The 57671-nt window shown below is 45.0% G+C and carries 59 protein-coding genes (1 of these 59 running past the window's edge); 13 read left to right on the forward strand and 46 right to left on the reverse strand.

Features of this window, described 5'->3' with window-relative positions; all coding sequences use genetic code 11:
* The first annotated feature begins 485 nt into the window (after positions 1-485).
* The 4 genes from F0265_RS14890 to F0265_RS14905 all read left to right on the forward strand — a co-directional run bounded on the left by F0265_RS14890 (position 486) and on the right by F0265_RS14905 (position 4415).
* The gene (locus F0265_RS14890; RefSeq protein WP_006962203.1) at positions 486-992 is read left to right on the forward strand and encodes a hypothetical protein; all 507 of its coding nucleotides are present in this window, start codon (positions 486-488) and stop codon (positions 990-992) included.
* A 1-nt stretch (position 993) separates the two neighbouring features.
* Complete coding sequence (locus F0265_RS14895) at positions 994-2409, forward strand: leukocidin family pore-forming toxin (protein WP_006962204.1); 1416 nt, start codon at positions 994-996, stop codon at positions 2407-2409.
* A gap of 197 nt (positions 2410-2606) precedes the next feature.
* Entirely contained in the window at positions 2607-3056 is a 450-nt protein-coding gene (locus F0265_RS14900; protein ID WP_171749490.1) for a hypothetical protein, read from the forward strand.
* Positions 3057-3059: 3 nt separating this feature from the next.
* The gene (locus F0265_RS14905; RefSeq protein ID WP_171749491.1) at positions 3060-4415 is read left to right on the forward strand and encodes a hypothetical protein; all 1356 of its coding nucleotides are present in this window, start codon (positions 3060-3062) and stop codon (positions 4413-4415) included.
* Between the two features lie 92 nt (positions 4416-4507).
* On the opposite strand, the gene F0265_RS14910 is transcribed toward F0265_RS14905, so the two are convergent.
* The 19 genes from F0265_RS14910 to F0265_RS15000 all read right to left on the reverse strand — a co-directional run bounded on the left by F0265_RS14910 (position 4508) and on the right by F0265_RS15000 (position 22633).
* Entirely contained in the window at positions 4508-5746 is a 1239-nt protein-coding gene (locus F0265_RS14910) for a hypothetical protein (protein WP_171749492.1), read from the reverse strand.
* A 226-nt stretch (positions 5747-5972) separates the two neighbouring features.
* Positions 5973-6806 carry a hypothetical protein gene (locus tag F0265_RS14915; protein ID WP_171749493.1) on the reverse strand — a complete coding sequence of 278 codons (834 nt, stop codon included), beginning with the start codon at positions 6804-6806 and terminating at the stop codon, positions 5973-5975.
* A complete protein-coding gene (locus tag F0265_RS14920) occupies positions 6799-7245 on the reverse strand; it encodes a hypothetical protein (RefSeq protein ID WP_171749494.1) in 447 nt (148 codons plus the stop codon). Before F0265_RS14920 ends, F0265_RS14915 begins: the two co-directional genes overlap by 8 nt.
* Positions 7238-7630: a hypothetical protein gene (locus F0265_RS14925; protein ID WP_171749495.1), complete on the reverse strand. Its 393-nt coding sequence runs from the start codon at positions 7628-7630 to the stop codon at positions 7238-7240. Before F0265_RS14925 ends, F0265_RS14920 begins: the two co-directional genes overlap by 8 nt.
* 4 nt (positions 7631-7634) lie before the next feature.
* A complete protein-coding gene (locus F0265_RS14930; protein ID WP_171749496.1) occupies positions 7635-8954 on the reverse strand; it encodes an EscN/YscN/HrcN family type III secretion system ATPase in 1320 nt (439 codons plus the stop codon).
* Positions 8938-10983, reverse strand: coding sequence for an EscV/YscV/HrcV family type III secretion system export apparatus protein (locus F0265_RS14935; RefSeq protein ID WP_171749497.1), 2046 nt, complete (start codon positions 10981-10983; stop codon positions 8938-8940). Before F0265_RS14935 ends, F0265_RS14930 begins: the two co-directional genes overlap by 17 nt.
* A 2-nt stretch (positions 10984-10985) precedes the next feature.
* Positions 10986-11342: a hypothetical protein gene (locus tag F0265_RS14940; RefSeq protein ID WP_171749498.1), complete on the reverse strand. Its 357-nt coding sequence runs from the start codon at positions 11340-11342 to the stop codon at positions 10986-10988.
* A gap of 107 nt (positions 11343-11449) precedes the next feature.
* Entirely contained in the window at positions 11450-15166 is a 3717-nt protein-coding gene (locus F0265_RS14945; RefSeq protein WP_171749499.1) for a type III secretion system effector BopA family protein, read from the reverse strand.
* Positions 15156-15587: a chaperone SicP gene (gene sicP / locus F0265_RS14950; protein WP_171749500.1), complete on the reverse strand. Its 432-nt coding sequence runs from the start codon at positions 15585-15587 to the stop codon at positions 15156-15158. Before sicP ends, F0265_RS14945 begins: the two co-directional genes overlap by 11 nt.
* Before the next feature lie 25 nt (positions 15588-15612).
* Positions 15613-16626 (reverse strand): TyeA family type III secretion system gatekeeper subunit, encoded by a 1014-nt coding sequence (locus tag F0265_RS14955; RefSeq protein WP_171749501.1) that lies wholly within the window; start codon positions 16624-16626, stop codon positions 15613-15615.
* A 15-nt stretch (positions 16627-16641) separates the two neighbouring features.
* A complete protein-coding gene (locus tag F0265_RS14960; RefSeq protein WP_171749502.1) occupies positions 16642-17292 on the reverse strand; it encodes a type III secretion protein in 651 nt (216 codons plus the stop codon).
* Positions 17289-17867 carry a type III secretion system domain-containing protein gene (locus F0265_RS14965; RefSeq protein ID WP_171749503.1) on the reverse strand — a complete coding sequence of 193 codons (579 nt, stop codon included), beginning with the start codon at positions 17865-17867 and terminating at the stop codon, positions 17289-17291. The genes F0265_RS14960 and F0265_RS14965 overlap by 4 nt, the downstream gene beginning before the upstream one ends.
* A 2-nt stretch (positions 17868-17869) precedes the next feature.
* A complete protein-coding gene (sctJ, locus tag F0265_RS14970; RefSeq protein ID WP_065740117.1) occupies positions 17870-18598 on the reverse strand; it encodes a type III secretion inner membrane ring lipoprotein SctJ in 729 nt (242 codons plus the stop codon).
* On the reverse strand, positions 18595-18900 hold the full coding sequence (gene sctI, locus F0265_RS14975) for a type III secretion system inner rod subunit SctI (RefSeq protein WP_065740116.1): 306 nt from the start codon (positions 18898-18900) through the stop codon (positions 18595-18597). Before sctI ends, sctJ begins: the two co-directional genes overlap by 4 nt.
* Positions 18878-19195, reverse strand: a complete 318-nt coding sequence (locus tag F0265_RS14980; RefSeq protein WP_171749504.1) for an EscG/YscG/SsaH family type III secretion system needle protein co-chaperone — start codon at positions 19193-19195, stop codon at positions 18878-18880. Before F0265_RS14980 ends, sctI begins: the two co-directional genes overlap by 23 nt.
* Entirely contained in the window at positions 19192-19407 is a 216-nt protein-coding gene (gene sctF / locus F0265_RS14985; protein WP_006962223.1) for a type III secretion system needle filament subunit SctF, read from the reverse strand. Before sctF ends, F0265_RS14980 begins: the two co-directional genes overlap by 4 nt.
* Before the next feature lie 9 nt (positions 19408-19416).
* Positions 19417-20121, reverse strand: a complete 705-nt coding sequence (locus F0265_RS14990) for an AraC family transcriptional regulator (RefSeq protein ID WP_065740115.1) — start codon at positions 20119-20121, stop codon at positions 19417-19419.
* A 195-nt stretch (positions 20122-20316) separates the two neighbouring features.
* Complete coding sequence (locus tag F0265_RS14995) at positions 20317-21732, reverse strand: cytochrome c peroxidase (protein WP_171749505.1); 1416 nt, start codon at positions 21730-21732, stop codon at positions 20317-20319.
* A gap of 361 nt (positions 21733-22093) precedes the next feature.
* Complete coding sequence (locus F0265_RS15000; RefSeq protein ID WP_171749506.1) at positions 22094-22633, reverse strand: XRE family transcriptional regulator; 540 nt, start codon at positions 22631-22633, stop codon at positions 22094-22096.
* A gap of 132 nt (positions 22634-22765) precedes the next feature.
* Between F0265_RS15000 and F0265_RS15005 the strand changes: the two genes are divergently transcribed.
* On the forward strand, positions 22766-23932 hold the full coding sequence (locus tag F0265_RS15005; RefSeq protein ID WP_171749507.1) for a benzoate/H(+) symporter BenE family transporter: 1167 nt from the start codon (positions 22766-22768) through the stop codon (positions 23930-23932).
* Between the two features lie 77 nt (positions 23933-24009).
* Here F0265_RS15005 and F0265_RS15010 read toward each other — a convergent pair whose 3' ends face one another.
* The 6 genes from F0265_RS15010 to F0265_RS15035 form a co-directional block, all read right to left on the reverse strand.
* Positions 24010-24546 (reverse strand): GNAT family protein, encoded by a 537-nt coding sequence (locus F0265_RS15010; RefSeq protein WP_171749508.1) that lies wholly within the window; start codon positions 24544-24546, stop codon positions 24010-24012.
* Positions 24547-24705: 159 nt separating this feature from the next.
* Positions 24706-25017 carry a hypothetical protein gene (locus tag F0265_RS15015; RefSeq protein WP_171749509.1) on the reverse strand — a complete coding sequence of 104 codons (312 nt, stop codon included), beginning with the start codon at positions 25015-25017 and terminating at the stop codon, positions 24706-24708.
* Positions 25018-25071: 54 nt separating this feature from the next.
* On the reverse strand, positions 25072-26073 hold the full coding sequence (locus F0265_RS15020; protein ID WP_171749510.1) for a metal-dependent hydrolase: 1002 nt from the start codon (positions 26071-26073) through the stop codon (positions 25072-25074).
* Between the two features lie 256 nt (positions 26074-26329).
* Positions 26330-26524 carry a 4-oxalocrotonate tautomerase family protein gene (locus tag F0265_RS15025; RefSeq protein ID WP_171749511.1) on the reverse strand — a complete coding sequence of 65 codons (195 nt, stop codon included), beginning with the start codon at positions 26522-26524 and terminating at the stop codon, positions 26330-26332.
* Positions 26525-26547: 23 nt separating this feature from the next.
* Positions 26548-26922, reverse strand: coding sequence for a nuclear transport factor 2 family protein (locus tag F0265_RS15030; RefSeq protein WP_171749512.1), 375 nt, complete (start codon positions 26920-26922; stop codon positions 26548-26550).
* A 2-nt stretch (positions 26923-26924) separates the two neighbouring features.
* Positions 26925-27542 carry a glutathione S-transferase family protein gene (locus F0265_RS15035; protein WP_171749513.1) on the reverse strand — a complete coding sequence of 206 codons (618 nt, stop codon included), beginning with the start codon at positions 27540-27542 and terminating at the stop codon, positions 26925-26927.
* Positions 27543-27709: 167 nt separating this feature from the next.
* Between F0265_RS15035 and F0265_RS15040 the strand changes: the two genes are divergently transcribed.
* Entirely contained in the window at positions 27710-28606 is an 897-nt protein-coding gene (locus F0265_RS15040) for a LysR family transcriptional regulator (RefSeq protein ID WP_171749514.1), read from the forward strand.
* 64 nt (positions 28607-28670) lie between these two features.
* Here F0265_RS15040 and F0265_RS15045 read toward each other — a convergent pair whose 3' ends face one another.
* A complete protein-coding gene (locus F0265_RS15045) occupies positions 28671-29510 on the reverse strand; it encodes an MBL fold metallo-hydrolase (protein ID WP_171749515.1) in 840 nt (279 codons plus the stop codon).
* 533 nt (positions 29511-30043) lie between these two features.
* Between F0265_RS15045 and F0265_RS15050 the strand changes: the two genes are divergently transcribed.
* Entirely contained in the window at positions 30044-31186 is a 1143-nt protein-coding gene (locus tag F0265_RS15050; RefSeq protein ID WP_171749516.1) for a gamma-glutamyl-gamma-aminobutyrate hydrolase family protein, read from the forward strand.
* Between the two features lie 118 nt (positions 31187-31304).
* Here the strand turns inward: F0265_RS15050 and F0265_RS15055 are convergent, their stop codons facing one another.
* A complete protein-coding gene (locus F0265_RS15055; protein ID WP_216607894.1) occupies positions 31305-33068 on the reverse strand; it encodes a hypothetical protein in 1764 nt (587 codons plus the stop codon).
* An 11-nt stretch (positions 33069-33079) separates the two neighbouring features.
* Positions 33080-34792: a hypothetical protein gene (locus F0265_RS15060; RefSeq protein ID WP_216607895.1), complete on the reverse strand. Its 1713-nt coding sequence runs from the start codon at positions 34790-34792 to the stop codon at positions 33080-33082.
* Positions 34793-35190: 398 nt separating this feature from the next.
* Here F0265_RS15060 and F0265_RS24695 point away from each other — a divergent pair, with 398 nt between their 5' ends.
* Positions 35191-35316, forward strand: a complete 126-nt coding sequence (locus F0265_RS24695) for a hypothetical protein (RefSeq protein WP_268747682.1) — start codon at positions 35191-35193, stop codon at positions 35314-35316.
* Between the two features lie 395 nt (positions 35317-35711).
* On the opposite strand, the gene F0265_RS15065 is transcribed toward F0265_RS24695, so the two are convergent.
* From F0265_RS15065 to F0265_RS15120, 12 genes are all read right to left on the reverse strand, one after another.
* Positions 35712-36890 carry a hypothetical protein gene (locus F0265_RS15065; RefSeq protein WP_171749518.1) on the reverse strand — a complete coding sequence of 393 codons (1179 nt, stop codon included), beginning with the start codon at positions 36888-36890 and terminating at the stop codon, positions 35712-35714.
* Positions 36891-36910: 20 nt separating this feature from the next.
* Positions 36911-37390: a type III secretion protein gene (locus tag F0265_RS15070; protein WP_171749519.1), complete on the reverse strand. Its 480-nt coding sequence runs from the start codon at positions 37388-37390 to the stop codon at positions 36911-36913.
* A 68-nt stretch (positions 37391-37458) separates the two neighbouring features.
* Positions 37459-38049: a pathogenicity island effector protein gene (locus tag F0265_RS15075; protein ID WP_038159343.1), complete on the reverse strand. Its 591-nt coding sequence runs from the start codon at positions 38047-38049 to the stop codon at positions 37459-37461.
* 14 nt (positions 38050-38063) lie between these two features.
* Positions 38064-39503, reverse strand: coding sequence for a type III secretion system translocon subunit SctE (gene sctE, locus F0265_RS15080; RefSeq protein WP_171749520.1), 1440 nt, complete (start codon positions 39501-39503; stop codon positions 38064-38066).
* Positions 39496-39969: a SycD/LcrH family type III secretion system chaperone gene (locus F0265_RS15085; protein WP_019274671.1), complete on the reverse strand. Its 474-nt coding sequence runs from the start codon at positions 39967-39969 to the stop codon at positions 39496-39498. Before F0265_RS15085 ends, sctE begins: the two co-directional genes overlap by 8 nt.
* A gap of 9 nt (positions 39970-39978) precedes the next feature.
* Positions 39979-40770, reverse strand: a complete 792-nt coding sequence (locus F0265_RS15090; protein ID WP_038159335.1) for a secretion protein EspA — start codon at positions 40768-40770, stop codon at positions 39979-39981.
* A gap of 48 nt (positions 40771-40818) precedes the next feature.
* Positions 40819-41394, reverse strand: a complete 576-nt coding sequence (locus tag F0265_RS15095) for a secretion protein EspA (protein WP_038159332.1) — start codon at positions 41392-41394, stop codon at positions 40819-40821.
* 270 nt (positions 41395-41664) lie between these two features.
* The gene (locus tag F0265_RS15100) at positions 41665-42009 is read right to left on the reverse strand and encodes a hypothetical protein (RefSeq protein ID WP_171749521.1); all 345 of its coding nucleotides are present in this window, start codon (positions 42007-42009) and stop codon (positions 41665-41667) included.
* Between the two features lie 56 nt (positions 42010-42065).
* Entirely contained in the window at positions 42066-42254 is a 189-nt protein-coding gene (locus tag F0265_RS15105) for an EscE/YscE/SsaE family type III secretion system needle protein co-chaperone (protein ID WP_006962246.1), read from the reverse strand.
* Between the two features lie 8 nt (positions 42255-42262).
* Positions 42263-43468, reverse strand: a complete 1206-nt coding sequence (gene sctD / locus F0265_RS15110; RefSeq protein ID WP_171749522.1) for a type III secretion system inner membrane ring subunit SctD — start codon at positions 43466-43468, stop codon at positions 42263-42265.
* 12 nt (positions 43469-43480) lie between these two features.
* On the reverse strand, positions 43481-44935 hold the full coding sequence (locus F0265_RS15115; protein ID WP_019276902.1) for an EscC/YscC/HrcC family type III secretion system outer membrane ring protein: 1455 nt from the start codon (positions 44933-44935) through the stop codon (positions 43481-43483).
* Complete coding sequence (locus F0265_RS15120; protein WP_171749523.1) at positions 44932-45321, reverse strand: hypothetical protein; 390 nt, start codon at positions 45319-45321, stop codon at positions 44932-44934. Before F0265_RS15120 ends, F0265_RS15115 begins: the two co-directional genes overlap by 4 nt.
* A gap of 206 nt (positions 45322-45527) precedes the next feature.
* Here F0265_RS15120 and F0265_RS15125 point away from each other — a divergent pair, with 206 nt between their 5' ends.
* Together F0265_RS15125 and F0265_RS15130 are read left to right on the forward strand one after the other, a co-directional pair.
* A complete protein-coding gene (locus F0265_RS15125) occupies positions 45528-48308 on the forward strand; it encodes a two component system sensor kinase (RefSeq protein WP_171749524.1) in 2781 nt (926 codons plus the stop codon).
* Positions 48309-48322: 14 nt separating this feature from the next.
* Positions 48323-48763: a hypothetical protein gene (locus F0265_RS15130; protein WP_171749525.1), complete on the forward strand. Its 441-nt coding sequence runs from the start codon at positions 48323-48325 to the stop codon at positions 48761-48763.
* A gap of 69 nt (positions 48764-48832) precedes the next feature.
* Here F0265_RS15130 and F0265_RS15135 read toward each other — a convergent pair whose 3' ends face one another.
* From F0265_RS15135 to sctR, 5 genes are all read right to left on the reverse strand, one after another.
* A complete protein-coding gene (locus tag F0265_RS15135) occupies positions 48833-49507 on the reverse strand; it encodes a two component system response regulator (RefSeq protein WP_227495683.1) in 675 nt (224 codons plus the stop codon).
* A 139-nt stretch (positions 49508-49646) separates the two neighbouring features.
* On the reverse strand, positions 49647-50699 hold the full coding sequence (locus tag F0265_RS15140; RefSeq protein ID WP_171749526.1) for an EscU/YscU/HrcU family type III secretion system export apparatus switch protein: 1053 nt from the start codon (positions 50697-50699) through the stop codon (positions 49647-49649).
* 2 nt (positions 50700-50701) lie between these two features.
* Positions 50702-51484, reverse strand: coding sequence for a type III secretion system export apparatus subunit SctT (gene sctT / locus F0265_RS15145; RefSeq protein WP_171749527.1), 783 nt, complete (start codon positions 51482-51484; stop codon positions 50702-50704).
* A complete protein-coding gene (locus F0265_RS15150) occupies positions 51485-51754 on the reverse strand; it encodes an EscS/YscS/HrcS family type III secretion system export apparatus protein (RefSeq protein ID WP_006962254.1) in 270 nt (89 codons plus the stop codon). It lies immediately after the preceding gene.
* Complete coding sequence (gene sctR / locus F0265_RS15155; protein ID WP_006962255.1) at positions 51751-52401, reverse strand: type III secretion system export apparatus subunit SctR; 651 nt, start codon at positions 52399-52401, stop codon at positions 51751-51753. The genes F0265_RS15150 and sctR overlap by 4 nt, the downstream gene beginning before the upstream one ends.
* A 188-nt stretch (positions 52402-52589) precedes the next feature.
* Here sctR and F0265_RS15160 point away from each other — a divergent pair, with 188 nt between their 5' ends.
* Entirely contained in the window at positions 52590-55415 is a 2826-nt protein-coding gene (locus tag F0265_RS15160) for a hypothetical protein (RefSeq protein ID WP_171749528.1), read from the forward strand.
* 133 nt (positions 55416-55548) lie between these two features.
* On the opposite strand, the gene F0265_RS15165 is transcribed toward F0265_RS15160, so the two are convergent.
* Positions 55549-55911, reverse strand: coding sequence for a hypothetical protein (locus F0265_RS15165; RefSeq protein WP_019275491.1), 363 nt, complete (start codon positions 55909-55911; stop codon positions 55549-55551).
* 258 nt (positions 55912-56169) lie between these two features.
* On the opposite strand from F0265_RS15165, the gene ccoN reads away from it, so the two are divergent.
* Both ccoN and ccoO read left to right on the forward strand, forming a co-directional pair.
* Positions 56170-57597 carry a cytochrome-c oxidase, cbb3-type subunit I gene (gene ccoN, locus F0265_RS15170; RefSeq protein ID WP_006962258.1) on the forward strand — a complete coding sequence of 476 codons (1428 nt, stop codon included), beginning with the start codon at positions 56170-56172 and terminating at the stop codon, positions 57595-57597.
* Between the two features lie 13 nt (positions 57598-57610).
* A protein-coding gene (ccoO, locus tag F0265_RS15175; RefSeq protein WP_006962259.1) for a cytochrome-c oxidase, cbb3-type subunit II crosses the window boundary here: on the forward strand, positions 57611-57671 show its 5' portion. The gene runs 560 nt beyond the window's last position; the window shows 61 of its 621 coding nt (coding positions 1-61); it begins with the start codon at positions 57611-57613; the stop codon falls past the right edge of the window.

Raw genomic sequence — 57671 nt, forward strand, 5'->3', positions numbered from 1 at the left:
GAATTGTATTTATGACTAGATTAAGACCTATTCGTTATTTTGATAATCGTAATACAAAACTTCCAAAAATATCTTAAGTTATTGAAAAATAACTAATTGTATTTGTGTTAATGTGAAAATCACACTTTTCAACTCGCTTTTTTAAACTCTTTATTTAAATAACAAAAATCGCATTTAGATCATTAACAGTACAATATCTGTATCATTTATGAGCAATTGGGAGGAGGTTTCACAATGCTTTTATGCTGAATGGAGATCACATTTTGTGTTGGTTGGTGGACATAAGAATTCAGTGAATCCATCTAAAAAATCTCTTTTCGGAAATCTATTTATCATGTTACTAAATAAAACACGGGGATTGATTTGGAATATAGCTTGGTTCCAAGAGGTATTTATTCTCGTTCAAGGATGACAACAAAATATCATGGAAAGTTAACTGACGTTTGAATTGTTATTAAGTAATAACTCTTTACGAGGATCTTTGTATGCACAATAACAAAACTAAAGTGTTAGGGACACTTACCCTACTCTCTTCTTTGTTTGCTGCACATGCATTTGCTGATATTCAGATACTTGGAAGTGAAAGTGAAGTTTCACAATCAATCACTGAGCACTATCAGCAATCAACTCAGTTTTACAACGGAAATTTGGCTAAAACCGATGCACTCTACATCAATGTGGGAACCGCATCAGATGATGATATTGCGTTGGCAAAATCACATGTTGTTAAAGGTGATACGGTCGTCATCGACCTGAGACAAGTCTCAGGTGAAGATGCCAAGATTGACCTTAGCCAATCGTTAACTGGGCTTGGCAGTGATGCACCTGTTGTGGTTACTGGCATGTATCAAGGCGATAACATCATCAACTCTATTGTTGCGGACGTCCGCGATGAGAATGGTGACCCAGTGAATAACCCAGCGGCTGAGTTAGATAGTATTAACCAGTCTTTGGTTCATGCTCTTGATCGTCTTGGCTTTGGAGGTGAGTAATATGAAAACTTCTACAATTTTCACTCTTTCTTTACTTGCTGCTTCTGTCAATGCGTTCGCGGACGACTACGTCCCTGTTGTTGAAAAGGTCTACTACATCACCAGCTCAAAGCTGACGTGTAATCTTTATACGAGTAAAGATTTCGATACGAAGCGAGATTGGTGTAACGCAGGCGCGTCGGTTGATATTCGCGTCAACGTATCACAGATGCGCTCGGTTCAGTCTTCTACTTCGCAAGGCTTCACACCAGACGCTAAGATCGTACGTTTTACTGTTGAGGCGGATAAAGCTGGAACAGGCTTCCATCTCGTTGATGATCTGCAACAAGATCACAGCTGGTTCCAAAGCTGGGCGAATCGTCGCACGTACATTGGCCCATTTGCGAGCAGCTATGAGTTATGGGTTAAACCAGTGTCTGGTTACGTACCTAAGAAAGTCAGCGATTTCCCTCATAACGAAAACAAAGACTACCAACATCGTGACACCCACGGCTATTCGATCGGTATTAACGGCTCAGCCGGTGCGGAAGTTGGCAAAGATGGCCCTAAAGTCAGTGCAGAAGTGAGCGGTTCATTCAGCTATAAGAATGAAAAAACACTGGTATTTGATACCAAAGACTACCGCGTAAACAACCGTTCTTCATTAAGCGATTTTGAAATTGCTTTTGAGCGTGAGTTTGATGAGTGTCAAGAGCTACGCCGTGAAGAACTTGGCTGCTACTTTACATCAGCGCACTGGGGAAGCGGATGGGTATTCGATAAATCGAAATTCAACCCAATCTCTTACGCTAACTTTAAGCCTAACTATGACGTCATATACGAAGCTCCTGTCTCTCAGACCGGAACTACGGATTTTGAGATTGGCGCGAAGTTCATTGCTAAAGCACGCTATGGTGATGTTATCCCATCAGCACTGTTCTCTGTGTACGGCCCCGGTGGTTGGGCAACGACAGGATGGTCAATTCCACGTACAGTTCGTATAGACTGGAGTCACCCACTGTTTGAAGCTGAAGCACATGTGACCTTGCAGTCGCTAAGCAACAACGACCTGTGCCTAGACGTTTATGGTACCAATGGCGACAAAGAAGCCGAGGGTGGCCAAGTGGATGGCTGGAGCTGTCACGGAAGTTGGAACCAGACTTGGGGTCTAGATAGCGATGAACGCTACCGTAGCCGTGTTGCACCAGATCGTTGTCTGACGGTTTCTGATGATAAGAACCTAACCGTTGAGTCATGTAGCTCTAACCTTGCTCAAAAATGGTTCTGGGAAGACGACAAGCTGATCAGTCGCTACGTCGATGGCACCAACAAGCGTTATGTGCTTAACATTCTGGATGGTCGTAACGTTGGCGTGACACCTGAAGATGAAGCGACACACGCGAGATGGAAACCAACGCTACAGCAAATCAAACTTTAAGCTTGTAATGAAGCAAAAACGGAAGGCATTGCCTTCCGTTTTTTTGTTGTAAGTACCGCATAAGAAATTGCAGTAATGCCGAGTTTTTAATGGTTTAGGTCAGACCAGCTTTAATAAGAGTCATATGAGTTTAGATATTGAGTTTGTTGGGCACGTTATAACGTGAATGTGTCATATTTCAACACGAGAGTAGCCCTATGCCTCCTCCAATTCACTCGATGAACTCACAACCGGTTCTAAATCAGGAACTGGATACATTGATCAGTCACTTTTTGGTGAATATAGGATTGTCACCGGAAACACTGCGTGATCTGCACGCTGAAAATACATTGGCGATTCAGATTCAGGGATTGCCTGATGTCATGTTATCGAGGATGAATAGCGGCCTATGGTTTTGGAGCCAGTTACCAGATCTGACCGACTCAAAACTGATGGATTACGCTGCTTCCGTACTCTCTCTAATCATACCTCCGCTAGAAGGCGTCGAAGGTGGTCAAGTCACTTTGGGTTTAGGCGACAACGGATATGAACTCAAAGCTTTGGTCAGTTCACAAATGCTAGCTGAAGAAAATGGTTTAGAGACGGTTTTCCGAGGATTTACTAACAAGCTAGCGTTACTCCAACATGAACTTCAATTGGGAGGCTAAGTTATGCCCGAAATTCAAGCTAATCATAGTATTGCCACCTCCTCTACTGCTTCTACCAGTCAATCATCAGGCGTACAATACGGTGAAGTAACAGGAGTAACCACAAGCAACTTGAGTATGTCTTCCTCTCAACCTTCGCAAGGTGCTTCACCTGTAACTGAGAGTATTCCTCAGGTGCTAGGGAGCAAACCGCTACAAGCCAGTCAGAGTAAAGAGATCGATCCAATCATCGGTCGCAGCGCTCATCATAAAGCGAAGTTTCAACAACATAAACACGAGCAGGCAAATGTACAGAATTACGAGCCGAAAGCAGGTCAAAACAACTTTAATGTTGTTGGGGATATGGATGCGAAAATAGATCTCACTTCCCAAAGAGATCATCGACGCCAACCTTTACTAGACATACTTTCTACAGTAGCGGGGGTAGAGATTGGTACGAATAAGAGCAAACCTATTCCACAAACCATTCATCGTTTTTGGTCAGGTGGCGCGATGAGCCAGGAAGCGATGCATGTCCTGCTCGAGTCTGCAGACAAATCTAAGGGGAGCCAGTTTAAGCACAGCATGTGGTACTCTTCTTCATTAGAAGCTGAACTCATGAAACGTGACGTGCTCCTAGAGGAAGAAATCGACAAACGAGATACGCAAAGGACCATACTGCGTGCGAATGGGTATGAGGTTTGTGATATCGATACGATGTTTAAGCCAGACCCAACACAAAGCACGTTCGATCGTTTAAGAAAGAAACCGCTTCCTAAACCGGAGCCGGGTGTGCTGTCTAAATCTGAACTGAATAATATGGTTAGAAAAGCATGTGACCATTTACAAAAAGGTGGTAGTGATAAGTGGGACGGCATCAAGCATTTTTCGGACATCTCCCGCTTGATTTACTTAAAGGAAAAAGGCGGCCATCATTTTGATGTGGACTTTGGCTTAGGAAATATGAACTTCGAGCAAAGTTACTATCACAATGATGAAAATGGCACCGTTCCGTTAATGGGAGCAACCACATCTGTAAGTAGAGACAGAATCAACGAGCACCTGCAAGTGGTTCATCCTAGTAAGCCGCAGGATCTTTCCGATCAAAGCTACCGTGATTCTGTTGTGCAGGTAGCAGAACAGGCGATGATGATGTCAGGTATGTTAAACGGGATTATTGCAACAAGTGCCCAGAACCCTAATGTTATTGAAGGGATAGAGCTGCTTCGTCCTGATATCGTAAACAAGAGTGGGGAGCTTCCATCGGGTATGATAGCGAACAAGAGTTTGATTGGAGACATACCTAACGGTTCTGCTTACACCATTCCTCCTTATCTCATTGACTTAGAACACATTACTGCGGAGTCTGACTCGCGATAAGCTAATAACTAGAAATAACTGAAACCTAGTTTTTAAAATTGTTTGAAATGAACCAAAAACGGAAGGTACTACCTTCCGTTTTCTTATTTTAGTTAGCTCAGCAAAGTACCTGTTGTGGTCAACAGTGATTCATAATTCAATGAATGATACATTCCGGCGATATGGTCGACTTGTCGATAAATCTCTTGGTTGTTGAGGTCGTAGCCTGCCGTGATTGCAGCGTTAAAGAATTGCTCTCTTGCTATGTCTCCAGCGCGATGAAAATCTGATCGTACACCTCCACTTTCAGCCTTGTATTGAAAGTTTGGCTCAGCCTGATATTCGCAGTGAGTATTTTGGTAATTCTTCAACGATTCTAGTAAATGAACAATTAACCCAATATCACGGTAGCGTTTTTCTCCGTCTTCATCGCGTCCCATATTCCACGCTTCGTCATTTCTGGGTGGTAGAGTCAGTGTTGGCAATAACCTCTCTACCTGAGTTGGTGGTAAAGGTTTTGACTTCAAACCTACCTCTTTTATTGATGTTCGGCTTAGTGACATAGGCTCAACGGGTTCTTGTTGGCTTGCAAAGTACTTGTTGACGGAGGTGTGAATTTGATTGAGTGAAGCTAACCCTCGTTGCACCCATTCTATTGGAGTACCATTCCCTGCCCCTTCTAACTGCTCTAGACGAGCGCGTTGATCAGAGAAGTGATCCACACATTTCATTTGCACTGCTACCCAATTTTGAGCAAGTTGGCTGTCTCTAGACATCTGACTTTTTGCCTGTGGGCTGAGGAGTTCCGTCGCAAGTTGATATTGTGTGGAAGGCGTAACACCTTGGTACGTATCGTTCTCATCGTTAAATGATACGCGAGCCAATGCGCCCTGTAGCCCGTTGCGACTGACGTTATCTTCAAGCAAATATTGGGAGTGATTCGTCAGCTCTCGCCCAAGGATACTATCCGCTTCTTTCGATACTTCACCATAACTCACGCGCGTTTTTGCCAACACATCCGTGATTTCAAACTCAAAACTGTATGTGCCATCATGGTTATCGATAACTTCTCCTTGAAAGCGATTGGTAAAGCCACTACCCGCCAATTGATTCAGCTTGCAGAACGCTTCCATTTTCTTTGAGGCGGACTCAGAAGTTTCAATATCAACTTCATGTGTGATTTCATATAGATGTGCAAGCGCTTGAGCTTTATCTGTCCCACAAAACCAATCTTTGATTTTATCCCAAAGCCCCATGTAGGTAGCTTCTTCCTTTGTATTCGCTTGCTTTACATGTTCAATGCGAGCATCGCTAATGGTGCGGTCAAAAGTGCCGCTAATATTGAGTGACATAAGAACCTCTCCTCTAGATTGACATACGGAGTCCTGAAACGGGTAACTAAAGGAGTACCTATGCTGTGGTAATTACTATGAAATGGCTTTCAAACGTTCAATATCAAAACAGGAAAAATAGACGAGAAATGTGGTTTGACCAGATGTGAGTCTTTGGCTTTGAGGCTTATTATACAAAAAGCCGGTAAGTCAGACCAACCGGCTCAGCCCCAAAATTCCTTTAGATTTAAGCGGCTTCTGTATGCGTATTGTTCGCGTAGAAAACCCCCCCATCATGACTGACTAAGAGTTCGCCTGAGGTAATGCAATGGTTGCCGGACACGAGTTTACAGGCAGTTTCACACGTCAGTGGTGCTTCGATAGTTTGCCCCTCAACCAATTGCAGCAACGTAGGTAAATCAACCTCGAGTGAGGCTAGCTGGACATAGCTAACCGCTTCAGAAAATGAGTATGGAGCGAATACCTGCTCCACAGACCATGTTTGTTCTCCCTCGAACTGAACGATTGCCAGCGGTTTATCCCACCACAAGATCGCTTTACCTTCATCAGGGTCTACACCTTCTTTTAACCACACTCCATTGCCCTGTGAGATTGAATTGATGTCCGTTGTGTAGCCTGCGACCAAAGGCACACTGACTTTGATACTTTCCCCTGAGCAACGCGTCCAATGCGTAGTCAGACGCTTTAGCCATGTGGCGCTAAACCCAACCAACACGAACTGATAACCCTGACACTGAACGACCGGATAGATGCCATCAAGCAGGCAGCACTCTGCACCTTGCGTGCTGATATCTCTGACAAACGGAATGCTCACTGCGGAAAACATGGCAGCGACAAGTGTTGGGAAAAGATCTTCAGGGATCATGCTTAACGATTCGATAGCGGTTATCTCAGTAACACCCTGATTCCAATCGGAATGGCTGCACCATATGCCGCTCTTTGAATCACTTCGATATGACCAAAACTGACCTTCCCCCGCAACTTTCTGTAACGACAGCTGACACTGCTGGTTTTCTAAACCAGTGCCAATCACCTTGCTCATTTCAATTAGATCAGTCATAGCGGTTTACCTCTATTGTCATTTTTAACGCGGATTCATTGAGACGGCTTTTTATTTTCGGCATGATGCGATTCAGTGCGTCTTGCTGTTTTTGGTTCTTGGGTTTCAGAGTTAACGCAACGCCTTGTGCGTCCCATTGAGCAAAGATCACTAAGCCTGACATCGGGCCATTGAGCAATTTAAACGAAAGGCTATTTTCACCTCTGTGAAGCTCTGCATTTCCCCATTTGCTAACATGATTCACTGCGGATAATTCATTTAAAATGGAAGGTGGCACCCGCGCGGAAGTATCTGGTGTATCGGTTTGTGCTTCTACATCTTGCTGTGTATGGAATAGAGTCATAAATCGCTGTCTAAGCTCAGGATCGGCGTCATGACGACCAGCAACGCCTTCAACACGCCAAGCAGTACTATTCACGTGTTCAATTTTATTACTCATCCAGTACCTCTTTTAGCTTTTCCTGACCTCTTATCAGCTTTGTTTTCTGGCTCCATAGTTCTGACTTTTCACGTTCCAACTGCTCGATTCGTTTATGCCAGTCCTCGACTGAATCAGCTTTAGAACGCTCTTCAATATACTGACTCCGCTTTTCTCCTAGGAGTTGGTTCAGTTGACTACGACCCATAACATCTTCAGTTTGCAGAGGTTTTGTTAACGCCTCCCGTGAAACAAGCCACTCTTGATACGAGCGTTGTTTTTCATGCTTGTATTTATCTTGCTGTTCATTGAGCTGATTCCATTGGGCTTGTAGCCGCTCTTCTTTACGTTTACGCACATGAAGCAGTTGTTCGATAAGATCAATTTCCTGACTGGATAGTGCCATTCACTTACCCTCCGTTTAATTGATTTAGCTGCTGAAGTGTCTCTTTAAACGGTGAAAGTTCGTTTGCCCCCTGACAGAGAAAGCGCTCGATTGAGTCAAACTTAGCTACTGCCTCGTCTGTGGCAGGATCTTGACCCGGCTGATATTCACCGACTCGAATGAGTAACTGTACTTCCTGATAGAGCGCTAACAAATGCCTTAGGTGCTTGGCGTCATCTTTGTGCTGGGCAGTGACAATCTGATCCATAACGCGGCTTACACTTGCGTTAACATCTATCGCTGGATAATGTCCCGCACCTGCTAGCTTGCGTGATAACACAATATGACCATCAAGAATTGAGCGTACTTCATCTGCAACAGGCTCGTTCATATTGTCTCCTTCCACCAGCACGGTGTAGATAGCGGTAATACTCCCGACAGGCGCTGGGCCGGCACGTTCAAGTAAAGAAGCAAGTTGTACAAACACACTCGGCGGAAACCCGTTAGCTACAGGTGGTTCACCTGCGGCAAGGCCAATTTCGCGGCCCGCTCGCGCAAAACGAGTTAATGAATCAACCATAAGCAGAGCATTCTTACCTTGGTCACGAAAATACTCTGCAATCGTCGTTGCTGTTACTGCTGCTTTCATGCGCTCCAATGGCGGCTTATCCGATGTCGCGACAACCAACACTGTTTTCTCTTTCGCGGCTGGTGGAAGGCAATATTCGATAAACTCTCGGACTTCTCTTCCCCGCTCTCCAACTAAGGCCAGCACGATAACATCCGCTTCACAGTGACCCGCTAGCATGCCAAGCAGCGTACTTTTACCGCCACCAGCTGCGGCAAAAATACCAACACGCTGACCCACGCCTAACGCGAGCGTTGAGTCGATAGCTCTGATCCCGGTAGGCATAACTTTACTGATCAACTTACGCTTTAATGGATCGGGAGCTTCGCCGTGATTTTCTCGCCATTTACCAAGCCAATTACTCTCATCCATCGGGTGACCCAACCCGTCTACTACACGCCCGAGTAATTCTTCACCGACCATCACTCTGTGACCATGCCCCATGGGCTCTACATTCATGTCAGTCCCGATCCCTGTTGTTGAGCGAAAAGGTGATAGCCACGCCTCTTCACCTTTAATGGCCACCACTTCTGCTTTGAGATCGTTACCAATCATGCACAGCTCGCCTTGTCTTGCTCCGGGTAAGGTGGAACGAATTAACGTCGACGTGACTTCCAGAATCTTTCCAAATCGGCGAAATGTCGGTGCCAGAGGCAGATCAGGAAACAGTTGCTGATTGAGCGCTTCGGCTAAATTCGTTTTATCCGGCAATTGCATTTGGCACCTCCGCTAATGTGTCGACTTGCGCAATCACTTTGATGCTGGCGTCGTCGCCTATCTCCTGAAAAGAGAGCACCGGTGTCATCGGCATGGTTGGCTCAACGATCTTTCTCAGATAACGCCTCACATCTAATGACGTCAGCAACACACAAGGCATGTGACCCGGCAATTTGTCTTTAATCAATGTAATGATCTTTTGTTCTTCTTCCGGATCTAACGCACTGTATGCCCCAACCGCTGACTGTCGAATAGATTCACGGATTTGGTTTTCGATACTGTCACCAATCAACAACATCGGAATCCAGCCCTCTTCAACAGTAAATTTACGCCGGATATGTCTGCGCAAGGCGACACGCACATACTCCGTCAGCATAATGGTGTCCTTCTCTTTCGACGCCCATTCCACAAGTGTTTCGAAGATGGTACGTAAGTCGCGGATTGAGATGTTTTCTTCAACCAGACGCTGAAGAATTTCGGTCACCTTGCTAACAGGTAATAAGCGCTGCAGCTCTTTGACCAGTTCGGCATAGCGCATTTCCATGGAATCCATCAGATAACGTGTTTCCTGCACGCCCAAAAACTCTTTGGCGTAATGCTGGGCGGCCATCTCAACGAGGCGAGTAGCGATATCGTTACCCTGATAATACTCCTGCCCTGAAAGTTGAATGGTTTCTAACGCCTCGAGCGGATACCAGTATAAGATTTGTTGATTAAACGCCAGCTTATTCTGTTCACTGTCGAACCCATCGATGCCTTTCAGTGTCAGGATATTCTGCTTCGTCAGATTCAGTTTAATGATCGGCTCTTGATATAAGAGCAGTTCAAATTCATCTTGACGGCCATTGCGAAGCACTTGCATCTGAATTTCAGGAAGAGGTAAACCCAGTTTTTCAAACATTTTCCATCTAAGCGTTTGTAGGGATTTGCTTAGATTTTCTTCAATCAGGTCTTCCCCTATCGCCAACATAAGAGGCACAGCTCCGGGCGTCATTTCTTGCTCACCACTGGCTTCAACATTCTCATTGGCAACAAAGCCCTGATGATCCTCTTTGTTTTTCTCTTTTCGAGTTAACCAAAAAGATGCACCCAACACCGCTAAACCTAGAGGACCAAATACAAACCATGGAAAACCCGGAATGATCGCAAACACAAACATCACCGCTGCGGCCATCTGGAGTGATGAGGGCTGACGGGAAACTTGTTGAACCAATTCATTGGCAAGGTTGTTTTTGGTTTCGCCCGGAACACGAGTCACGATTAAACCTGCAGTAATAGAGATAAGCAGCGATGGAATTTGAGCAATTAACCCGTCACCAACGGATAAAATGGCGTAAGTATTTAGTGCTTCTGACGCCGACATATTGTGCTGAAGGACCCCAACAGCAATACCACCAAAGATGTTAGTTAAGATCACGATAACACTGGCAATCGCATCACCTTTTACGAATTTCATCGCCCCATCCATTGCGCCGTAAAGCTGGCTCTCTTTTTGAACCACTGAGCGCTGACGCTTGGCCTCTTTCGCATCAATGATTCCAGCACGCATATCTCCGTCGATACTCATCTGTTTGCCGGGCATACCATCAAGCGAGAATCGTGCACTGACTTCTGCGACACGCTCTGAACCTTTAGTAATAACGATGAACTGAACAATAGTGATGATGGCGAAGACGATAATACCAACGGCCAGATTCCCACCGACTACGAAGTCCCCAAAGGTATACACGATTTCACCGGCGTCATGTTGAAGCAAAATCAGTCGACTGGTGCTTATGGTCAACGCAAGGCGGTATAAGGTGGTGATCAGCAACATGGAAGGAAACGCTGAGAACTCAAGCGGATCACGAATATAGATTGCAATCATAAGCAGGATGATCGACATCCCCAGATTGACAGCGATAAGTACGTCCACCAAGGTTGTCGGCAAAGGTAGAATCATCATAAACACGGCGATCACCAGCATTGCGCTGAGGATAATGTCTTGTCTTCCGGCTACTTTCGCTAACCAACGCGTTGCGATTGACATAGCTACTCTCCTCCACCTAGCTGCGACAGAAACTGACGTTGCTTCTGACACAAACGAAACCACTGATGTGCATCAAACTGTTCAGGGCATAGTGCGCTAATAAACAGTTGGCTCTTAATCGGAAAAATACGTTGAGGTAATCCATTGAATCGTTCGGGCTGATTTCGCGTGAGTGCATTGTCCAAATCATGGCCTTTACTCTCTAATAACCACGAAGTCAGCATGAGTCGAGCGCCCTGCACTTCCAGCCTTAAGCCAAAAGGTTTCCGGTGAATTTCTATGATGTCTGAAACCTGAACTTCTGGCAGTCTGAGCAACGCAATAAGCTGTTCAATGTTTCTCGTGATTTGCAGATCCATAACCGTTCCATAAATTACCTATGGCTCTATGATGCGAGGATTAAGGTTCTGGGGATATCAGGTCTACACCTGAAATAAGCCCCGGATTGTTCCGAGGCGACATGAGTTTAAGCGGTTTGTTCAACCAATGCTTTTTCTACTTGCTGGTAACACGTATCCCAATCAATTTGGTCGCCCAGCAAAGACTCTGGTACATAAGATTTCGCTAGGTCGATAAGCTCAGCTTTACTACGCACATTTTGTTCAATCGCTTGCTGTTCCCGCTCTGAAGCTATGCTCGCGATCTGGTAACGAAATGACTTTTCTCGTTGATCTTCCGGTAGGTGGCTAAGCTGAATCAATTGACCGGCATCTTTGAGAGAGTCACCAAGTAAATCCCCTAAGCGCTGATCATCTTTGGTTTTGTTTGCAAGCCGTTTTAGTGCTTCATCGATACGCTGCTGAGTCATTTTTTCTTTTGCCCTGTTATGCGCATCATTCATTCCTAGGAAATTAGTCGAAGCAATTAAGTTCAATGCTGTTCTGGAAAAATAAGCACTAATTGGTGTTGTGCCAACACCAGCAATGACTGCGATGGCAAGCCCGCCAGTTCCTACAATTGCGAAGACCATCAAAGCCACAATCGAAGCCCCGCTTACTGTTAATGCAGCTGTGGTCGCAACGGAAAAAGCTTTCGCCTTCCAGTTCATCTCTTGCCAGGTGTTCTTGGCGTCCTGCCACATCCGACTCATTGCACCCGCTTTATTGGTTTCAAAACAATCTCTGGATAGAGTACCAACGTCCTGTAGAGCCTGACGTTGCATTGTATAAGACGCCGCTGCTTGTGCACGCTCGTTGAAACTGCCTTGTGTATGAATGCCAGCCATCAGAGCATTGACCATCACTTCAGTAGAACGATGTCGATTAACGACGTTGGCCATTTTACGTTCTGACCATGTTTGAACCATGCCACCTAACATACTGGCCAGAGGTTTACTGATTGATGACCCTAACCCCAATACCGTCACAAGCTGACCTACACTTGTCGCAATAACACCGCTGCCGGCAACACCTTTACCTGCACCAGCCAGGTATGGCAAGCACTGGGTCAGGTGTAATAACGCGATCATTTCTGCGCTCATCGACATGGACTCATGGTTAGGCAAAAATTGACGACGCCCTTGTAAGATGTCCTTAACCTGATTCTCTATCGTGCCTGTTTTCCAGACAGTCGAAGCCATAGCTGCAAGGTCGGCGCCAAACCAACCGTTATTGGCACTAATGATCTGATAAGCATGGGTCAGGTTGCCTGCAAGCACCTGTGACTCGACAGGGTGTGCCATTGCCCAGTTATGAAGTTGTCCGAGTGTTTTCATGACGCTGGCATAGTTAGATTCATCGTCACCAGAAAGCAGCGTGTTAAAAAGTTTTGAATAAGCCTCCGCGTAGTTGCTTATTCCTGACTTCGCCATCTGACGTTCCAGAATCAAGGTACTCAAATCAGGGCGATAATCCCCTGACCAGTTACCCGCTACATTTTGTTTTATCCACGCTGACCACGACTCCAGACTATTGCCACTGACTCCTGGGTAGCCTTTCTCTCTAGATACGAGCCGATCAAAACGATTCAGCTCCAGCATTGATTTTTCATGCTCATCATCAAGAAGCTCAATGTCCTTCTCCAGAGACGCCATGCTCAACTCAAGATTTTTGAATTGCACGACTTCTTTTTCTGACGAAATTTCAGGTTGGTTTCGCCAGTTTTTTCCATGTAGATCAACAAGGTATTTTTCTTGTTTATCTAATTCCCTTTGTAGTTCTTTACCTTCTATGATCAATGCTCGTACCTGATCGTTATTGGCCCTCAGCGGCGCTAAGAAAGATAAGAATCCTTGTAGGTTGAGCCTTTTGGTATTGGCGTCGATTGTTTGATCTAACATGGTATCCAGACGCGCTAACTTATTACTCAGCAACACTTTGGTATCTTGCGCCTTTTGTACGGTATTACATTGTGCTTCAAACGTTGTTAAACGAGTCAGCCGACGCTCAGCATCTTCGCGCATTGCGATAACCTGATTGGTGACGCTGTCACTAACTTCTTCCTGTGCTAAAGCGTCTAATGAAGCCACATAGGCTTGTGCTGCGTGAATCTTCTCATCGAGATATTCGGTGTATCGAGTCAAGTTCTGGGTAATGTTGTCTGCCAACTGTTTGCTTTCAATGTCAGCGTAGATATCAACACCCGCTCGATTGTTTCGCGCATGAGTTGTGGTGTTCTCTGTATCCAGCCAATGAAGTCTATGCTGCGCTTGAATAACATCTTCGGCGAGCAGGCGTGTTTTATCACTGATATCGCAATGCTCAAGCTCGTTTCTTACCTGAGCAGTTAACGCTAAGTCATCGTAATCGGTGATATCATCGGGCATTAAGCGATCACCTTTCGCGACTGACCAGTCCTTACCTGTCAACACAGCTAACGTAGCGGCAAACTGATTTTCCAACGTTGAATCAGACTCAATAAATTGTTGCATTTCTTTGGCAAAAACAGCTGCACTGTGGCGAAGCTGACTCATTTTACTCGGAATATCCAATCGGGCTTCGATGCCTTTTTGTTCTTCCTGCAGTTCCGCACGGCTCTGGCTAAGTGCTTGTCGAATCAGATTGATCGCACCAAGTTGAGCCTTTTGCTCTTCTTTAGGAAATGGGGTGCTCACTTCATCCGCTAATGAAGGAACTTTTTCCGCCAAGATTTCAGACAGCACTCGAAGATTGACGGTCGACATGTCTGAAGCATACTGGACCAGTTTCTGTGACAGACGATTGGCGAGTGTCTCGCTGTCTAAACTTGGCGAGTTGGTGACAAATTCAAAGCTTAGCCTTGTTAACTCAGGGGTGAGAGAAGACTTCAGTGAGGGTGAACAGTCTGCATAAAACTGTTCAAGCGCTTGATAGTCGGCAGACTCCGATTCCCATGCGGCTTCATACTGACTAGCCAGTGATTTAATCGCTTCTAGTCGCTCGATTTCTTTAAACACAGCGTGTTTGAGCTGCGCAGCATTATGCTGCTGGTTTTCAGGAAGCTGCTCTGTGGCAGACTCAACTCTCGATAAAATATCTCGCAATACTTCCACCTTTGAAGCGGAAAAGGTATAGAGTCTTTCCGTCACTTGTTGAGTAGAAAGAGGTATTTTGAAAATTTGAGCGAGCCTTTGGGCTTCTTCATAAAGAGAAGCCTCTTTGACAGCCTGATTATAAGCCAATACTTCTTTTTGAAGATTCTGCATCGTACCCTCTTCACTCCATATAAAGCTAGAGAAATACGATAATGTGCTTGGAATCGGCAGCTGCACTGGGCATAGATAACCGCCTAGAGACTTTGCCGCTTGTTCCAATTGAGATAACCGAGTCAATTTAGGTGCGAGTGGCTTATCATCAACCGAACTGGAAATCGCTTGATTTAAGCTACTGTTGACCAACTTCGCGCTTTTCTTCTCATCGGTTATTGAATCTTTCGTCACTTGTTTAATTAAACGAGCGGTTAGAGGTGTCTGGCCACTAAAATCCATCTTGTTGGCCACCTCACCTGCAAACTTTTCACCGTATTCATGCGCAAGCGCACTCAGGAATACCCCCAATGTTTTAAGGTTTCCCTCAGTTTGGCGTTGGGCAAATTCCTGAACTGCGCTCAGATTTCCAAGTAAAGGGATGTTTGTTAGCCACTGCATCACTTTTTCTGCAAAACTAAACTGAGATTCGACGATAATTGGGTCGCCTGAACCACTATCAGCCAAGACTAGATGGCCATTTTCAACATTGGTTGTAAATTGGTTTAGTTCAATCGGCATAGCAAACGCCTCCTAGTGATGCGACATGGTCATTGGATGAATCGTGTTGATGAAAGTCGTTGTGCAATTGCTCATATTGATTGACCACTTCAGTGAGTTGTTCAAAGATCTCATCACCGCTTTGCGGAGAGTGAATACGAACTTGATATAGAAGCGCACGGCTACTCTCTTCATAGAAGATATGACCTGCACCCACCTTAGTTAACGCGTGATTAAGCTGTAATGCTCGCTTAAGAGTTTTCCCCTCTATTTCTGGTTCCACTTTCAAAAGCATGCAGTTCAGCAACCAATCCTGATCGTCCGGTGTCATTGACACCATGAGATGCTCATCCAACAGCAACATGCATTGATTTGACTGGTCAAACACCAAAGGTAGCCCCAATTTTTCACCAAGGCGATTTAGTAGTAGTTCATGATTCATCGTCGTTCTCCCCTTAGCGGATTGCTCATTCGTTCAATTGGTCTAGAAGTTCGAGCATGGCTTCCTGAACGTGCTCTTTTTGTTCTGGATCTCGGTAACAGGCTTCAGCCATCACCGCCATTAAGTCTTTCCAGCGGCGTAGAAACACCACCTTACGTTCATCAACCAGCGCTAACTGATTGATAATCAGCGATAGCGCATCTGGGTATATCCAGGACTGCTCAAGTAACTCTATCGTGGCGGACATAACGGAATGAGGATCCAAAGCCATCGCCTTCGCTAGTGAGATGCAATGGTCTTCAAACGTCAGAAACAGCAATAACCGTTTTAAGTCTTCAATCGTGGCCGCAACTTTGGTCATATCATCACGTCTTTGGCCTTCGTCAAGCGGCTCAGCCATGGAGCGAATAAGGATGCGAATATACTGTCGCCGGTCTTCATGCTGCTCTAATAGCTCAAACCAATGTGCTAGACCTTTCTCACCTCGTTTGGCATGTTGATAGAGCTGGCGAACGGCGCGTAATCCCGCCTTATCAACATTCATCCCTTGTGCTGCAGCCAAGATTTCTAACTCGATTTCTTCTTCCGCGAGTAGTTCAGCGAGGCGTTTCTTGAGCTGTTTCTTCATTGCTGGGTCTAACCCCTTAAAACCCAGAAGAGACGTCAAAACTAAGGCGATCTTTCCCTTGTCTAACCCCGATTTTTCTAACGCAGAAAATACCTGAGAAGCGTCTTTCATTTGAGAAAGCTGCTCTGAGATTCTATTGATTGACTGGCGTGCCATTTCGTCCATTTGCTGGAGAAGTTTTTCCATGCCATTCATCATCGGATCCTGCGCTTTAGCGGCTAGGTTCAAACGCTTCATCATGCTACTCAGCCCAAGGCTCAACCCTTCCATGGTTTCTTCCATGGCTTCGGCTCTTACTTCAGCAAGGGCGGCACTCGCTAGCGAGGCGGTTGACTCATTGGCTGGCGCGGTATTGGGCGTACTTTGCGGGAATGCATGAAACTCTGCACTGGCGTTTCCATCAACTCTCATTTGCTAAACCCTCTCTTACGCTGTCGACTGCTGACTAGGATGGGAGAATGAATCGAGTAGCATTTGCAATTGCTGATCAAGATCGATCCTGACTACCAAGCTGTTCGATGAAAGCTCTGCTTGAGCCCGATTCAACTCGGTTTTCACCCGGACATTTAAATGCTCACCAAACTGTTGTTCCATCGTCGAATAATGTTCTTGAGGAACAAAAAGAGTCAGGCTCTGTTTGGTTGTTTGAGTGGCGATTTGATCGCTAATTCGCTTTACTAAAAACTGGCTGATGTCCTGCTCGGTTGACCATTGCTCAATAACATTGCGTACTTGCTGACGAATCCGCCCTTTCAAGTTTTCGATTAGGCTACGTTCAAGCTCCCCTTGTTCGACAAGCCAGCTAACCGATTCCTTTATTGCTTGTTTCTGTGCTTGTTCTCGCCATGTCGATTCCAATTGCTCTGCGTTGTGATGAGCTGTCTGGAGAATACCTTCAGCTTGCTGATGAGCCGCATCTCTTTTTAGACGTGCCTGACGAATAATTGCTGCTATTCGTTGACGAGCATTTGATTCACAATGCGTTCTGCGAATGGCTGATTCAATTTTATGTTTTGGCACCGTATCACCGGATTTATCTAAGTCACAATGCGTTACTGATATGGTGAATGGCTTCATAAAAAACGCTCCAATCTGAATATCCAGCTTTCGACCCATTCAATATCGCTCTGAGTGAGCATCATCGGTGTATCAAGTACCGGTAGGCTCAGGCGTAATAGCGACCAAAAAGGTTGATCGCTCCAAAGGTGGTAAATCGCGCTGGCACTAAAGAACTCGGCCTGTTCCAATACGTTGTTTGCTGACCATGCTGGAGGCTCGCTACCTGTTGGCCATAGTGCTATCAACTGCTCAACTTGAGGTTGAGTAAATTTCTGTAGTAAGACGCTTCGATAGCTGCTATCCCACAAGTAATCTGGGCAGTTTTGCGACAACAACCCAGCCGCTGTCGCAAGTAGAGAGATTCTTGGTAAAACAGACAGCCACTTGTTCACTTCCTCTGAGCATTCATCTAACCATACTGACTGACACCCAGAGCGGCTTAGAATAACGTTATCAAGGCGCTTACTTACCAATTGATTATTTTCTCGAACAGATTGAAGAGTCTCCAGATCCAGCTTTGACCACCATTGCGGATGCAATCTTGAGCTCACTTGCCTTAACATTTTGTTCGGCGATAACGTATCAACAAACATCTTCAGCCCTCTTTTCTTCGGCTCAACCCCAACCCAGCGACGCCTGCAATAAACACACTACCCAAACCAACGGTTACCGGAGTTTTGTTTGCGACGAGCCAGTTCTGGACGTCGTCCCAGTCAGAGGTAGGTTGTACGACTGGCTGATAACGGAAGTCTGCGGGTTGTAAGAACAAGCTGATGTTTTCGTATTGCAAATCAGGAACTGCGTTTTTGATCAGATTCCGTATCTGGGACTCTGAGTTGCCTAAGTTCGCCTCCGGAGAATACTTGATGTACACAGCAGCCGATTTTTCACTCGGTGCTGCACGTCCCGTATTGGTGCTCTTATCGCTTTGCGCAATAGAGACTCGTGCGCTGATCACCCCGTCCATACTGGACAGTGTTCTCTCCAATTGTTGCTCTTTTAAATAGCTCATCTTGGCGTCTTCCTGAGCTGGGGAAGAGACAAGCTGACCAGAAGGAAATAGCTGCTCGATGCCAACGTATTCGGCCTTCGGATAACCATTTTGTCTTAGCAATTCAACCGCATTAATGAATTGATCTTTTTCGATCTTCAGCGTTACCTTGCCCGTTTTCGCGTCAGTTTCTGAGCTTGCGTCAATGTGATTGAGCATGAGCAACGCCACCATTTGGTTGGCTTCAGACTGCGGCAGGTTCTGGTAGAGTTCGACTTTACAACCTGTCAACAGCAAAGCCATTACTAAGGCTAGCCATTTGAACTTCTTCATTGCATTGTCACCAGTTTGTTGATCGATTGAGAAAGACTACCCGCCGTTTTGGCAGCAAGGTCGACTTCCACTAAAGCTCTTGTCACCATGGTTTGGCTCTGAATAGCCTGATCGGGTGAAATTCCCATTGGGACGTTCGAGTTAGGCATCGGGCCAACAATGTCATTGAGCTTGGCTGTTTCCTGTGTCCCTTGCTGCATCAACTCGCTGAACTTATCCACCATAGCTTTATCTGGGTTAACGGTGTCAGCCTGCTTATCCAGAGCCGAATAGGTTGCTTTAGCAATTGCACTCAGTTCCATGTTGACCTCCGGTAATCAGTGAACAAATTTTGTGTGTGTCTGCACTTTCAGCGGTCGACACGTACAGATAACGTAACCCTTCAGCTTGAGGCGTATGCAACCCGTTCAGAGAACGAATTGCCTGAGCTCTTTTGTCGAGAGCAAAATAGATCAAGCTGGCACATACGCGTCTGTCTTCTTCATCTTCAATCAGCAAAGGGAACGCATTGACGATGCTAAGTGCATGTTTTTCTAGCCTGTGATTTGCCGCAGCCAATGCTGCTTCAACAAGCAGTTGTTTGTCTGAACTGTTCATATCTTCGCTATGATCCCCTGCACCATGTCTTTGACTGCTTTGATTAAGGCGCTCTCATACCCAAGAAAGTTGGAATACTGCTGCACCGAAAATTGGGCTTGCAGCATTTGATCTGGGTTATTGGGATCCGCTTGTGCCATTTTGGTTTTAATGTCCTGTGCTGATTGGGCAGACATTTGGGACAGTTGATTGATAATCGCATTAAGATCCATGACGACCTCCTATCTTCTACTACCCGCACGAAACTCGGATGGGCTGCATTGATAGCGCTTTTTGAAGGCGCCGATAAAGTGGGAGTGGCTACTAAAACCGGCATCAAAAGCGACGTCTGCGATCTTACGATCCGTTTCTAAAATCACTTGTTTTGCGTAGTTCAGGCGTTGCTCAGTCAGCCAGGTTTTGGTTGATTGGCCGTAGTATCTGTAAAAAGCGGTGTTAAGCTTGGTAACCTCCATTCCAAGCTTTTCTGCGTAGCGGGATACCGTCCACTGCTCGTATAGGTGCTTGTTTACAAAATCAAAAACTTTGTCGTTAGAATTTGCGTATAAGTTAAGTAGGTTGGAGAAGTAAGGCTTATCCATCTCAAGGCAGTAGGTAAACACGAACCGTAACATCACGGCTTTGTTGACTTTGTGAAGCTGCTGAATGACATTCACCAGTTCATCAAACACAGGAACCGCGTTCACTTCACCCAATTCGGGTTGGGTAGCCGCATCGCTGGATTTAATAAGGTCTGTCAGCAGTGGATAAACTAAACAGATTTCACCCGGATAAAAGAACACGCTCGTCCAGTCATTGCGGTTTGCCGCATGTATTTCGGCCTCTTCCCCGACCATAACGAGCTGGTTTGCTGCCACCTCAGTACGCTTTCCTTGATAATCGATATGACCAGGCTTATAAAACAAAACCACTTGTAATGCTTTCATATCAACGACCTTCTGTTTTTGTTGTTGTGTTTAGTTTGCCTAGGTCAAGCTAAGGTCGGTATCAGGTGAACACCTGAGTTCTCTCTAAGGAGGGTAAAAGTAGGAATTTATGAAGGTTTTTGGGATTGGCTAGGAAGAAAGATAAGGGGAAAGATGGCTGCTCTTTCCCCTTATTGGTCATCGAACCACTTAGGTCTAATCTGCTAACGTTAAGCCACTGGGGAGACTATCTGGCACCAAATCCAGTTGATTGAGAGAGTTGGGGTCAGTTAGCGCGGATAAAAACGCCATGATGTCGTCAACATCCTGCTTTGTTAGAGATTTCCTCCCTTCAAACAGCTCTTTTTTAGACAATGTTTGAAATACTTGAAACTTCGATTGTTTCTGAAACAGCAAAGGCGAACCTTCGACGATAGTTGTGAAGTCCCCTGTTGCAAAGTTTGCTTCAGACAACTCCGGTTCAATCTGATCATTTTCGTATGTCAGCCATGACTTTAGTGGATTGATGTGGTGCTCGACGGCATCTCTAAGATTCGCATACGCACCATTGTGGAAGTACGGCGCCTCAAGCTCAATATTTCGTAATGATGGAGTACGAAACTTAAAATTGTCTTCGGGGCGGTTTGTGATGACCCCTCTTCCAAGATCTAAGCCTACATCGGCTGATGCCCCTCTACCCGTTCCAACCTGAGGAGCTGCGATATTGTGAAATCCGAAATCGGTTTGCAAAGCGCCACTATGGCATCGGGAGCAATTAGCCTCACCATAAAATAGAATGGCTCCCTTCTTCTGCTGATCTGACATTGCAGTCTTATCCCCAGAAAGGTACTGGTCGAAATCACTCTCTAACGCAGTGAAGGATTTCGTCATAAATGCACCCAAAGCTTCTGACAATTCCACTATCGTGATGTCTTCCGTGTTGGTGTAAGGAAAAGCGTTCATCAACAACTCAGAATACCCAGGATGGTTCGTGATGCGAGCTGTGACCAAAGGCCATATTGCTGCGAAATCGTCGTTGGTGATATTAGGGTCAGCCAACTCATTGACGTTACCGAACACATCTAACTGGCCGGGAAATCCGCGCATTTCTTCATCCGGCGTTACCGGAATAATCGAGAAAGCCGCCAATGCATTGGTAAAGTTTTGCGGGGTATCACTACCTGCTGGGGAGAAAAAGCTTCCATCGCTGGATTCGCCCAATCGACCATCCCAAAACATCGTATCCCAGCCCTCAACACCTCGGTTCCAAAGGCTGAGCGTGTTTCTCGGTAGAAACTGGAAAAACTCGTCTTGATTTTGTCGTCGGTGAGGGCCAAGGCCAATCGCTCCTTGGCCACGGGACTGGCTTTGCGCATCGGCAGAACCCAGCACAGGGCTATGGCAGGTAGAACAAGAAATGTTCCTACGGCCAGCCCATTCTTTCTCAAAAAATAGGTTTTTTCCTAATTCCACTAGGTTGGCATCTTGCTTAAGTGGTTTAGTGACGGGATAAACGTTTAACTGCTTTAACCTCTCATCCAGTATCTGGTCTAAGTTACCACTTGCATTAGCAGCAGACAGTAAGAAGGTTGAAAGAGAAGCCAATCCTAACGTTTTAGTTACTTTATTCATAATTATTACTCACGTTTAAACAACCACTCATTAAGTTAGGCGATGTGAGTCAATTCAACCTGAACGACCGTTCAATATGTGATAAATTTCATATATAAAATATGAATAAGATATAGCAACAGGGATAATGGAAGTGTCAGTAGTGGCCTTTTCAAAACGGAAGTAAAACTAATGGGGTTGTAGAGAAAAACAATTTGTACGCATTGCGAATATCGTCGTACTAAACCCCATAATTTGGATCGCTCATGATCGGTCAGTTTTCGGAGAGTAGTTAGCACATAACGACCGCACCTGCGTTACAATGTAACCCAAGTGCACTGTAAACCCTTTGATTTATATAAGTTTTTCTGAAAGGCATGAATTACTTGGGATAAGACACGATATTGTGAAACACTGCTCGCTCCGTCACAGCTTCGTACCCATGGGGCTGATCACTGTAAAAGCGCACACTTTCGCCAGTATCAAGCCAGTGCCACTCTTGGTTAAAGTAAACTCTCACCTCACCGCTAATCACATGTACATGTTCGATCACGCCGACACTATGGGGTGTCGACATCTGTTGATGATGCTCAGACAAGGAAATTTCGAATACTTCTATACCCGTATCGTCTTGGAACGGAAACAATGTCTTCACTTTCATTCTTGGATCATCAGGAAAGACACGTTCTGGTGATTGAAGGTTGGGCTCATTGGCGAAGAAGGCTGAAAATGATGTTCCCAAACCGCTGGCAATTTTCCACAAGGTGGCAATCGTTGGGCTGGACTCTTCGCGCTCAATTTGACCTAACATCGCTTTAGAAACGCCTGTGAGTTTTGCCGCGGCATCCAGACTGAGTTGCTTTCTTTTTCTCTCATTTCTCAGGTGGAGAGCGATTTCAGACTTAAATTTCGAGTCTTTCATAAATACATTTCCTATTGTGCGTTATAGCGCACGATGCTATCTTCAATCTTGTGCGTTATAGCGCACGATGCTATCTTCAATCTTGTGCGCTATTACGCACAAAAGGAGTTTATCACAGTTTGAGGAGTAAGCATGAGCCAAAAATCATCCACACTAAACCACGTTACAGCAGGCTTTACTGCGGTTTTAGTCGGGTACACCAGTTCGGTCGTGATCATCATGCAAGCGGCCTCTGCGGCGGGAGCATCACCGAACCAAATTGAAAGCTGGTTACTGACACTTGGCATTACAATGGGTCTTACCTCTATTGGCTATTCTTGGTTTTACAAGACTCCTATTTTAACCGCGTGGTCGACTCCGGGAGCTGCGATACTGGTTACCTCAGCGCCTCAATATGAATTACCGGTGCTTATCGGATCTTTTATGATCACGGGGGTTTTGATCTTCCTAACCGGACTGATTTCTCCTTTATCTCGCGCCTTGCAGCGAATCCCATCACCACTGGCAACGGCAATGTTGGCTGCTATCTTGATGCCCTTCTGCCTTCAAGCATTTGAACCAGTGACGACTATGCCCGTCATGTTCGTTGCAATGTTTACCGCTTATATTGTCTGCCGTCGCTTTGCCCCCAGATATCTAATGCTGATCTTACTGATTATCGGCTTAATGGGTGCGCTTATGATCGACAGTACTCTGCTCGCGGCAACACCGATGGCATTGGCAACATTCGATGGCGTCATTCCCCACTTTGCTTTATCAGCGATGTTGAACATTTCGCTGCCGCTGTACATTGTGACAATGCTATCGCAGAACTTACCTGGGATTGCGATGATGAAAAGCTATCACTACCAAACGCCGGTCAAGCCCATTTTAATCGGCACTGGAGTGACCAATATTCTCTCTGCGCCATTTGGCGGCTTTAGCATTAATCTAGCCGCGATTTCCGCAGCTTTGTGTATGAATGAGACTGTGGATAGCAATAAGAACGCAAGATATCGAGCAGTTTTGTGGGCAGGTGGCTTCTATTTAATCGCGGGCATGCTTGCCTCGTCTGTTGTGGCTATATTCTTGTCTTTCCCGACAGAAGTGACGAAGATGCTCGCAGGCTTTGCGTTATTAGGTACGTTAATGATGTGTTTACACACCGCATTTCAAACGGAGAAATTTCGTGAGGCTGCTCTGCTTACTTTTCTTGTTACCCTTTCCGGAGTGACTATCTTCGGCATCAATTCAACACTGTGGGGATTAATTGTGGGCTGGCTGTATTACGCTGTGATGGATAGTAAGAAATCGAAGTAGCTAGATAAAATGAGTTAGTCGACAGCGCTAACTCATCCCAATCAATATGAGCGGACTTTGAGGCCATATATGATTTGCTATATACCTTTCCATTCGCTAGAAAGCACCGACATTAATACCTTATCAACGAATTGGCCATTACGAAAACCTGATTCTCGCATTATGCCTTCATGCCTGTAGCCAGCATTTTCATAAGCCTTTACTGCGCCAATATTTAAGGCACTCGCGGTAAGCTGAACTCGATGTAAGCCAAGGGTTTGAATAGCATAATCAGTGACCACTCTTGTCACTTGTGTGCCTACACCTCTGCCCCAAAACTCCTTTTCACCAATTAAAATGAAAAATTCGCCACTGCGATTAAGCACACTGATATCAGATATACCCGCATAACCAATAAGCTGATCATTAGCCTTTGAGCATATACCAAAGGTAACACTCTTTGAGCTTGAATTTATTTTTGATAACCATTGTTCTATATCTGATTTCGATTGAGGGTATGCATATGACGACAAGCTGTATAGCGTGACCTCGCGGTCCAAAGACCATCTATAAAACGTTTCACTATCCGCGATATCCAACGAACGCAGGTAATAGTTATCTAGTTCTAACTTCATGATTTTACTTATGAATTATGATTAAAATATAATACAGAGTTAGCCATTTGAATCGCGTTACTAACTCATTCAAATTATCATGCCGTAAAGACTTGCGCTGATCCAATTCAAAAATGCCAAACGTTACGAATCGACGTTAAACACCTAGCGAGAACGCACTCAGTACACTTCCAAAACCATTATTCCAATATCCGAATCTGTAACTATAATGCCAACTGACTCTTGTTTTTTCCGGAAGCCCGCAGAGCAAATAGCCATGGAACCGGAGCCACATGTAATTTCGGGATAGCGTTGACTTAATGAAATTTCGCCTTCTTGCTTGGGTAAAGTCTCCCAACCTTTTGCTAGAAGCTCACTTTTCACCACTTTGTAAGCCTTTCCTTTAAATTGAGAAAAATCTAACTCATTGGCATCTACAAAACCCGTAAAAACAATCATTAAAGCTAATGGAACACTAAGCTGAAATTTCATAGGAAACATCCTTTAAACATCATCAATTGCGCCTAGCTTATGGCAATTAAATCGTCAAAAATCAACCAACATTTCCCAAAATCGTTGTCTAGTCGCGGAAGAATTGTCTCGGTGTGTGATGTACTGGGCGTGTGATTTCGAAGCCGCTGATGGTGAAAGCTTGATACTCCACATTGGGTCAATCTGGTTTGGTACCATGGAATAGCGAACATCAATAACGCTCAGTTTGTCATTTGGGTGGATAGACAGATAACCGTTTGAAAACAGGCGAAAGCGCTGAAGATCGTTAGCCTGTTGTGAATTCTTCTCTAGCCATGGAAGATCTCTATTCGTGTTTAATTTGGCAATTGATTCGCCTGTGTAAACTTTGGTAGAGCTGCCTACCCTAATGGCGTCTACGTGGTAGTGCTCCTCTATTTCATAAATCACTTTCCACACCAGCAAATTGGCAAAGCTCGGTTTCACCTCCATTCGGCTTGGAGAATGATTTCTCTCTTGGGCCAATTGCCAGCCCTCATTGTAAGCTCTCTCTTTTTGTATGATTCCAAGGGATAGATAGGTTAACCCCCATAGCAAAGCGATCCTTGCTCCCCAAGGTGTTCGCTTTCGGAACGTAACGGCAAGGCATATCAAAATCGGTAAAGTAAAAATGGGGTCGACTACGGACACCATGTTCCATGCATACCGCTCTTGAGAAAAAGGCCAAATCAACTGAGTGCCATAGGACGTACAGGCATCAAGCAACGCATGGGTACTAAAGCCAAGTGCGCAATATAACCAACTTTGACCAAACTTTAGCCCACACCTTCTAGCAAAGAGCCAATGCAAGACCAAAGCACAAAGTAAGCTACCGAAAGGGATAAATAGAAGAGAGTGAGTAAACTGTCGATGGTACTCCAGAAACAATAAAGGATCGCTAGAAGAGCGAATAAGCACATCCAAATCTGGTGACATACCTGCAAGCATACCCAAACCACCAGCGACGAGTAAGTGCTTTTTATTGCCTACTGACTGAGGCAACGCCGCCCCAATTAACCCCTGCGTTAACGGATCCATCTTTCTCCCATCATTCGCTCTCCCTTTTCAATAACTGAAGCTGAATTCTAGTACAACTGCTTGATTTAATAATGCATTTTTCACGCCACTTTTTGAACATAGTTGGACTGATAAAGCTATTCCAGTTTCGAGAATCTCTTTGGTAGAAAAACGAGGGATAGAACCAAGAAAGATTAAAAGACGTCTCCTATTACTCTGAGTAAAACAACGTAACCCACCTCACTCTGCGAATAGATCACGTTGTCTTACTTAGTGCCTAGCGCCGCAGCTCGGTTACTTGTTCGAAGCCAATACCCCAATTGTCTATGTTTACCTCGTCGATAACGACAAAGGTCTTCTCTGGTTCCTTACCTAGAACATCGACCATGAGCTGCGTGCAACCTTTAATAATGGCTTGCTTCTGCGATTTGGTGACACCGTCATCTGTAACTTTTACATTGATATAAGGCATTCCTTTCTCCTGCACTTAATTGTCTAATCTGATACATCGGTATACATTTTACTGACTATACGCCACTGATTTTCTTCCTTTAGGAGCCCCAAGAAATCAATATAGTTGAAGCTAAATAACGGACAATGAAGCTTCACCATCGCCTGATCTTTAACTATATCGATAGAATCAATTTTGAATTTGAATTCAAGGCCCAATTCATGTGGACTTTTCCTTTCTGCTACATCGGTTAACCACTGTGTCATGCTGCGACGCAGGTTTGGGCTTTTAAGGTAAACATCTGAATGAAAAATACTTTCCAGTAATACGACATCTCCTCTATGCAGCCCGTCGAAGTATTTTTCGATAATGGCTTCTATCTGATGATGCCCTTCCTTGTTATATCTATTCCCATGCATGATCAGCCCTTATTTATCTCAGATGCGATACGCTGCGACTCGATTGTGCGAACGAAACTTGGCATTGCATGAATTGCCTCAATCATGCCGCGACTGCGTGGTCCGATATGGATATCAACCGGAAAGTACTCTCCCCAAGTTGCATATACCGCAAGTAATATATCTGCGGCACTTGGGACATCTCCACCTAGAAATGCTTGCAACTCAAGTTTGCTCTCAACATAGTTCCACAAAGCCGTAATATCATTTGCTGCTTTGTTCATCGTTGATTGTTTGATTTCATCGTCGTCTATATTGGCCGAGATAAAGAAAAGACGACCATACGCGGGATGCATTGTGGCATTGGCAAACATGATGTTTTGAATGGCATTTTGGCGAGCGAAACCATGAGTGGGTAACATAGCGCTTTGGTGCTTAGTCAACAGATGGATGATGATTGCGCCACCTTCGGTCAGCGTGTGCTCTCCATCAACCAGTACCGGAACTGCTTTAACTGGTGCCAACGTTTCAAAATCTGCGGCTTGTGCTCTATCAACAATTTTCACTTCTTGCCCAAGCTCAAACAAAATAACTTGTGTCGCGATAGCGCAAGTACCTGGGGCATAATAAAGTTTATACATTAGATTCTCCTAAACTAGATACTGATATTCTTGTTCTCACCTTTTGGTCAGCGACCAATTCCAGTGATGTGTCCATACTAGTTCAGCGATTTGTTTTCATATATAAGCATAATGTGCATATACTGTTCTCAAATTGACGACAGTAAATCACATGTAAAGGAATTAAATTGGACAAGTTACGTGCAATAGAGCTCTTCGTACGATTAGCCAATATAGGCAGTTTCACTAAAGTTGCCGAGCAAACGGGCCATTCAAAATCGATGATCAGTAAGGAGATCTCTCGCTTGGAGAGTGATATAGGTGCACGCCTACTGCATCGCTCCACTCGTAACGTTCAGCTTACCCCTGTCGGGCAGGGGTACTTGCAACGAGCCAATAATATCTTGGAAAAGATGGCCGATGCAGACAGCTTTGTGCAAGACTTACAGGAGCAACCGCGTGGTAAGTTAAAGATCAACGCACCGATGGCGTTAGGGATCACGGATTTATCCAGCTTGTTTGCTGAGTTTATGTCTTCCCATCCAGATATCGAGCTCGATATCCACCTTGGTGACGAGCAGGTAGATCTTGTCGAGCATGGTTTCGACCTCGGTTTTAGAGCGTCAAGTCAGCCTATTGATGTTAATTACGTTGGTAAACCACTAACTCAGTTCAGCTATAAGGTTTGTGCCTCACCAGACTACATTTCAAGTCACCCCCAAATCTTGAAACCTAAAGATCTCAAAGAGCATAATTGTTTCGTTTACAGCTACTTTCAGGGTAAAAATGTGTGGCCAATTGAAGATGGCGTTGCGATAAATGGCCGCTTAAAGGTCAACAATACGATGTTCATGATGGAATCAATCAAGAAAGGACTTGGGATTGGTTTTATACCGGATTTTGTTGCACAAAGTGCAATCGACAGCGGTCAGGTAGTAGAAATACTCCCCGATTCGAAGAAGCTCCAGTTGACATTGTACGCCCTTTATCCCGCTAGGCACCATGTATCAGCAAAGCTGGTTTTATGTATCGAGTTCTTGCAGAAGTGGTTTGAAAATAAAAGCAGCCTTCAAACGCACAGCTGATAATGTTCGCGGTTCTAAGGAAGCATTATCAACTGTGCTAACGTGAATTGAGACGATCCTTAGCTCAGTCGCTCGCTTTCTGCTGTTCCTTTGTTGCTAGATCCACTTGTTGGTCAACGAAGTTGAAAAAGTTATCTGCGCTAATAAAAGGGTTATTAGAGTTCTCCTCACCCACTCTATCTCGGTTGGAGAACAGGTTGTTTTTATGAGGGTGATTAGACAAGTTAACCGTTACTATTGGGCTACTCTTGGCGATTTTTTTGATTCTTTTCATGCTCGCGAAGTATTGCTTAGCGAGAGCAGGATTTTGGAAATTGACTCCATGCCCACCAACGACAAAAGCGCGATATTCGCTTCCGTCATCTTTAACTAAGAAATCAATCGACAAGTCACCTTCGGTATGCCCTGGTGTGATGTAAAACTTAAACTTTGTGTCGCCTAACAAAACTTCAGATTCATCTTCAGCAAATTTAAAGACTTTAGGTGGCATGAATTTATTCTCACCTTTACTCTTTTCCGATTGCTTTTTAGTTAGCTCTAAGCCCTTTTCTGTCATGATCACTTTTGAATTGTAGATGGACTGGAGAAATTCTGCCCCACCAACATGATCGGAATGTCCATGCGTTACAATAATATAGCTCACCGCTTTATCGCCTAACCCCAACTTGTGTAAGTTTTTGGGAATCCATTTGCTGTATGGGAAATCCAGGGTATCGATAATCACTAATCCAGATGATGTTTCTATCGCATAGGAAGAAACCCATTTGTCGCCAATGTAATAAACGTTGTCGAACATCTTAAACGGCTCGATATAGCCGTTTTCAGCACTCATCTTAGGTATACCCGTTTGAGAAAATGTTGATGCTGACAAAAACACTGTCATCAAACATAGAATTAAGCGCATTCCTTTCTCCCTAATGCCAATCAATAGCCAAAGTTCCACCGCCTTTACCGTTTTAGAATTAAACGTAGGTGTTTAATCTATGCGAGACTACCATACTGAATGTTCAAACAGTACGCTTTTATATGCATTTAGCTGAGCATTCAATAACTTGGTATGGCGCTTGACTACCACACCCTGCTCTTACACCAAATGAAAATCATCGACTCAAGGAATAATGACAAAATGTCATAGAAAGACAGAATTTATAAAAACGTCTAAGAATCATTCACAAGCGATTCTGGCTAAGGTATACCTGTATCAATTCCAATTACGCAGTTCTGCATATGCGCATATTGCTGACCATTCACCCTAATAGTTAGCTGCTTCTTAACGAAAGTTGATCACAGTTCTAAAAGCTATTGGAATGCAGCGATATAGCCGCAGCTAAAGTAAGAAAAATCACACATTTTTCAAGGTACTGATACTGCTATATTACCTTGCTGAAAGTGATTGAGATATCGATACGTCAAAGGCAAATAAACAGGTATGTTCTCATGAAAGTAAAAATCGGGGTTACATTCAGGACTGATGGCAGAGGTGACGCTCATTCTAACTATGACTGTGCTGCTATCAACAGTATCAATTTGTTAAAAAATGACAAAGGAGAGCCCCTTTTTCCTTTTACTGTCGAAGCTGTTACTTTGCCAAAAGGTGTTTCTGGCTCTGAGACTCCAATCCATGATGCTTCATGGACGGACCTCGATGGTATCGATATGCTCTATATTCCAGGCGGGCCTTTTGCAAACGATACCCAAGTGGCCACATCAGCAGAGTCGTCTACTGACTATTTAAAAGAAAAAAACTTTAATCGAGTTAACCCAAGTCCGACTAAAGCATCTGATATTCGAAAGCATAAAGAACACCAATTCCGTACTCAGTTCGAGCTTAAGATGATTGGTTATGCCAGACAACGTGGTATTCCTATTCTCGCTGTGTGCGCCGGTTCTTGGCGCTTGTTAGAAGCATACGGTGGTAAAGTCAGAACGATGGAACTCAATGAGAGAGCGATACACCACAACCCAAAAAATCCGTGGAGTATCTCTCATGCCGTTAAGTTGCTTGGCGGCAAAATGCTAACTCAACTCATGCACAAAAAAGGAGTCAGCCCTTCAGATTTAGCGAAAGTAAACTCCACTCATTGGGCAGTAGCCGTAACAAGAGATCACCTGTTAGAAAGTCGGGACAAAGACACAACTGAAGTCAGTCGGCATTTAGAAGTTAGTGCAGTATGTCAGGATACGAAAACGGTCGAAGCCTTTGAGTCTCTATATGGCACGCCTGTTTTAGGAGTCCAGTGGCATCCAGAATCTTATTTACCCACTATGCCCGGTTTACCCGATACGCCAACTGATGAGGCATATCAGACAGCCATGAAAAGTCAGGCAATATTCTCTTTCATGGTTTGGGCAGCCTATGTCAGGCAAAAAGGCGTTCAGTCAGTCGCCGACGAGGTAAGAAAAGAACATGCCGCCTACCAACACCTAAAAACGGCCAAAGGTCTGTACACGAATAAAGATTTCGATAATGGACGTACGGCGATAAAACAGGCTGAAATTGCACTTCGCCCAGATACGTGGACACCTAGAATGAAAAGGCTTCACCAAGAGCTGTTAAAACTGATGGAGGCTCCCAATTGAGGCTGAAGACACACCTCCAATTAGACATTGATTTGGCAACAAGCCCCTAACTTTACTGCGCTCATACATTGAGAAATGGCAGCGTACCGATGAGACCGCTGCCATTCCAATATTTTTGTTACTTCCAGGGGTGAGCGGGTTGTTCTGGACCCGATGCCCATTTGTAGCAACCACCGCCGGATTGTTTGCCGCCATCGCCGCAACTATTAAGCTCATAGCATTGTTGCTTGCTCAGCTCCCCTTGAGGCGCTGGCACCCAGGAGAAATTGTCATAATTCTCCATCCAATAACAGCTTAAGCTGGGCAACGGGTTCGCCAGACTAAAAACAAATGAATAGTCGGTGGCGTAAGACTTACCCAACTCCTCTTCGGCGTCTTGAGCCACACTGGCATAAGCATGACAAGATAAACAGTTAAAACCCTGAGCATAGGTTTCCAGCATGGTGTTTGCCACGGGGACTTCACTCAAGGTTGGCGTTGCGCCGCTGGTAGATAGCGGTGTAATCGGCGGCTTTCCTGGAGGTGAATTGTCATTAACTGCCGCTGAAGACCAGAGGGTATTCACCAGTTGGTAGTTAGCGAAAACAGAGCTGGCGTTGGTTTCTGTAATCAGGGCCTGAGCGGCGGCATTAATGGAAGCCACCTTATTGTCTGTGGTGTCTTGGATCTTAAACAAGCGCGATACCTGGATAGGATACGGATTACAGTCTTTCGTACCATCTAGATAAAATGCGGGTGATACATTAACGTCACAGCTAGTTTTAGTGGTAGGCACATCATTGACCGTTTTCGCAGTACATTGGGGTGGAACGTCCATCTCCGTGCAACTTTCGGAATAAAAGTTGTAATCACCCAAGTTTTTGGCAGTTGCTAGGTCAGCGTTGTCTGGTGCGTTCATTTTATGTTCAAAAGTTGCCCATATCCATTGTGGTTGGGATGCGGTCTTATGGATAATGTGCAACCCTACTAAAGCGAGGGTTTTATCGCTGCATGTTTGTGTAGTTTCATCGTAAACAGATGCTGTAGTGAGCTTGTAATCTGTCTTCCAGTTGCCTGTCTCAGGGTTTTCCACTTCCAGCCAAGCGGCTTTTAGTTCTAGTCCCCCCAGAGTCACATCGTCCGAGGGCTTCACCCCAATACCCAGAGGCATTGCGATGTTTTTGTTAGCTTTGATCATATCTACCTGACCATTGGTGTTGTACAGCTCATTATCTACGATGAAATCGTACTGGTCCTTGCTGAACAAGATCTCGTAATACACCAGATTGCCACGTTTGTCAGCCAGCCAGTTGGGGTTATCACTGGGGAATGCCTGAGCCATATCTCCGGACATATTGAAGGTACCACCACTTCCCTCGGAGATACTAGCCTTACGGGAAGAGCTCATGATTCGGTAGGCTTTGTCATCGCTGACGCAGCTTTCCGGTGTAGGTCCATCTCCCCAGGGGGATGTGCGCGCACCAAAGGCTTTGGGGTTTGCACCGTTAGGTAAAAACACCGCATCAGAGTTAGCGTAAGTTTCCCATGTCGATACTGGTTGCATATTTCCACTACCCGGTTTGCCAAAGTCTGTAGCCTTAGCACTGGAGCTGGGCTGTCCGGGAGTTTTAGTATCGGCTGGCCAGTTGAGACCAATGAATACCTGCCAGGCAAAGCAGTTCACACCATTTTGAGAGGTGATCATGGTGTCGCCTGGCACAAAGTCAGATACGGATGGTGCATTTAAGCAGGCAAATGAAGTCAATGACTGTTGTGATGATGAGCCACCAGAAGATGTAGTGGTGGCCATGGAGGCAAACGTACAGCTGACAACCGTTAATGCACAGGCAGCGGCTTTCAAATAACGCATGGTTTTTTCCTTGTTCAAGTGGTGAATTTCCATGATTGGCCCTCCTATGCATTGATGTAGATTAAGCCTGGCATGGGCTGAGCTGCGTCTGTCGACGCAGGGTTTTTAAGAACGAGCCCTCGAAGTCCAGCTGTCGCAAAGGCCGAAACACTCACCGTGATGTAAAAGTTGAAGTAGCCCCCCTGACTACCTGAACCACCACCCACAGGCGTACCGTCCGAGGTCAGCACTTTATTGACCACGACACTTACGTTTGGGTCAATAGTCGTACCATCACGTTCATATACTTCGATGGTTGCCGTATTGGCATTATCTGAATCACTTATGTAGTAGGCTTGCAAAAGTACATCGGAATAGATTTCGCCTGCTTGCATCGTGACAGGCAATGCCACAAATGGAGGGTTGGGGTTGACGTTAGTCATGGCCTTGTAAACTGAATCGCCAATGAGAAGAGCGGGATAACCATTGGGCTCACCGGTTTTCTGCCCTACTGCAGGCAACGGTGTTTGAGGCTCAGCATCGCCCGCCGGCACAGCCGTAGCGGCAATACCTACTTTGAAAGTATCGGCAATTTGTCCTGCGTATTTAATGGCTTTGGGTTGTTGACTTGGGCCGCTACTACCACCTTCAACTAAAGTACCAATAGTCACATCTTCCAGGGTATAGCCCTCTGGTGCTGAAAATCGCATGTGCAGGATCTGATCATAGGTTTGTCCGTCCTCTTCAGCACGACGACCACGTACTACACTAAACCAGTCATCAACGGTGGTTCCTTCCGGAAATGTATAATTACTAAAGTCCGGGGCCTGTAAATACAATCCAAGTGGATTGGTCAGCATAACTTTGACGCCAACGTTTTTAACCACCTGATTCACCTGCTGACCAATGTGGGGATCACTGTTACGATAGGGGCGTCCAAAGGCACCAGCACACACGAGGCTTTGCATGTTGTAGTTCTCAGGAGCTAGGTCTCTAAGAAGAGTTGCCTGAGAAGCCAGTAGGATTTCAGCGCCAATGGTATTGGGCGGACTGGTCAGGTGAATTGCTCCGCCGCCATCTTTTGTGGCAATGGTACCACTATTCCATTTGTTAAGTGGATTATAAGCTGGGACGCCAGTGAAGGGATCGTTAACAACATTCCCGTTTTCATCAGTGAGCTGTAAATCTTCTACTTTGACGACGTTACCGGTGTTGAGTAACTCGTTATATAGATCTGCCACTCTTTGCGGTGACACCTTCCAAAGGGTGTACCAGTATTCAGGGTTTTCGCAGGTATAGTTGATTTGGGTAATTTGGCCCTTGTCATTTCTCACTACAGACCATTCACAATACTCATCCAGCCAGCCTCTTGGTCCAAGTGGATCGTAACCATTCCAGGAATCTGGTAGTTCAGTTGAATCACTGGTGACATCTCCCCATGACATTTGCGGGCAAGTTTTTTCTGGTATTTTAAAGGGAAGTCCATTGTTGGTTGGAAACTTGGGCAGTTTACCTGAGTAATCCACATCACCAAAATCAGCTAGATGAAACACTTCGCCATCTGTCATGTTGTAGGGGCTTTTTTCATTGGCTGAAAAATAGATTTTCAGACGGTTTGGAAATGCCGTCCAAAACACTGATTCAACGACATTGATGGCAAGTGGAAATTGAATATCTGTCCTGTTGGCATACCAGTCGCAAGGGGCCTGATAGGTTGCCGTCCATGGGTTGCTAACAATAGCAGCTTGGTTGGCAGCATCCAAACCTGTGTTCCACAATTCATCCAGCTTATTCTGTAGTGTTGGATCATTGGGAAAGTCTTGCACTAATGCAGGGGTCAGATAAATATTGGAAGAATCCGCGTTATCGTTTCCATTCATGAGTAATATCCTATTTATTAAATAGACAGGTAACTGTTTATAAATTCCCTTCAGGAATCATATAGAATATGTATATGGTTTCATATTGTGCAAATTGTTTCTTTCTTTTGATGTGTTGTAATGGCGCAAGCTGTCGGTAAACCCTACCTAATTGATCAAGTAACCTGAAGGGGCTTCCCCTCAGTGGTTAGCACAACTTGTTTGAAAGGTGAATGAAGAAGGGGTCTAAGGTTTGCGTTTCTCTAGGCGGAATGAGCACTTATCACCGACATGCTAAGCAATAAAATTATCATCCTATGAACCGTAAACAACTGATTGAGCGTGTATCACAACAAGCAGAGCTCTCTAAACAAGAAGCGATAGCGTCACTAATTGTTATCATCGACGCCGTGATATTCCCTACGTTCAAAGGCGCCCACTGAAGGTATATTATGAGCCCAGATACTTGTCACTCCCAGCCTTGCACACCGAATGTGTTCCCTCTTCAACTTCAATGACAAACATTCTGTAGCTGTTTATAAAGCCATAGGCATTGCCGTGACTTTGTCGTCTCTGGAGCTAAAAACAGTTGTGCAGCAACCTTGTTGAACAATTAAGAAATAAGTGCGGAACGGTGGTTTCGTAATTTGGCTGCGGACTATTACCGCACTTATCGCTACGTGGGTGATTTTTATGGGCGGGCTGCACATTATCCCATTTTATCGAAGAGCTAACTGCCTATAAAAGGTTTGGGGCAAGAATGAGTTAGAGCAATCTATCGAGATTATTTCTGGGCTAGATTACTCTCAGCCCAGATTGATTTCCTATCTTTGACTGTTTACTGAAGCAGCAGAGCAAGCTGACGGATACCAGGGCTCACATCATCTGAAAGCATCAATTGGTTTAGTTTTTGTTGTAAGTTATCAATGACTTGATTTCTCTTTTCTAAATCCTTTCTTAACGAAGCATTAGCCGCATTTTTCGCAGCCAGCAACATAGCGTTAGACTGTTCCTGCTGCTTGGCTTTTTCACTTGCTAGGTGAAGTTGTTCGTCTTTGTCTTGAACTTCACGGGTACGTTCATCCCGCTCCTGCTTAACTGAGGTCAACTCATCAGACAAGCCAGACACCTTGGTAGATAAACCAATGATTTTGCTAGACATATCTGACGTCCTCATAGACGTCGCACCAGACATCACTTCAACTGTAAGTTGGGATTTGATCTTATCTTTATGCTGTTTGAGTTCGTTGTCCGCTTTTTCTTTCGCCTTCTTGGTATTGTCTAAGTTAAAGCCCAGTATCTTGTCCCCTGCCGCACCAGCGCCAAGTTTGGCTAGCTTAGTCGTCGACATCACACTGCCAGCCGTACCGAGCACGGACGGTACAGAAACAGTGCCAGCGAATAGTGTGCCTATTGTCAGCCCAAGTCTTAGTAAAGCCGAGGTGGCTTTGGACCAGTACTGCGCTCTGTCGTCATTCATGCCCATTTTTTCAAGCAGCTTATACGTTAAATTGGAGATGGTATCTGAGCCCATTTTCAGCCCTTCACCACCATGCGCCTTGCTATACCAATCTGCGGCTGCGCAACCTGCATCTGAAACCGCGAGAGCAAATGCCACTCCTGCCGCAGCGACAAGCGGTACCCCAAGGCCACCACTAAAGACAGTTGCCGCAATAGCCAGCCCTAATCCCACTCCTGCTATCGCAACGTTAAACAGCTCTTTAAAGAATGTACATTTTGCTACGTCTACCCCTGCTTTCTTAGCTTGATCGTAGAGAGCCGTCGATTTTTCTAGCAGTTGCTTTGATTCTGTCGTCGAAGTTTCATGATTGCTTAAATACTCTTTCTGAGCTGGCGTAGTGGCTAAATCTAGATGATCGACCGTATCCGTTTGGCTTTTTAAAGGCACTTGTGAAATATCAAAGCTTCTTGCTTCTTGCTTAGAGGAAGATTTCGGCATCGCTAAGTCTAAGTAATTGAGGCCTGCGAGCTGTTGAGAAGAAATCTCTATTGGCATGGTAATACTCCTACTGCTTGTTACTGAGTAATCTCATCGAGTAAGGACTGAGCAAGCGCACGAATCTCCGGTTGCTCCGGAGTAATAAAGCTTTGCTCAATACAGGTGTGCAACGCATCTACCGCTTCTGAGTGCTTTTCCAGCGAAAGATAACATTGACCCATTCTGAAGGTCACCCCAGCGTCACATGCATTCATTAAGGTTGAATAGCCGTAGAAGATCAGCGCATGTTCAAATTGATCTAACGCGTGCAGCGTAGAGGCCATACCAAACATGTATTCGCGTCGCCAAGGGTTGTTCATCACCAGATAGGTAAAATGTGTCAGGGCTCCAGGCATATCTTCATCCTGATATCGCTCTAGTGCGCTTTGATATGCCTGATCTAATTCTGACTCTTCAACACCATTTAATTGCGCCAGAGTTTTATGCCCATTAACGACGTCTTGAATGGATTCGGCGACTTGGTTAATGTCGACTGGAAGGAAATTTGTAGTTGTCATGAGATATTCCATCATCGGTAAGGCACCGAATGAACGGTGCCCTACATTTGGTTTGCGTAAAGAACGGATTAGTTGTGAACCGCTGATGCGATACGCCCGTGAAGTTCGACTAACTCTTTGACTAATGAACGCATCTGCTCTGAGATTTGACGTGCTTTGTCACTGAGTTCGTTGACATTTTTGGCGTAATTTTGGGCGTTCATCGCTTTGAATTCGCCGTCCATTTTTTCCATCTCAGCGTCTTTAGTAATGGAAGCTGAGACCATAGAGCCTGCCCCATCAACGCTTTTTCCGAGCGCCTGACCTAGGTGGGTCGCCCCTTCGCCAAATTTTGACGTTGCTCCGACACCGACCATACCAACGACTCCTGATAGGATCTGTAAGCCACCGGACCAAGCTGCGGATTCAAATGCACTCTTAATTGCATCTCGTTTAGTGTCCATCGACGCTTTTTGCACATCCCATCCAAGCAATTGCTGCTTCTGGTTATACTCTTGGAGCACGTTACGCAGCTTTTTAAAGATCTCTGCCAGTTTGACAATCAGTTCGTTAAGCTGAGCAATCGCATCCATCGCTTCACTGCCAGAGACATCATGGTCGTAGTTCGTTGAGCTTGCAGCATTCACTGGTGCGTTGTTTGAAACTTGTACTTCACTCATAATTTCCCCCTTAGCTACACTGCTGATGTGGCAATGCGAGCCTGTAACATGCCTGTTTCATTGATCACTTTGCTTGCACCATCTAAGGTGTCGCCTTGTTTATCAACCAAGTCTTTGATGGTTTTGGATTGTTGTTCTTTGGCTTTGTCGTACCAGTCGTAGCAGAACTCCATCAGGTTTTGTTTCAGGATCAAATCTTCAATTTGTTTTTGAAGTTTCGCTTTTTCTTCAGTCACAATACCGCTGGTGATGGCTTTGCCCGAACCTGCTGATGCACGAATAAGATCAAGTGAGGTATAGGTACACGCTTTGATGACGGTTTTGATGACTTCATTGCGCACCATGGTAGTTACCTGCTTAGTGATCTCTTGGGCAGTAACCTGCGCGCCTTTCTCGATGGCCGCGGTCGCCGCTTTTTCTACCGATTTAGTCACGAGTTGCTGAATCGCTTCTTCACTGAACGCTTTACCTAAAGACTTAGCGATTTGGCCACCCCGTTCAGCGACTTGCTCTACGCCCTTGCTCACGCCGCTCATCAACTGTTTGCTGACCTGCTCTGCCACTTGTTCGGAGACTTGTTTACCAACTTGCTGCGCAATGTTTGTGACTTCTTGAGTAGAGCCTTTGCCGATGCTTTCGACTAGCTTCGGTGCGGCTTCTTTCATTGCGGTTTCAGTGCCTTTGGCGATAGAGCGAGTGGCTGAAATAGCTCGGCCTGCCTGGAAGATATCCAGTGCCATGCCCACGATCTCCGCACCCAATTGCACTTTGCCTGCGACATCAATGACTTGCTGACATTTCTCTTTGTCCGCGCCACAAAGAATTGCTGTTTCCGCGGCAGCTTTGACCATGCCGGCAATACCCGCAGTAAGGTAAGCCGCGCCGCTGGCCATATCCAATGCCCCGCCTGCTACGTCCCCTACGGCTATTCGCGCAGCGCCTTCAATCAGTTTGAATACACCGACAATGGCTTCGACCGCGCCGACGATCCAGTCGAAGATCGCAGCGAAGATGCCGCCTTTGTGAGCTTTCTCAGCTTGCTCGATTCGCTTAGCGAGCTGCTCCTGAAACTCTTTGACTTGTTGGTCACGCAGTACGGCTTGGGTATCTGTCATTAGTCGACCGGCTTTGGCCGCTGAATTTGCCGTATCACCAAATGTCTTCAGTCCTAGGTTCGCTGCCATAAGAACCATGTCGTTCATAGAGGCTTTTTCTAGCTGACTTACTGTGACGTTGTCACCCTTATGGAATGCAGATAATACGCGCTGCAATGCCTGACTTGCTATGTCTGAGCTGACCACGCCCGTTTTTGTTTCGCGGTCGATTACATCAACAAGGCCACCGGGGGTTCCGGACGAAGGTAAACGTGCTTTGGTTTCCTTAGTTTTATCAAGACGCTCAGTATCCGATGTGCCCGTTACTGGCATTTGAGTATTGAAGTTAACACTAGTCATGATGCACCTCCTGAGTAAATTGAGCTAAAGCTTTGTTGGCTTTCTCTGCGATCTCATCCCAAACTCCGTCTGGGTGACAATCGCATACGCGTAATGCCGCTTTGTAGGATTTGATGGCGTACTCTTTATTACCAACAGCCAGATAGTTATTGCCCGCATAATAAGGGCTACGAGGGTCTTCCACTTTGACAATGCCTGCGCGACCAAAGCAGAAAATCGCTTCTTCGTGCTCTTTGAGTTGCTGACAGCATGTGCCTAGTGCAAAGAAGTAATCGAAGTTCCACTGGTCGATTTTCATTAGTAAATAGAAGATTCGCTTGGCACCTTCGTAGTCCCCGTAGTTCATTAGCTGGGTTCCGTATCGATACAGAAGATCGAGATCTTTCTCTTCAACATCAGCCAACATTTTGAGTGAGCCGCCTTGTTGCAAGAATGTCTGCAAAGTTTCAAAGTCTTTCTCTACCATAACGGCCCCCTATCGGATGTTCTGTGCAATGGACTTGTTCATCTCTGCCAGCATGGTTTGCATGCTGTTCAGCAGGCTGACAGTCACGTTGTAGGTTTGCATGATTTTCTGAAGCTGAAGCTGCGACTGAGAAACAAAGTCGGACGCACGGTTAGAGACAGTATCGAGTGCTGCTTTTACCGCTTTGAGTTTGCCCTGATCTAGACCACCAGCCGCTTGCAGTGTGTCAGCGATGTGCTGCATGTGTTCTTTGTTGATCCTCTGACCAGACATGTAACCCACTTCAGGTAGGCTCCAGATGTAGTCGCAAGCCCGCTTTCCATCGACCTTAATGCCGTGTTGATCCATATAGCTCACAACATCTTGCCAGCTGTATGACTGCATCCCCTCTGGGCCACTGGCGTCAATTTTTGCTTTTAGCTTGTCGAGATATTTAGCTGATGGATCGTTGGTTTTGAGGTAATCGCTAATCGACTTACCATCGACTGAGAAACCATTGTCCTTCATATACTTGATGACTTCAGGTGGTAGCTGACCTGTTGCTTTGTCGCCCTCTTTAGCGACTCGGGCAATCACTTCATCTACGCGGTTAGCCATATCCTGAGCAGAGCGAGATACATCAGCTTTGGCTTGCATCTGACCGTATTTAGCATCAGCTAATTCAGACAGAAGATTCATGAATAAATACAATACCGCTACGCCACCTGACAATACGCTATCGCCTTTAATAGCGTTTTCAATTTCTACTTTGTCATTTTCTTTAGACAAAGGAGCACTCACGCCGTTATCAACTTGAAGCATAACAACTCCTTACTATTATTTTATTGAACAGATTTATCGTTTAAGTAATTAACGAATATTCTGAGCGATGGATTTATTCATTTCAGCCAACATGGTTTGCATGCTATTTAAAAGGCTGACGGTCACGTTGTATGTCTGCATCAATTTTTGTAATTGAAGTTGGGATTGTGAAACGAAATCTGACGCTCGATTCGATACGGTTTCTAGCGAGGCTTTAACTGCTTTTAGTTTGCCCTGATCAAGGTCCTTACCATTTGCCTCTAGGTATTTATCAATGGTTTTTCCATCGACTGTAAACCCGTTGTCTCTCATATAGTTAATCACTTCAGGATCCAGTTGTCTTGTGGCCTTATCACCTTCTTTAGCGGCTTCCGCGACTTTCTCATCGACACGGTTTGCCATATCCTGAGCGGTACGTGACACTTCAGATTTTTTCTGCATCTGAGAGTATTTTGCGTCGGCCATTTCAGACAGCAGATTCATGAACATATAAAGCACGGCGATACCACCGGACAGTACAGTATCACCACGTGATGCAATGGTATTTTTAATATCTTCACTTTGTTGAGAGTTGATGATGCTAGTACCTTGAGTACCTGATGTATCATTAAGATTAACAGCCATAATATTTTCCTCTTATTAATAGGTTATTACTACAAGCTGGGTTCTAAATTGGAAATCACCATTTAGCATCTCAGTTTGTAATTCTATATTACCGCTCGTTTGATCTTTTGATTTCTAATATCCCTAACTAGTATAAATTGGTGGTTCGACCAGTTTATTAGATATATTTTCGAATATTAAAACAGGTATAAAAAAACCGGCATAACAATATCGCTATACCGGTAAGGGACCACAGTGGTCATTGACGAATAAGAGATGAACTTTAGAGAGTTACATATATTTCTTTAACACTCGTTTTTTGGGCTTAGGAGATGATTCCGGCTGCTGATCTTCTGAATCTCCCATGGTTTTGAACCCTTCCTCCAAGCTTTTAAAGTTGCTCTCAAGCTGAGTTACTTTTGACATAATGGCTTGCTGAGAGTTTTGAAATCCCTCGGGAAATGCCTGGTTCAGCTTTTCTAATTTTCTACGCGCTTCTGGATCATGCGCAGATTTTTCGACCAGAATCTGAATTTCATTCTGCAGTTGCTCGAATTCCTTCATTTGCTCAGCAAGCATACTGCGACGGCTGTTGAGGTCATCCATTACGGATTTAATATCGTTGAATGTATCCATAATTTTCTCCAGTTTTTAAAGTGGTACGGTAGAGTTCGTTTGATATATAGAGCTTGTTACTGATATCGCTTAGCCAAAATACTGATCACGTCTTGAGCAGCGTAAATGGCATGGTAGAGACTTTCCGCAGTCTGTTTTGATCCTTTATTCAACTCATTTCGAGCCGCTTCTAACTGAGAAATCAATTCGTCTTTGCTTTCAGGGTTTTCCTTAAGCGTGGATTCCAGTTGTGTAATTCGAGCCATAACGCCTCCTATAAAATGAATGGTATGTGTATAAGTTCACCATCTCGACTGAGGTCCAGCCCTTTCAAATCAATGTGACTTACCACATAACCGCTATCGAGTTTGCTGTTCAATTTAAGTCGAGTTCCGTTGCTAAGCTCGACAAATGGGTGGCTGCTGTTACCACCAAAACTGACGATTTGTCCAGACAGATAACGGGATAAATTGTCCCTTACTGGAATGTTCTCAAATCGGACATCAATGCTTTGGCCTGTGTTCGCCATCAACTCACTACTGACCTGACGAATCTGACTGCGGACATCATCTTGAAACTGCCCCGTCACCATGATGCTGTCTTGACGACGTTCTACCATCAGTCCTTGAAGCAATCCTTTCTCCCTAAGTGCTTCAATGAATTTTTGCACGTAACCACCAATATCGTTTGCCACTTGCCAGTGCTTCAGCCCTTGAATTTGTTCTAGTTCACGAGTCACTTTGTCCCATTTTTCACCAGATTGAATCGCACCTGAGATTCTGACTTCACCCATTCTTCGTGATGGAAGAACGTTGATGTTCTGATAACCATTTGCGCTCAATACCGATTCCACGTTGCTGATCAATGTATCGGTGCAAACCGCCGTGGTGGTAAAACGTATCGAATGCAGTTTCAATCCTTCTTTTAATTTGGCCATCGCTGTTGAGTTGTCGCAGTAACCTGTCAATGTCACTACTCCATCAGAGCCCCAGTTTGCTTCAACCTGATGTAACGCCGGAACATTGAGTTGATGTTGTAACCATAATTGCGGGTCGAACACGGGTTGTGTTTTCGCCGGTAACATCAAGGTAAATGCCATTAGAACGATGGCAATCAGCGTCATTGCCAGCAACACCATATTTCTCCATCGGCTTTTGTTGGTTTTCACGTGCGCCGGTAACTTTTGCCACTCTAATGCTTGTTCTGCCTGCCCAAGGACTAGGCCAACACCACAAATCTCTATCGGCTCTCCCATCGGTAAGGCTTCTTCGGTATTTGCCAGAGAACCATTTGCCCAGACTTTGACTGTATCCCTGACAAACACACCTTTTTCATCAACCCTGATATTCAATAACTCACGCTCAGCAAGTGGCACCATAATGTCGCCGCTAGGCCCCATTGATAGATCGCCCTGAGGTAATCTCAGTTCTCTACCTTGCATTGGGCCTGTGAGCCATAAGAGTTTGGTACTGTTTTCCATAGCCACTCCCACTTATTGATTGACGGGTTCTGCCTTAATTAGGAACAGACGCATGACGCTTTGTTTGCTGTGGTCTGTACTACGGAAAAGTCCTCCTAGTAGCGGGATATCACCCAGTAATGGAATTTTGTTTTCTACGGTATGGTCTTTGTCCTGAACGAAACCGCCCAACAATAGACTCTCACCGGTTTTTAGCGTGGCTTGCGTTGCAATCTCTGAATTTTCAACCTGAGGTAATGGATCTTTGCTACTCACGGGTTTTGCTTGTTGGCCATCTTGAATATTTAGTGACAGCATCACTTTTTTAAAGTTGTTCTCATTGACCAGTCTTGGTGTCACTCTTAAAAGCGAACCTGTGGTTACGGATTCCAACTTGGCCACCTTCTCTCCTTCAATCTTGGTATAGAAGGTTACGTTTTTGTCCAACACCGCTTGAACATTGTTGAGTGTCACAACGGAAGGTCTTGATAACACTTTTGCTTTTGAGTTCTGCTCTAGTGCATTGAGTCGAACCATGAAGTTCCCGGTGTTGCCAATCACAGTCGAGAAGTTATCACTGCTCAAGCTACCTTGATTGAATGTGACACTACCTCCGCCAAATTTCGCTGCAGCAGACCAATCGATACCGAGTTGATTAAAGTCCGAAGTGTCGACATCAATAATGGTGACCGAAACTTCAATCATGGTTGGCGTAATGTCCAATTGCTTTATCAACGAGGCATACATCGCCATATCCATCTTGTTGGTTCTAATGATCACTGCGTTTTGGCGTGAGTCTGCTGAGAAACTGGTTGTGCCTTGATTACTGGCATCAGGCCCTTCATCTTGTTCCATTTGTTTAAGAACAGAGACCACACCTGGCACAGTAACGTCTTGGCTACGGTAGCTATATACGGTGTCTGTTGCAGAGGCGTATTTCAGTGGGAAGATTTTGACCGACTTCTGTGATTGCGCGTGTTGCTTAGAATCGTTGTCCAGTTGCTGAACATACTTACTCACTGTATTTACACATGCTGGCACACCGTTAACTTGGATGGCGTGTAAGCCTGAAATCGATGTCACTTCACACGCCACTTTGTCAATGAAACCCGCTTTCGCGATGTAGCGAGTCGCTTCCTGATTAGAGAGAGAAGACAGCGAAATTACCTCGTTGGTGACTTCTCTTGCTTTGTTAACATGCAACAAATCCCCGTCATAGTACCAGACTAAGCCGTACTGCTGCGCAAGCATGGTTAGGATCTGTTTTGGTGTCTGACCATCGATTTGACCACTGAAAGACTCGCTAATCTGGCTGCTGACTTCCATCGGGATTCCATAGTTCTTGCCCACTTCTTCAATCACTGACTTCAATGGCGTTCCACGGCTATAGAATACAAACGGCTCACCATGCCATTGAACTGCTGATATCGGCGCAGCATGAGCAAAGTTGATCGTAAAAAGAAGTAACCAGCATAGTAATTTCTTCATAGTTTGCTCCTCCAAATACGAGGTTTGCTGGCTGGAACAGGCTTCAACATTTCTTGCTCCAGATATCTGGACAATGCCAGTTGCATTTTTATAGAGGAAATCAGTGTTTCGTCATCAAGGTTATTTGGGTAGCAGCGCCACAATATCCACTCATCATCGCGATTTTCGAGGCTGCAATCCCAGCCTTCTTCACATATAGCGAGCACAAGAGACGCTTGCGTTGACCAAAGACGGTTTTGTGGTGGCTCAATTTGCATACCAATCGTCACGTAATGCTCTGACTGCAGCCATCGAAGTCTTCTGCTTGCGCATTGGCCTTGCCACTGGCTGTCATCTGATGTGCTATCCGTATCCAGATATCCCATCGCAATTAAACGTTCGATCATTGAGAACCTCTTTCTCTGATTTCGGATTCAGTATGTATCGAGAGGTTTTTGTTCGGTATCAGGTGAACACCTTAGTCTCACCTGAGGGGAAAAGTTTTATTATCTACATCAAGGTAAAGATGGATCTTACGTGATGCTTCACGCTAAGGTAGAAAGAGCGAATCTTGAAATGATTGCGTTAAAAATCAATGACTACAGGAGTAGACATGAAAACTCGTTGGAATTCTTCACTGGTTACCAAACTCACCATTGCTTTCATATCGGTGTTTGTCGGCCTATGGGTACTGATTCAAATAAATGCATTCGACAACACCTACAACGGCACCTTAAAGCAAACGCTGAAGAGTTACGACCAAATCAGTGAGATTCGAGCGCAGATGAATCGCAGCCTTTTCGCTCAAGCAAAGGATGATACCGAGCAATTTGAGCAGCGCCTTGAGCAGTTCCAGACCATGGAAGTGGACTCTAACGCTGAATTGGTTGCCCATCAGTTCAATATTGGTGATGCCAATCTACCTATAGAGCGCAAACAACTTTGGGCGCTACAAACCTTTGGTATCGCAGGCCAACAACGTTATGTAGATAGCTTCATTATTGAGCCGGACAGGCAAGTGTCTATTTATGCGGCATCCGAAATTGAACGTTCTCACCTTGATCAACGCGTCGCTGAGATCATCGACCTCTCTCAACTTGATACGGAAGATGGCTTTCGCTGGAGCGAGCCCAAATACGATGCCAGTAGAAACAGCGTTTACATTCTCCTTAGTTACACCTTAAATCCGGAAGATGAAATGGCGCGTCAGGTCGGCTTTGCCATTGATATCAAAGACGTCGTTACCGTCTCCAATGTTTATACTAAAGGCGACCAAAATGTATTTCTTACACCAGAAGGCGTTGTACCATTTCATGGCCAGTCTAAGCCGGACGAACCAACCAGAGCTCAACTGAATAGCCAAATCATTAACGCCGGTGGTGTTGAAAATGTCGGAGAGTTTTTTGAAATCGACAAGTACTACGTTGTCAGTAAATTCATCGATGGGCCTGATTGGTTGCAGATTTCCATGGTGCCCAAATCAAGAATTGAAAAGATGGCTTACACGCCGTTCTACAATGAGCTTAAATGGTCACTAGTCTCTTTTGCTGTAATGATTTTGGTCATGTTGTGGATCTTGTGGAAATCACTTGCCCAAACCATCCGTAACTTTGTCGGCATCATTAAAAGTGATCGTCAACCAACCTTTTCAAGGCGCCTACCAGAATCTAGGAAAGATGAGCTTGGTGACATCGCTCGTGCTTACAACATGTTGCTCGATACGATCAAATCCAGCTATGACGAACTCGAATCTAAAGTTGAGCAACGAACCGTTGAACTTGCTCACGCCAAACAACTGGCTGAAAAAGCAACCGCGCGGAAAAGCGAGCATCTGACTAACATAAGCCATGAACTGCGTACACCTTTAAATGGCATCACGGGTTCGCTTGAGTTACTTCGCAATACTCAGATGAACGAGCAACAAGCTGACTTAAGAAATACGGCTTACACGTGTGCTAAATCCTTACTGAGCATCATCAACAACCTGCTTGACTTCTCCAGAATTGAAGCAGACCAGATTGAGCTTAATCTTGCTAGCAATCCCCTTCTCAAAGTAGTCGATGAAGCGATGCTAACGATTCAATCTAATGTCATCAACAAGCCTGTTGAGTTAAAAACCGTTGTTGCCGATAACATTCCTGAAAGCTGCGTATTCGACCCGATCCGAGTGAGGCAAGTACTGGTTAATCTACTGGGCAACGCGGCGAAATTCACAGAGCAAGGACATATCTTCCTCTACATTGAAAGCAAAGACGACATGCTATATTTCACAGTCGAAGATACAGGGCCAGGTATTGCAGCCAATAAGCTGGATGAAGTTTTCGAACCATTCAGGCAGTCTTCCCAGCATCAGGTTGGCACCGGGCTGGGGTTACCGATCTCTCGAAAACTCGCCAGTATCATGGGCGGTAGCTTGTCTTTGAAAAGTGAGCTTGGTGTCGGTTCAACATTTATTTTCGCTATGCCACTGACCGAACCTGGAATGCGATTACGCCTTAAACAAGGTGTCATTGATGCACCAGAAAATCTGCATACGCAAATTTCACTTTGGGGCGGAGAGTGTGTCGATAAGCATTCTGACTCACTTCAAAACGACGAACTCAACTACCTGCCTTGGCGACTTTGGAAGCGTTTGTACGAAATTCAGCATGGTATTTCAACCGAGAAAACCATCGTTCCAGCCAAGGAGATGTTGCCGTGGAAATTGAAAGTGCTCTTGGTTGATGACGTTGAAACCAATCGCGATATCATCACTAAGATGTTGGTAGAACTTGGCCAAGAGGTGATTTGCGTGGAGAGCGGTGAGCTAGCGTTGCAAACCGGCGAACGCCATATCTTCGATTTAGTCTTAATGGATATTCGTATGCCGGGTATCGATGGATATCAAGCGACACAACTGTGGCGTGAAAGTGAAACCATCCTAGATACCGACTGCCCAATCATGGCATTAACAGCCAACGCCAATCACTCAGAACACGATCAGTCTATGCACCTAATGAATGGCTACCTCACCAAGCCTGTCTCATTGAAAGAGCTAGCAAAAGCTCTTGATGTTGCGGCAGAAATTCAGATAGATCGTGACATGCAGCCAGATATCAATACAGACTCAGATACCCCTATTATGGATTTCGCCGAAGACGAATTTACCCAACGACTCGCTAATCATTTCAAAGATATGGCTCAAGCTGCCCGTGAGAGCTTAGCGGATCAGAATTGGCAAGAACTCAGAGACATATTACATAACGTAAAAGGAAGTGCTGGTCTCGCTGGTATCAATGATGTTTCGAGCGCTGCTGCCGATCTAGAAAAGCAATTGGAGCAAACCAATCATATTGAAAGCGAAGAACTTGATCCGCTGCTCCGCGCTTTAGAAAACTATCAATCACGTTCATAGCGAAGTAGGAAAATATGACATACGAACAATGGGACGCAATTGCTGATGTCTACATTCCACTTATAGGTTGCATTAGCCTGATCGTAATCCTGATTACGGGTTTTAGGTCTGGTTTGAGAACCGGTACTAAGCAGCTGCTCGCAACTTTAGTATCAACGCTGTACATCTATGCACTGATGTTTGCAGATAACTATTTCCAAATTTGGCCTTCATTCGGGATGGACTATAGCACCCACACTGCGTTAGCACTGGTGTTCGTCACCTATCTGTTTACCCATAGCAAAGCACTAAAATGGGTCAGCGTGGCGTCTATGATCGCCTATGCCATTTTGATGATGTACCAACACTATCATACGTTTTCAGATATCATCACGACTGCACTCTGCGTTTTACCCGTGCTTTGGCTTTGTCAGACTCGGCTTGTAAAAGGGTTAAACACACAACCTTGTGCCTAACCAATTAAGCGTAAAAAACGGCGAATTCAGTAAAGGCTGAATTCGCCGTTTCGTTAAACTGTATCTAAGTTAGATACCCATCCTATGGGCCCATTTCATTAAATCGGCAACATTGTGGGCGTCTAGCTTACGCATAATGTTCATCCGATGGGTTTCTACGGTTTTCAGACCAATCAACAGGGCTTCAGCAATATCTCGATTACGTTTACCTTCGAAGATCAATTTGAGAACCTGCTTTTCCCGCGGCGTTAAAACCGGGATATCCCCTTCTTCGACACCACTTAGTGCCTCAATATGTTTGGCGTCCAAAGCTGGGTCTAGAAAACTCTTGCCTCGTGTCACACTCTTTATTGCAGCAAGTAATGTACTCTTAGAGCCATTTTTCAATACGTAACCGTTTGAACCGGCATCTAACGCTTCTCGTGCTTTGCGCTCTTCTTCAGAGGCCGTCAATACGATGATCATCATGTCTGGCCAACGTTTACGTAACTGTCGAATTGCCTCTACACCGGACATGCCCGGAAGGTTAAGGTCCATAAAGACCATGTCCGGTTTGAGCTTAAGGCACTCCTCGTATACTCCCAGCCCATCTGTCACGAATCCTACTAACTCCAAATTTGGATATGGAGAAAGGCAGCTTTTTAAACCGTCGAATATAAGGTCATGATCATCCACGACCAAGATTTTTAAATGTGAATACTCGCCAAATGTCATCGTCATTCTCCACGTCAGAAATCGATGCATATAAGGTTCAATATAACCAAACTGCTACGAATTTATTGTTGTTATCGATATTCAATCTATCATTCAACGTGAAGTTATCAAGAGCGTTTTTCATTTAAGTGACATGGGTTCTCATAACGAGGCAGATCGAAGGGCGCGTTTAGTCTTCTCCATCGTCGTAAGAGACGTTCATCACCACGCGAAGTAACTCAGCAACAGGCTCAAACAATGATTCGGGAATGACCTGACCGGGCTCAACTTGATGATACAAGGCACGTGCTAGCGGAATGTTTTCAACCAGCGGAACCTCATGTTTCTCCGCCATTTCAACAACATGTAGGGCCATATGTTCTTGCGCTTTGTCTAAAACTAACGGCAACGGTGTTTCACCCGGTTGGTAATATAGGCATACCGCAATGTGTGTAGGGTTTCGGACAATGACTGTCGATTTTTTCACGCTAGACACTAAAGATCCGTTCGCCGTTTCTCTTTGTAGTTCGCGACGTTTTTGCTTCACTTCAGGGTTGCCTTCTGTTTCCTTGTATTCCTGCTTAGTGTCTTCTTTCGACATCTTGAGCTGTTTCATTGTCTGGAAATGGACGAAAGCGTAATCCCCAACGGAAAAGACAAGGTAACAAACAAGGAAGGCGCCCCATAACCATTTGATCAGAGTGAAAATGATCTCTACGCCGCAATCTACACCACATGTAGGCAAATACTGGAACATATTCACATGCTGATGCAACAGGTAATAAAAGACCAAACTGAGCACCAAAATCTTGAGCATGTTCTTACACAGCTCAAACAAGCTTTTCATTGAGAAAATGTTCTTTGCATTGTTGATGACATTCACTTTGTTAAAACTTGGTTTTAAGCTTTCAGATGCCCAAACTGGCCCCGTCTGAACCATGCAGCTAAACGTGACGGTAATCACCAAAATAAAGACTAATCCCGCAATGAATCGAATCAGGATATAAACAAACGCCGCAACCACGGTTTCTGCCGCCACTTTAAGTGGCAAATCGATAGAAGTGATGGCGAGGTCGATCATTTTCCATATCGCTTCCATCATGCCCTGCCCTTCAATAATGAAGTAACCGAGAATCACCGCCATCTGAAAGCCTGTCACGATCTCATTGCTTTTAATGACCTGGCCTTTTTTTCGCGCATCACGTAAGCGTTTTTGGGTTGGTTTTTCGGTTTTCTCAGCCATACCTAGCCCTTAAATAATTGGAACAGCGTTGAGATGTTGCTTTCAAACTGATTGATTTGATTGAGGTAGTGAGACAGTGCGAAATGCATGCTCACCAAAAGTAGGAAAACAACTAAGATGCTTTTTATGGGCATCGACAGGAAGAACACGTTGAGTTGCTCAACAGAACGATTAACCAAGCCAAGCGCGACATCGACCATGATCATGACGACCATTGCAGGCAGTGCAAAGCTTAAGCACATGTCAGACATCATCTGCCACTGTTGGCTGATAAATGACAGCAGATCCTGATTAAAAGACAAGGCAGACTCAGGGGGTAACACGGTATAGGACTGATATAGAGCGGTTAACAAGGCGTTAAACCCACCAGAAACCAGAAATAACACTCCTAGTATTTGAGTGAAGAACATACCAAACACTGAGGATTGTAACCCCATCAACGGGTTGAGTACCGTTGACATCGATGCACCACGCATTGTATCGATAACAAATCCGGCCATATCAATCGCCCAGAATGGAATGGCGGCGCAGAAACCAACAATCAGGCCAATTAAGAGCTCTTCACCGTAAATGAATGTTAGCTCTGTCAATGGCTTGGCCGCAAAGTCAACAGGGTGAGCTTGCATCATCGGGATGATGGGCAATGCAAACATCAGTACGAGTGTATTACGGATCAACCCGCTTCCCATCGCTCCACCTTTGAAAAGCGGTAGCATTATCATCATGCCCAGTGGTCGCATCATGCAAAGTGCGAGAATCGGAACATGTTGCATCAGGGTTGCCATTTAGCCCCCTATGTATCCAATCTGGTCGAAAGCCAGTCCGGCGTAGTTGAGCAGAGTGCTCCCCATCCAGTGATAGCTCACGGCAAGCGTGATGCAGACAGCCACCAATTTAATAAGGAATTGCAAAGACTGGTCTTGTATCTGCGTCAGTGCCTGAAACAAACTCACCAGAATCCCCACCGCAGAAGCCACGACGACCACAGGTAAAGAAAGGATAAGCACTAACCAAAGCAACTCAGAAGTAAAATGGATAATCACCGCTTCGTTCATGAGAAAGACCCCATCAGTTGACCAATCAGTTTGTCCCAGCCGCCCATTAGGATAAAAATTAATAGCTTGAACGGTAAAGCAATCGTCATTGGCGATACCATCATCATGCCCATCGCTAGTAAGATGTTTGAAACGATCAAGTCGATGGCGACAAACGGCAAATAAAGCAAGAAACCAATTTTGAACGCTTCAATCAATTGGCTCATGGTAAATGCCGGGACCATGACCAACAGTGAATCTTTAGATAGCTCGCTTTGGTATTGCTCAGGCCAGATTTTGTGTCCAATCTCAGAGAAAAACTGAATTTGGGTATCGCTGGTGTTGTGACTGAGAAATTGATGATATGGCGCGATGATCTGATCGCTGATCTGGCTAAACACTTCTGGTGACGCCCAATCCACCGGATGTGCGGCTAAGTTATCTCGAATAGCTAAACCAACAGGCGCCATCGTAAACATAGTCAGAATCAGCGCTAAACCATAAATTGCCATGTTAGGTGGGATTTGCTGAATACCCAGTGCATTTCGCAGCATGGACAGTACGATCGAGAGTTTTAAAAATGATGTCCCCATGACCGCGAACAGTGGTAAAAGCGACATGAAAAATAATACTGCGATCAGCTGAATTGGATTATCCAATAAGGCCATAAACACCTCCCAACGATGGTTACATGGTGAGTTTGCACTAGATAGCCATTGCGTAGTATCAGGTCAGGACCTGAGATATAAGTGACATGGAATTGGATAGAAATGGAGATATAACTTTTTATAATCAATCACTTCTGAATCTTCGACATATCCTTTAAAGCTAAATAAACCTTAGAGGACATATGAAGATGAATATACGAACGCTTAGTCTCGGGCTAGTCGCAACCACCATGGCGTGGTTGACCAATGCAAGCCCTTCTTATCAAGATACTGACACTCATTACCTCGCTTTCGAAGCGGAGGACTACCACGATATTATTCGGCACAACGGAGACAATGACGGTTTCAACGTTGTCTCAATCGACGAATTCACCTCCGAATTTGGCACGTCAGTCTTACCCGCACATTCTGCCTACCTCGCTTCAGAGAACCGCGCTTTGCTGGCTGATTTTCGCTACGAGTATGACATGAACCAATCGACCGTTAAGTACCAAATCGTTTTTCAAACACCTGGAACTTATCGCCTTTATTACCGACGTTCTATGTTTGAAAAGGATGACGGGTCTTCCTACGGTGGAGAAGATTCATTTTTCTACGCGAACGAATTTGATGGAGATGAGTTTGCTCAGCATGGTAGCCGTCAATCTCAGGATAGTGATGTTGAATCCAACCCAGAGCGCAACCCTTCAGAAGGAAAATTCTTTTGGTATCGAGTCAACAATGATTTCATCGTCACTCAGCAAGACGTAGGAAGGGTTCTGACGTTTTCAATCCGTGACCGAGAGAAAGGCTTTGCACTCGATCGCTTTATTTTCAGCCTCGACCATAAGTTAGACATGGAAGAAACGCCGAAAGATGGTGATGGAAATCAACTTGATGAGTTAGTGAATTCACCAAAGCAGAAACCGGAACCTGTCTCCCATCTATTTCCAATGGACTATGTACCGCATTATGAAAGTGACGAAGAGATCCACGCACGTGAAGCAAAGCTCAAGAATATTCGTAATCAATACATCGCTTACTTATTTGAGCAAGACAGGCTTGGTCATAGCCAACAACAGATCGATGCACTGATCACCAAGAATAACGAACAGGATGACTCAAAGTCTGCGCTTCGAACTCTGATTATGTTGATAACTGATGAATCTTTTTTCCCCCATTGGAGAGGTGACACAGTTAGTCGACTCTATGTCGAGGGAGAACTTGCGCGCATTGAAGCCGAACGAGTCATTGTTGAAAGCGACGGCAAGGTCAACGACCTTAGGCAAGTCACTCCCATTCGTCGCTACATGGACTACGCATGGGGGCTCTATATGCTTGGAGCATTTCATGGTAATACCGAAGATTCAGTACGCTTCCGTACCCAATTCGAAGACTTCGTTACTCGCTACCTTGAAGGGCTCGATCCTTACTATAAGGGGGCGTATTACACCACTGGTTACAATAAAGAAGTGTTTGCCATGGACGTAGCATCAACAGTTGCTTTGCTCTACAAAGGCACGAGCAAGTTTCCAAATATGAAAGAGGCTTTTCATTCCTTCTGGCACAACGTAACCCAAATGTCATACGACGGTGACAACTCACCACACTACGACAACAGCACCGGCTTCCAAATCATTTTGAATATGGCGTTAAGGCATGGCCTTGAACAGGATGTAATTCAGTCTGAGCACCTACTTAGGATCATGGATCGTATTTCGAGAACAGTGATGCCGAGCGGTCAATCTGCGAAATGGGGAAAATCGATGGAGAGTATCTCTTCCGGTCAGATAAGGATATCTGCTGGGGCTAACCTTCCGTGGGTTTTAAAAATGGGCTACCGCTTATGGCATCATCCTCATTACCTTTACATGGCTCGCAAATACCAGGCTTTTCTTTATCAAGACCATGGTCCATTTTCAGGCAGTGACTATTCACCAGATCTTTGGCCTGCGGGCATTGATGCATTCAATATCGAGTTAGCTAAACCAAACATTGGCGACGCACTGTCTCGTACCACTCCTCGCATAACTTCTTGTTGTGAGTATGACGGACTATTACTTGGCCGCGGTGATACCAACTACGTGGATGTTCAAGATAAGCTGGTACTTTCAACTGGGCATCACCCAAGAGCACCTTATATGTTGATGGATTTGAGCTATACGCAACACAAAGCCGCACATGACCATCGTTCTGGTATCGATAATCACAACTTCAATGGCGCTCATACGGTCACTAGAATGAAACGGTGGGCTGAAGCCAATAAAACCAACGGGATATACATTAACCCAGCTCAATATGAGTACCCCTCAGCTCCTTATCCTTCAAAAGAAGTATCAGCGCCCGGTGACAATGAACGGTTTAAGCAAGTCATGAACTATAAACCTTCCTCTGGCTATGAGATTGAAGAATATAGTGCACAGCAACTCTCTGATGACGCTGCCTATGGGGTGGCTAAGTATCGTCGCTACCAATATGAAGGTGTGGTTACTAAGCGTGAAACTGTGTTACTCCACAATGGTGTTTTAGTGGTGTTGGACACCCTATCGACAACACCAACTTACTCGGGGGATCATATTGGTGGCGCGCTTTATCAGGTGTTACCGCAGTTAAAATCGTCACAAGGTGACAATTGGGTCCTTCTTAAAGGGCAACAAAAAATGCTACCAACTACCTTACCCTCAGGAGAGCTACAGCAACTTGATACCTTATTGGTGTTTGAAGCTTCCGATGAAGACGTTGAGGTGAAACTGACCAGAAACATTTGGGACAATGAAGAAAGGGATTGGTTTAGCGCTTCAAAGCCACTTGAAACAGGCGAGTCATTTAAAATTGTCTCTTTGATACTGCCTTTAAGGAACAGCCACATGATTCAATCGTTCGTTAACACTATAGACATAAAGTATGAGGCCGAATCAACACTGGTCACTATTCCGTATAACTCAACACAGAACTTAAAGGTAGCTTTTCATTCCAATCAACCAGCTAACGTCAGCTACGATAATTTCAGTGAAAAAATCACACAAAGTGAATAATAATTTGTTCACCTAGAAATTCTCAAAGAAAAGGCCATTCACTCTTATATATAGAGGGCGAATGGCCACAAATAGAAACAGCAAATATATCCAGACAAAAAGAAAATCCAGATATATTAAATTGATTTAAAATTTAAAGACGGAACTTAACACCAATAATATTTGCTTCTTCGAGATCTTGAAGTGTTAGTTCAAAGTCTTCTTTTGATGAGAGTTCAACCTCCCAACTTTTCTCTTTACTTTCGACTTTTAGCTGGGAATTTTCACTGGTTAACTGCCAATTTCCTGTCGGTTTTTCCACTACCAGTTTTGAGCCTTCCAAAACGGCATTGATAGAACTATTTTTAACATTAAAAGTACAACTTGGTTTCAACTCACATTCCACATTTCCTTGCTCTTTGTAGGCCATTGTTCGCCAAATAAACGCAGTAATTAAAAGGGTTAACATGATGATTATTTGAGCAAAACGACCACGTGTGAGTTTTTCGGCTGCCATTCGGTACGGTTCTCCGTGTAACAAACTTCAAAGTTTTAAAATAAAAGGTCAAAACCTGACCGACTGTAAGGTTACTACCCTGTCATTGAATTGTTAAATGCAGTATAGTTGGCGGCTGAAAATGCCACTTTTTTATTAAAATCGGCAAGAAAGTTTAACCGACTGTTTCGGCGTCATTTTCTTTATGGTTTGGGTGGCATTACGACATGTGTCGTGTTGGAAGTAAAGTGTAGTTAATTAGAAATTGGAAGCATGCAAATGAGCCAAGAAAAGCAGCTTGAACAAAACTACAACTATACGGTCGTCCGTCAGTTCACCCTAGTAACCATTCTATGGGGTATTGTCGGTATGGGCGTTGGTGTTTTGATTGCCGCTCAATTAGTTTGGCCACAGCTAAACTTTGATACGCCGTGGTTGACGTACAGTCGTTTACGTCCTCTGCATACTAATGCGGTTATTTTTGCGTTTGGTACAAGTGCTCTGTTCGCAACGTCTTACTACGTTGTGCAGCGTACCTGTCAAACTCGTTTATTTGGTGGCCCTCTTGTTGCCTTCACCTTTTGGGGTTGGCAAGCAATCATCTTAGCAGCAGCTATCACTCTGCCTTTAGGTATGACCTCAGGCAAAGAGTACGCTGAACTGGAATGGCCGATCGACATCGCTATCGCGGTGGTTTGGGTCTCTTACGCTGTCGTGTTCTTCGGGACATTGATCAAGCGTAATACGTCTCACATCTACGTAGCGAACTGGTTCTTCGGAGCCTTCATCATCACAGTAGCGGTTCTTCATATCGTTAACAGCATGGCTATCCCTGTGTCTATGGGTAAATCGTACTCGATTTATTCAGGTGCGGTGGATGCGATGGTTCAATGGTGGTACGGACACAACGCGGTAGGTTTCCTACTCACTGCGGGTTTCCTAGGTATGATGTACTACTTTGTTCCTAAGCAAGCTGAACGTCCTGTTTATTCTTACCGTCTATCTATCGTTCACTTCTGGGCTCTTGTATCTCTATACATTTGGGCTGGCCCTCACCACCTGCACTACACTGCTCTTCCAGATTGGACGCAGTCAATTGGTATGGTGATGTCTTTGGTACTGTTCGCTCCTTCTTGGGGTGGTATGATCAACGGTATCATGACGCTATCTGGTGCTTGGCATAAGCTTCGTTATGACCCAATTCTTCGTTTCCTAATCGTATCTCTATCGTTCTACGGTATGTCTACGTTTGAAGGTCCAATGATGTCAATTAAGACAGTTAACGCACTGTCTCACTATACTGACTGGACTATCGGCCACGTACACTCTGGTGCACTTGGTTGGGTTGCAATGGTTTCTATCGGTTCTGTATACCACCTAGTTCCCCGCCTGTTTGGTCAAGAGCGTATGTACTCTGTGAGCATGATCAACGCGCACTTCTGGTTGGCAACAATCGGTACGGTTCTATACATCGTTGCAATGTGGATCTCTGGCGTAATGCAAGGTCTGATGTGGCGTGCAGTTAACTCTGACGGTACGTTGACTTACAGCTTCGTTGAATCTGTACAGGCTTCTTACCCGTTCTACTTCGTACGTTTCCTAGGTGGTTTCATCTTCCTAACTGGTATGTTCTTAATGGCATACAACACGTACAAGACTGTAACAGCGCCAAAAGATAGCCTAAAAGCTATCCCGCAGCCGGCATAAGGAGATTAAAAGAATGAGTTCTAATTCTAACAATCGCCACGAAATTGTTGAGCGCAATGTCGGTTTGCTAGCGA

Origin of the sequence: Vibrio sp. RE88, assembly GCF_013113835.1 — a bacterium.
Classification (GTDB): Bacteria; Pseudomonadota; Gammaproteobacteria; order Enterobacterales; family Vibrionaceae; genus Vibrio.

Bases quoted from the DNA above. Each gene is read 5' to 3' on its own strand.
- F0265_RS14890 (WP_006962203.1), top strand. From the start codon at position 486: ATGCACAATAACAAAACTAAAGTGTTAGGGACACTTACCCTACTCTCT.
- F0265_RS14895 (WP_006962204.1), top strand. From the start codon at position 994: ATGAAAACTTCTACAATTTTCACTCTTTCTTTACTTGCTGCTTCTGTC.
- F0265_RS14900 (WP_171749490.1), top strand. From the start codon at position 2,607: ATGCCTCCTCCAATTCACTCGATGAACTCACAACCGGTTCTAAATCAG.
- F0265_RS14905 (WP_171749491.1), top strand. From the start codon at position 3,060: ATGCCCGAAATTCAAGCTAATCATAGTATTGCCACCTCCTCTACTGCT.
- F0265_RS14910 (WP_171749492.1), bottom strand. From the start codon at position 5,746: ATGTCACTCAATATTAGCGGCACTTTTGACCGCACCATTAGCGATGCT.
- F0265_RS14915 (WP_171749493.1), bottom strand. From the start codon at position 6,806: ATGACTGATCTAATTGAAATGAGCAAGGTGATTGGCACTGGTTTAGAA.
- F0265_RS14920 (WP_171749494.1), bottom strand. From the start codon at position 7,245: ATGAGTAATAAAATTGAACACGTGAATAGTACTGCTTGGCGTGTTGAA.
- F0265_RS14925 (WP_171749495.1), bottom strand. From the start codon at position 7,630: ATGGCACTATCCAGTCAGGAAATTGATCTTATCGAACAACTGCTTCAT.
- F0265_RS14930 (WP_171749496.1), bottom strand. From the start codon at position 8,954: ATGCAATTGCCGGATAAAACGAATTTAGCCGAAGCGCTCAATCAGCAA.
- F0265_RS14935 (WP_171749497.1), bottom strand. From the start codon at position 10,983: ATGTCAATCGCAACGCGTTGGTTAGCGAAAGTAGCCGGAAGACAAGAC.
- F0265_RS14940 (WP_171749498.1), bottom strand. From the start codon at position 11,342: ATGGATCTGCAAATCACGAGAAACATTGAACAGCTTATTGCGTTGCTC.
- F0265_RS14945 (WP_171749499.1), bottom strand. From the start codon at position 15,166: ATGCCGATTGAACTAAACCAATTTACAACCAATGTTGAAAATGGCCAT.
- sicP (WP_171749500.1), bottom strand. From the start codon at position 15,587: ATGAATCATGAACTACTACTAAATCGCCTTGGTGAAAAATTGGGGCTA.
- F0265_RS14955 (WP_171749501.1), bottom strand. From the start codon at position 16,626: ATGAGAGTTGATGGAAACGCCAGTGCAGAGTTTCATGCATTCCCGCAA.
- F0265_RS14960 (WP_171749502.1), bottom strand. From the start codon at position 17,292: ATGAAGCCATTCACCATATCAGTAACGCATTGTGACTTAGATAAATCC.
- F0265_RS14965 (WP_171749503.1), bottom strand. From the start codon at position 17,867: ATGTTTGTTGATACGTTATCGCCGAACAAAATGTTAAGGCAAGTGAGC.
- sctJ (WP_065740117.1), bottom strand. From the start codon at position 18,598: ATGAAGAAGTTCAAATGGCTAGCCTTAGTAATGGCTTTGCTGTTGACA.
- sctI (WP_065740116.1), bottom strand. From the start codon at position 18,900: ATGGAACTGAGTGCAATTGCTAAAGCAACCTATTCGGCTCTGGATAAG.
- F0265_RS14980 (WP_171749504.1), bottom strand. From the start codon at position 19,195: ATGAACAGTTCAGACAAACAACTGCTTGTTGAAGCAGCATTGGCTGCG.
- sctF (WP_006962223.1), bottom strand. From the start codon at position 19,407: ATGGATCTTAATGCGATTATCAATCAACTGTCCCAAATGTCTGCCCAA.
- F0265_RS14990 (WP_065740115.1), bottom strand. From the start codon at position 20,121: ATGAAAGCATTACAAGTGGTTTTGTTTTATAAGCCTGGTCATATCGAT.
- F0265_RS14995 (WP_171749505.1), bottom strand. From the start codon at position 21,732: ATGAATAAAGTAACTAAAACGTTAGGATTGGCTTCTCTTTCAACCTTC.
- F0265_RS15000 (WP_171749506.1), bottom strand. From the start codon at position 22,633: ATGAAAGACTCGAAATTTAAGTCTGAAATCGCTCTCCACCTGAGAAAT.
- F0265_RS15005 (WP_171749507.1), top strand. From the start codon at position 22,766: ATGAGCCAAAAATCATCCACACTAAACCACGTTACAGCAGGCTTTACT.
- F0265_RS15010 (WP_171749508.1), bottom strand. From the start codon at position 24,546: ATGAAGTTAGAACTAGATAACTATTACCTGCGTTCGTTGGATATCGCG.
- F0265_RS15015 (WP_171749509.1), bottom strand. From the start codon at position 25,017: ATGAAATTTCAGCTTAGTGTTCCATTAGCTTTAATGATTGTTTTTACG.
- F0265_RS15020 (WP_171749510.1), bottom strand. From the start codon at position 26,073: ATGGATCCGTTAACGCAGGGGTTAATTGGGGCGGCGTTGCCTCAGTCA.
- F0265_RS15025 (WP_171749511.1), bottom strand. From the start codon at position 26,524: ATGCCTTATATCAATGTAAAAGTTACAGATGACGGTGTCACCAAATCG.
- F0265_RS15030 (WP_171749512.1), bottom strand. From the start codon at position 26,922: ATGCATGGGAATAGATATAACAAGGAAGGGCATCATCAGATAGAAGCC.
- F0265_RS15035 (WP_171749513.1), bottom strand. From the start codon at position 27,542: ATGTATAAACTTTATTATGCCCCAGGTACTTGCGCTATCGCGACACAA.
- F0265_RS15045 (WP_171749515.1), bottom strand. From the start codon at position 29,510: ATGCGCTTAATTCTATGTTTGATGACAGTGTTTTTGTCAGCATCAACA.
- F0265_RS15050 (WP_171749516.1), top strand. From the start codon at position 30,044: ATGAAAGTAAAAATCGGGGTTACATTCAGGACTGATGGCAGAGGTGAC.
- F0265_RS15055 (WP_216607894.1), bottom strand. From the start codon at position 33,068: ATGGAAATTCACCACTTGAACAAGGAAAAAACCATGCGTTATTTGAAA.
- F0265_RS24695 (WP_268747682.1), top strand. From the start codon at position 35,191: ATGAACCGTAAACAACTGATTGAGCGTGTATCACAACAAGCAGAGCTC.
- F0265_RS15065 (WP_171749518.1), bottom strand. From the start codon at position 36,890: ATGCCAATAGAGATTTCTTCTCAACAGCTCGCAGGCCTCAATTACTTA.
- F0265_RS15070 (WP_171749519.1), bottom strand. From the start codon at position 37,390: ATGACAACTACAAATTTCCTTCCAGTCGACATTAACCAAGTCGCCGAA.
- F0265_RS15075 (WP_038159343.1), bottom strand. From the start codon at position 38,049: ATGAGTGAAGTACAAGTTTCAAACAACGCACCAGTGAATGCTGCAAGC.
- sctE (WP_171749520.1), bottom strand. From the start codon at position 39,503: ATGACTAGTGTTAACTTCAATACTCAAATGCCAGTAACGGGCACATCG.
- F0265_RS15085 (WP_019274671.1), bottom strand. From the start codon at position 39,969: ATGGTAGAGAAAGACTTTGAAACTTTGCAGACATTCTTGCAACAAGGC.
- F0265_RS15090 (WP_038159335.1), bottom strand. From the start codon at position 40,770: ATGCTTCAAGTTGATAACGGCGTGAGTGCTCCTTTGTCTAAAGAAAAT.
- F0265_RS15095 (WP_038159332.1), bottom strand. From the start codon at position 41,394: ATGGCTGTTAATCTTAATGATACATCAGGTACTCAAGGTACTAGCATC.
- F0265_RS15100 (WP_171749521.1), bottom strand. From the start codon at position 42,009: ATGGATACATTCAACGATATTAAATCCGTAATGGATGACCTCAACAGC.
- F0265_RS15105 (WP_006962246.1), bottom strand. From the start codon at position 42,254: ATGGCTCGAATTACACAACTGGAATCCACGCTTAAGGAAAACCCTGAA.
- sctD (WP_171749522.1), bottom strand. From the start codon at position 43,468: ATGGAAAACAGTACCAAACTCTTATGGCTCACAGGCCCAATGCAAGGT.
- F0265_RS15115 (WP_019276902.1), bottom strand. From the start codon at position 44,935: ATGAAGAAATTACTATGCTGGTTACTTCTTTTTACGATCAACTTTGCT.
- F0265_RS15120 (WP_171749523.1), bottom strand. From the start codon at position 45,321: ATGATCGAACGTTTAATTGCGATGGGATATCTGGATACGGATAGCACA.
- F0265_RS15125 (WP_171749524.1), top strand. From the start codon at position 45,528: ATGAAAACTCGTTGGAATTCTTCACTGGTTACCAAACTCACCATTGCT.
- F0265_RS15130 (WP_171749525.1), top strand. From the start codon at position 48,323: ATGACATACGAACAATGGGACGCAATTGCTGATGTCTACATTCCACTT.
- F0265_RS15135 (WP_227495683.1), bottom strand. From the start codon at position 49,507: ATGCATCGATTTCTGACGTGGAGAATGACGATGACATTTGGCGAGTAT.
- F0265_RS15140 (WP_171749526.1), bottom strand. From the start codon at position 50,699: ATGGCTGAGAAAACCGAAAAACCAACCCAAAAACGCTTACGTGATGCG.
- sctT (WP_171749527.1), bottom strand. From the start codon at position 51,484: ATGGCAACCCTGATGCAACATGTTCCGATTCTCGCACTTTGCATGATG.
- F0265_RS15150 (WP_006962254.1), bottom strand. From the start codon at position 51,754: ATGAACGAAGCGGTGATTATCCATTTTACTTCTGAGTTGCTTTGGTTA.
- sctR (WP_006962255.1), bottom strand. From the start codon at position 52,401: ATGGCCTTATTGGATAATCCAATTCAGCTGATCGCAGTATTATTTTTC.
- F0265_RS15160 (WP_171749528.1), top strand. From the start codon at position 52,590: ATGAATATACGAACGCTTAGTCTCGGGCTAGTCGCAACCACCATGGCG.
- F0265_RS15165 (WP_019275491.1), bottom strand. From the start codon at position 55,911: ATGGCAGCCGAAAAACTCACACGTGGTCGTTTTGCTCAAATAATCATC.
- ccoN (WP_006962258.1), top strand. From the start codon at position 56,170: ATGAGCCAAGAAAAGCAGCTTGAACAAAACTACAACTATACGGTCGTC.